Source organism: Flavobacterium bizetiae, from assembly GCF_902804475.1.
Taxonomy (GTDB): Bacteria; Bacteroidota; Bacteroidia; order Flavobacteriales; family Flavobacteriaceae; genus Flavobacterium; species Flavobacterium bizetiae.
Genome location: NZ_CADCSU010000105.1, coordinates 1 through 52,889 on the forward strand (window position 1 = coordinate 1; position 52,889 = coordinate 52,889).

Consider the following 52,889-nt stretch of genomic DNA (forward strand, 5'->3'; position numbering starts at 1 on the left):
AGGGAACTTATTACTGCAATAATGATAGTCTTCGCAGGCGGAGATCCTTCAAAAGTATTTAAAACATAAAGTGGCCGGAATTTCTTCCGACCACTCTTATCTTATGGGAGCTTTTTTATTTATAAGTTTTCAGTCGCAGTTTTCAGTCACAGTCTCAGTCTCAGTTTTCAGTCTCAGATTGAACTAAATAGCAAACCCGACAGATTTTAAAAATCTGTCGGGTTTATTTTTTGGTTTCAATTAAGCTTCAGTCTTCGGTACAACACTGTCTACTGTGACTGAGACTGTAAACTGAATACTATTTGTTCATGTTTTCCATTTCGAAAAGGAAAGTATCTAAATCTACTTTTTTGTCTACTAAAGACAATGCTTTTCTAACGATGTAATTTACGTTTCCTGGTGTAAATCCCAGAGCTAATCCCATACGGCCTAACATCACTTCTTGTTGATCTCCTAAATGGTGATCTACGTGAACCATTCTGGCTAAATCATACAAACGTTCTAAACGTTGTGTATATAAGTAAGGTGGGTTTATTGGGTGTTTCCACGGATCTTTAAGGATTTCGTTGTATTCTTCTTCTGAAATTTGTAATGTTGAAGCTATTTTATCTAAAAACGTTTGTTCTTCTTCATTAATTTTTCCGTCAGCAAAAGCTACACGAACAATTGCAGAGAAATGGCCTCTGTTTCTTTCTTTGAATTCGTTATCAAATAATTCTGAAAATGGCATAATTTGTTGATTTTTATAAAGCAAAGATAAATTTTATTTTAAATTATTAATTTTAATTTTCTCATAAATTTTAACTTATCAATATTCATTGAATTAATCTTTGGCCTCATTAAATCTTCAAAATAAATCGTAAGTTTACAACCCCTAAACATTTAATAGTATTACCCGTATGTCAGAATTTTGGATTTATTTTCAAATAGGATTAAAGCACGTTTTAGATATTCACGCTTATGATCACGTTCTTTTTTTAATCGCATTAACAACCCCTTATTTGTTCAAAGACTGGAAACGCATTTTGCTTCTCGTTTCTGTATTTACAATTGGCCATACATTGGCTTTATTGCTTTCAGTTTACGGAATCATTGCTATAAAAGTTAATACAGTCGAGTTTTTAATTCCGATCACTATTTTGATAACGGCGGTTTTTAATCTTTTTACAGCAGGTAAAACATCTAAGAATGACGGACTGAATTTAGTGTTTTTTGTAACCCTGTTTTTTGGGATAATTCACGGACTTGGATTCTCTAATTATTTCAAGACAATTTTAGGTGGCTCACCTAGTTCAAAATTACTACCTTTAGGCGAGTTTGCGTTAGGAATCGAAGCAGCTCAGTTAGTTGTGGTTTTTGTAGTTCTGATTATATCATATATTGTACAAACCGTATTTCGCTTTTCAAAGCGCGATTGGGCGCTTGTAATGTCGGCTTTTATTATTGGAGTTGTAGTTCCGATGATTATCGAAAGCCCAATTTGGAACAGATAAAGTAAATGGAAGAAAAAAAGTTAAATAAATACGATAAGGCTTATTTAAGAATTGCGACAGAATGGGGAGCACTTTCCTATTGCATGCGAAAAAAAGTAGGCGCCATTATCGTAAAAGACCGAATGATTATTTCTGATGGATACAATGGTACGCCATCCGGATTTGAAAATTGCTGCGAAGACGAAGACGGATTAACCCGCTGGGATGTTCTTCATGCCGAGGCAAATGCAATACTTAAAGTAGCCAGGTCAACACAATCGTGCGAAGGAGCTACTTTATATATTACGCTTTCACCTTGCAAAGAATGCAGCAAATTGATACATCAGTCAGGAATAAAAAGAGTGGTATATCATAACGGATATCGTGATGATTCCGGAATTCAGTTTTTAATAAAAGCAGGTGTCGAAGTCGAACATATTCCTGTTTTAGAAGAATAATGAAATTTAACTCAAAATATTTGCCAATTATTATAGGAGCGACCTTTGCTCTTGGTATTGTCAGCGGAAGCCTTATGAATGCTCCCGTTGATGATCAGCTTTTGGCTAAAAATTATTCGAAAACCAAGCTGAACAAACTCATTGATTTTATCAATAACGAATATGTTGATAGCATCAATACCGATTCTATTGTAAACCTTACCGTAGATAATATTCTCTCAAAATTAGATCCACATTCTGTTTACATTCCGCCAACAGAACAGGCTGAAGTGGCAGAAAGTATGAAAGGTGATTTCGTGGGAATCGGAATTAACTTTTATATGTATAAAGATTCTGTTGCGATTATAAAACCAATCGAAAACGGACCTTCGGCGAAAGCCGGAATAAAATCTGGTGATAGAATTTTATTTGCAGGAAAAACGAAATTATACGGCAGAAGATTACCGTCTGATAGTTTATTTTCGAAATTAAAAGGAATAAAAGGTTCTGAAATTGAATTGACGGTTTTTAGAAAATCAGAACAAAAGAAATTAAAGTTTAAAGTAAAAAGAGATATTATCCCTATAAAAAGTGTGGATGCTTCTTTATTGCTCGATAATAAAACAGGTTATATCAAGATCAACCGTTTTGCAGAAACTACTTTTAATGAATTTAAAACAGGTTTAACGCGACTAAAACAAAACGGAATTGAATCTCTTATCATCGATCTTCGCGATAATGGCGGAGGTTATATGGAAGAAGCCATTGCAATTGCCGATGAGTTTTTGAAAGACAAACAGCTGATTGTTTTTACCAAAAATAAAAACGGAACAACCGAAAAAACTTTTGCGACAAAAGCAGGAAGTTTTGAAACCGGAAAAGTCTATGTTTTGATTAATGAAAATAGTGCTTCAGCGAGCGAAATTTTAGCAGGAGCTATTCAGGATAGCGACCGCGGAACTATTGTAGGTCGCCGTTCTTTTGGTAAAGGTTTGGTGCAACGCGAAATGGATTTCAATGACGGATCTGCTGTGCGATTAACCGTAGCGAGATATTATACCCCAACCGGAAGATCGATTCAGAAACCTTATAAAAAAGGAAACGAAGAGTATTTTAAAGAATCAGAATCGCGTGTAAAATCAGGCGAACTTTATGCAAAAGACAGTATAAAAGTAGCCGATTCATTAAAATTTAAAACTCCAAAAGGTAAAATCGTTTATGGCGGTGGCGGAATTGTTCCGGACGTTTTTGTGCCAATAGAAGCAGAACACGGAAACGAGAATGTGGCTTATTTAATGCAGACCGGAATTGTGGGACATTTTGTTTTTGAGGAATTAGATAAAAACCGCGATGCTTTTGCGGGACTTCATTTTAATGAGTTTTTGGCTAAGATGAAAAGCTCTGATGCTTATTTTAAAAAGTTCAGAAACTATATTTTAATGACAGGACTTGAGTTAAAATTAGACAAAACCAAAGCATTGGTAAACCGTTATATTACTGCAGAATTTGCCCGTCAGCTTTATGGCGAATTGTATTATTATGATGTTATCCTAAAAGATGATGCTATGATAAAAGCAGTTTTGAATCCGAAAAAGTAATCCTTAATTCTTGTATCAGATGAAAATAGAAACTATTGTAAATGCTGAAATCGAACTTTTAACGGCAATAAAAAATGCTGATGTTGCAGCGTTGGATAAAATGCTGCACGATGATTTGCTTTTTAATTTGCCGGACGGACAAACCATCACAAAAGAATTTGATTTAGAATCGTATCGTTTAGGAAAAATGAAAATCGAAACCTTAGAAGCTTCTGATCAAATCATTAATATAATAGAAGATACAGCAGTAGTGAGTGTGATTATCTTATTAAAAGGAGTTTATGATAATAATCCTATCGCTAATTTGTTTCGTTATATAAGAGTGTGGAGGCAATTCGGCGAAAGCCTAAAAGTTATTGCCGGAAGTTGTACACAAATGGTATAAATTTTGAAAGTAAAAATATAAATCTAACATAACCGGTTCCTGATAATTATTGGAATTACGGTTAAATTATAAAATATGAAAAATCTAAAAAGAGTAAGTTTCTTATTGTTGTTAATGACTTTTGTAATTTCTTGTGCTTGTATGAAAGATAAAAATACGATTTCAGGAAAAGTGATTTCTATCGAAAATGGAAAAGACGGTTATACGGCCAAAATCAACACCGATAAAAATGAGGTTTATTTTGCTACAATCAGCATTGTAAATCTTGGTGGACCTGAGAATTTCAAAAGATTTAAAGAAGGCGATGAGGTATCTCTAAAAGGAGAAATCTGGAAAGCAGATACTGAGAAACATATCACGGTAAAAGAAATTGTTTCTGTGAAATAAAGGGTTAAACCGTGTAAGTTGTTCATTTAATACTATGCGTGAAGCAATAACTATTAAAAGAAAATAAAACTTAAGTAAAAAAAGAAACCATATAAGTTATATAAGTTGATAATATGCGCAATGCATTAAATGAACTTATATAACTTATATGGTTTAATAATTTTATAGGTAAACTTTATCGAATACTATCGTGCGAGTGAGTTTGTATGCCGTTATTCCATAAAGTAAGAATATCTGTTGCAACGGCAGCGCCACTTCCGGCAGCAATTGCCAATTGGCTTCTCCAGCCTGCTAAAGTTCCAATAACATAAATGCCGTCGGCTACTTTATGATCGTCGTTTTTAAGCTGAATACGTTGTTTCTCCGGTAATGCTTTTTTGTGGGGTTCTACATATTGTGTCAAGCCCTCGATGTCAAAAGTATTCGCAGAACCAATACCAACAACAATATTTTTTGTTTGATAAGAATTTTTGTTTGTAGTAACCGTAAATTCAGGGTAAGAGCCTTCGACTTTTATTACTTTTTCATTAAATATTTGGTCAATTTGCGGATAACTTTCACCTAAAAATTGTGAACTTTCATCTAGCAATTGAGAACCTAATTTTCCTGAAGGAACGCCATAAGCATTATAGAAAACGGCTTCTTGTAAAGCAGAGTTTTTCTGATGCATAAAAATCCCGATTTTTTTGTCGATGACAAAAGTTTTTTTCTTAGCTGAACCCAAAACAAGTGCACAAGAAACTCCTGAAGCACCTCCGCCAATAATTAAAACGTCGAACATATTAACGACCGTTTGTTTTTTCTTCGATTCTTTTAGAAATTCTAAAGATTAAAAGAATCAAAACGGCACAAAATGAAGCTGCGATTCCAATAAAAGCAACTACACTGTCTCCCTGAAAAGGATTTTTGAAGTCTAGCAACGTAATATTAAAAACAATTAAAGCTAATGCTAAAAGCACTAAGATTGAAGTAAAAATTTTCATAATGGTTGTTGTTTGCCTAAAATAATAAAGTAAAACTCTTTGACTTAAAAAATGTCTTAAAGTTGTATTTTAGAAATTTTATGGGGTAAATTTATAAAAATAAATGTTAGACAAACAAACCTTTAACATTAGCAGCAAATAATTTAACAGCAATTGCTAAAAGTATCACTCCAAATGTCTTGCGAACCACGCCAAGTCCGTTTTCTCCTAATAAATTTTCGATTTTTTTAGAAGATTTTAAAACGATATAAACCAGTATAATATTTAATACAATAGCGATAATAATATTAATGGTGTGAAATTGAGATCGTAGCGATAATAAAGTCGTCATAGTTCCTGCTCCGGCAATTAACGGAAACGCTAACGGAACGATAGAAGCTGAGCCCGGTTCTTCGTCACGATAAATCCTGATTCCCAAAATCATTTCTAAAGCCAGAAAGAATAATACAAACGAACCCGCAACGGCAAACGAATGCACGTCGATGCCTATAAGACTTAAAAAACCTTCTCCAACAAAAAGAAATACAATCATAATAAGGCCTGCTACAATCGAAGCCTTCTCAGATTCGATATGGCCCACTTTAGATCTTAAATTTACAATGATCGGAATTGAGCCTACAATATCAATTACCGCAAAAAGTACCATCCCAACAGTAATTATTTCTTTAAAGTCGATTTCTAGCATATCACTTTGATTTTAAGGATTTAAAATTTTTTGCAAAGGTAGATAATAAAGGTAGGTGTTTTTTTGATACGATGTATTTTTGTTATAAAAACATGGTTTAATGGTTAAAAAAGTGATATTTGTAACAAATAATGGTTTAGTCACAAAGATTCTCAAAGATTTACGCAAAGTTCACAAAGGATAAAATGTTGTAAAGTTTTGCAAATCTTTGGGTAAATCCCTGCTTGCTTTGCGGTTAATATTTTAAAGTGTTTATCTGCTTTCTTTGACTATCTTTGCACTTTATAAATTTCAGTACTTTATTATCATGTTTCAATTAGGAAAAACCATTATTTCAGAAGATATTCTTGAAAAAGAATTTGTGTGCAACTTGTCAGCTTGTAAAGGAGCTTGCTGTGTTGACGGAGATGCCGGTGCGCCATTAAACGAAGCTGAGACTAAAATCCTGGAAGAAATTTATCCTAAAGTAAAACCCTTTTTACGTAAAGAAGGAATTGCTGCAATCGAAGCGCAAGGAACCTGGGTAAAAGGGACAGATGGTGATCTTGAAACACCATTAATCGATGAAAAAGATTGTGCGTATGTTATTTTTGATGGCAAAACTGCACTTTGCGGAATCGAGCAGGCTTATAATCAGGGAATCATAGATTGGAAAAAACCGGTTTCTTGTCATTTATACCCAATTCGCGTAAAAGACTTTACAGAGTTTGCTGCAGTTAATTATGATAAATGGGATATTTGCGATGATGCCTGTTCTTTAGGTAAAGAATTGGAAGTTCCGGTTTATAAATTCGTAAAAGAAGCGTTGATCCGCCGTTTTGGTCGGGATTGGTATTTAGAGCTTGAAAAAGTAGCCGAAGAACTTAAAAAATCTTAAAAATTCCGGCGCCTTAGTTACTGCTTTTAGAGGATATATTTTAACTCAAAAAATAAAGTTTTAACTCAAAAAAAAACTTTTAAAAACAATTGAAAATTTCTTGCTTTTTATTGTAAAAAGTCTATATTTTACGGGCTTCAAGGTCGTTTATTCGTTTTTAAACCATTCATTTACAATAAATTAATTATTGTCTGAAAAATATCGCATTTTTCGACCGTTGTTAAAAACTACGTCGAATTGTGAATAAGTTTGGCTTTCATTTTTAGCGATAATTGACAATCTTTGTAGTCTATTGAATTAGTAAAAATTCAGTACAAAAATTAAATAAAAATTACCATGTCACAAGTCGAGCCAATATTACAAGAAAATAAAAATCGTTTCGTTATTTTTCCTATCAAACATCACGATATTTGGGAATGGTATAAAAAAATGGAGGCTAGTTTCTGGACTGCCGAAGAAATTGACTTGCACCAGGATTTGACAGATTGGAACAATAAACTTAGTGACGACGAAAGATATTTCATTAAACATATATTAGCATTCTTTGCAGCTTCTGACGGAATTGTAAATGAAAACCTTGCTGAAAACTTTGTAAACGAAGTTCAATATGCTGAGGCGAAGTTTTTCTATGGTTTCCAGATCATGATGGAAAACATTCACAGCGAAACTTACTCTTTATTAATTGACACTTACGTGAAAGATGAAGCAGAGAAAGCAGAATTGTTTAATGCATTAGAAGTTTTTCCTGCAATTAAGAAAAAAGCAGACTGGGCTTTAAAGTGGATCGAATCTGATTCGTTTGCTGAAAGACTAATTGCTTTTGCTGCCGTTGAAGGGATTTTCTTTTCAGGTGCCTTCTGTTCTATTTATTGGTTAAAAAAACGTGGTTTAATGCCAGGTTTAACTTTTTCTAACGAGTTGATTTCCCGTGACGAAGGTGTACACTGTGACTTTGCAGTGCACTTACACAATCATCACCTGATTAATAAAGTACCAAAAGACAGAATTAAAGAAATCATCGTTGATGCCTTAGATATCGAAAGAGAATTTGTTACAGAATCTTTGCCGGTAAGTTTAATTGGTATGAATGCTGCTTTAATGACGCAATACTTAGAATTTGTTGCGGATAGATTATTAGTAGAATTAGGTTGCGAACGTGTATATGGATCAGCGAATCCGTTTGACTTCATGGACATGATTTCTCTTCAGGGAAAAACTAATTTCTTTGAAAAACGTGTTGCAGAGTATCAAAAATCTGGTGTGATGAACACAGACAGCGATGCTCAGAAAATTTCATTTGATGCAGATTTTTAGACAACAAGAATAATTTTAGCGTTACCTCGAAACGTTAGAAAGAATAAAATTTTATAACAGAACATTTTTCGGTTGAATCTCTTTCCCAAATCGCAGATTCAATAACAATTTTTAATGCCTTTTCGGTCTATTTTGTAGGCTGGAACAGATAACTATTGAGAATCCTGCAATTCTCAAAAAATAATTATAAAACACGCAATGTTTAAGTACTGGAAATCGTTATTCCAGTGTCTTTCATTTTTTCAATAACTAAAATAGTAAGCTTATGTATGTAGTAAAAAGAGATGGCCACAGAGAGCCCGTAATGTTTGATAAGATTACAGAAAGAATCAAAAAATTGTGTTACGGTTTAAATGAACTTGTAGATCCTGTTAAGGTAGCCATGCGTGTTATCGAAGGATTGTATGATGGGGTTTCAACTTCTGAACTAGATAATCTTGCGGCAGAAACGGCGGCTTCTATGACAATTGCGCATCCAGATTATGCACAATTAGCAGCGCGTGTGGCAATTTCAAACCTACATTCAAATACTAAAAAGTCGTTCTCAGAAACGATGAAAGATATGTATCATTACGTAAATCCAAGAAACGGGCAAGAAGCTCCGTTACTTTCGGATGAAGTATTCAAAGTAATTCAGGAAAATTCAGAATTCTTAGATTCGCATATCATTTATACAAGAGATTTCAATTACGATTACTTTGGTTTCAAAACCTTAGAGCGTTCGTATTTGTTGAAAATAAACGGTAAAATCGTCGAAAGACCACAACATATGTTGATGCGTGTTTCGGTTGGTATTCACCTTGACGATTTAAAATCAGTAATCGAAACTTACGATTTAATGTCTAAAAAGTTCTTTACGCATGCAACACCAACGTTGTTTAATGCAGGAACTCCAAAACCACAAATGTCTTCTTGTTTCCTTTTGGCAATGCAGGACGATAGTATCGATGGTATTTACGACACTTTAAAACAAACGGCTAAAATCTCGCAATCTGCGGGAGGAATTGGTCTTTCTATTCATAACGTTCGTGCGACAGGATCTTATATTCGTGGTACAAACGGAACTTCAAACGGAATCGTACCAATGTTGAGAGTGTTCAACGATACGGCTCGTTACGTAGATCAGGGTGGTGGAAAACGTAAAGGTAGTTTTGCGATTTACATCGAAACATGGCATGCTGATATCTTCGAATTTTTGGATTTAAAGAAAAATACAGGAAAAGAAGAAATGCGTGCAAGAGATTTATTCTTCGCCATGTGGACATCTGATTTATTCATGAAACGTGTTCAGGAAGATGCATCATGGACTTTAATGTGCCCGAACGAATGCCCGGGATTATACGATGTTTACGGAGAAGAATTCGAAACAATGTACCTTGATTATGAATTTAGAGGAAAAGGTAGAAAAACCATTCGTGCACGTGAATTATGGGAGAAAATCCTTGAATCACAAATCGAAACAGGAACGCCTTATATGTTGTACAAAGATGCAGCAAACCGTAAATCGAATCACAAGAACTTAGGAACAATTCGTTCATCAAACTTGTGTACAGAGATTATGGAATTTACTTCTAAAGATGAAATCGCGGTTTGTAACCTGGCTTCTATCTCATTGCCAATGTTCATTGAGAACGGTAAATTCGATCACGAAGCACTTTACAATGTTACAAAACGTGTAACTCGTAACCTGAACAAAGTAATCGACAGAAACTACTACCCAGTAAAAGAAGCTGAAAATTCTAACTTACGCCACCGTCCGGTTGGTTTAGGAGTACAAGGATTAGCAGATGCTTTTATCATGTTGCGTATGCCGTTTACAAGCGATGAAGCAAAAGCATTAAACCAGGAAATTTTCGAAACATTATACTTCGCAGCCGTAACCGCTTCTATGGAAATGGCAAAAGAAGAAGGACCATATTCTACATTCGCTGGATCTCCAATGTCACAAGGAGAATTCCAATACAATATGTGGGGAATGAAAGATGAAGAATTATCAGGCCGTTGGGACTGGGCTTCATTAAGAAAAGAAGTAATGGAGCATGGAGTTCGTAACTCATTATTAGTGGCGCCAATGCCAACCGCTTCGACTTCTCAAATCCTTGGAAACAACGAAGCTTTCGAACCATATACATCAAACATTTACACACGTCGTGTATTGTCTGGAGAATTCATCGTAGTAAACAAACACTTACTTCACGATTTAGTAGACAGAGGTTTGTGGAACGAAACTTTGAAACAAGAAATCATGCGTCATAACGGATCAGTTCAAAATATTGATGTGATTCCGCAAGACCTTAAAGAACTATACAAAACAGTTTGGGAAATGTCGATGAAAGACATTATCGATATGTCACGTCAAAGAGGTTATTTTATTGACCAGTCGCAATCATTAAACTTGTTCATGCAAGATGCAAACTATTCTAAACTTACGTCAATGCACTTCTATGCTTGGCAATCAGGTTTAAAAACAGGAATGTATTACCTAAGAACAAAATCTGCGGTTGATGCTATCAAATTTACCCTAAACAACGATAAAAAAGAAGAAGATGCACCGGTAACTTTAGTTCCGGAAACAGAAGCAATCAGCGTTGAGGATTACAAAGCAATGCTTTTAAAAGCACAAGCAGCAGAGCCTGATGATTGTGAAATGTGTGGGTCTTAATGATTTTAGAGTTTAGATCTAAGATTTTAGATTTTTAGAATATTTATAAAAAGCAGTTATTGTAATGATAGCTGCTTTTTTTATGAAAAGCATTTATTTTGTAGCTTTTTACTTATATTTGTTATTTTGAAGAACTTTTTTTTGAAATAAAAAGTTTCACTTAAGAACAACTTTTATATATTTGTAAATGAATGATAATTCAAAGTTCCGGTCTGTTTTTTTCTTTAAAGATTATTTTAAAAAGTTTTTTGATAAGCAAGAAGAAAAAGTTAAAGCAAAAATAATCTGGACAATAAAAATAATGGAATACGCTGAAAAAATTCCATCAACGTATTTAAAGCATATTGAAAATACCGATGGACTTTTTGAAATTAGAATTCAGCTTGGAAGTAATATATTTAGAGTTTTTTGTTTTTTTGATGAAGGAAAATTAGTTGTTTTGGCTAATGGATTTCAGAAGAAAACTCAGAAAACGCCAAAGAAAGAAATTAAAAAGGCTTTGAAAATTAAAAAGGAATATGAAAACGAAAAATAAAAACTTAGTTAGTCTAGACGATTTTGTAGAAGAAAATTACGGGAAAATTGGTACTCTAAAACGTGATGAATTTGAAGCTGGGTATGAAAATTTTAAAATTGGAGTCTTACTTCAAGAGGCTAGACTTCAAAAAGGAATGACTCAAGAAGAACTTGCAGTAAAAGCGGGTACAACAAAATCATACATTTCTAAGATCGAGAATAATGTAAAAGAAGTTAAATTTTCGACACTTCAAAAAATTGTAGAGCTTGGTCTGGGAGGGCATCTAGAACTATCCATTAAATTATAATTTAAAAATAAATGGATTTATTAGAAAGAATATCCCATAATAAAAAAGAGTTGTATAATCTTGCTTTAGAATATTTTCGTAATATAAATCCAGAACAATATGAATATATTCAATTCGATAAGATTGTTTCAAAGTCTATTGCTGTTCTAATAGATCACGATTTTATTCCAACTCCCTGTATTGAGATCAAATTGAATGTTCTTCAAAATCAAAAAGAAGTTGTAGACTATTTTTTATACATCAACGCAGAAAGGGAATTTATTGATGAACTTCTTGTTATGTATTAATTCCGTCCGTTTCGTATTAATACAAATAGAACAATATCCCCAAAAATTCCCCGTTCTAATTATTACCAAAGATTTTAAAACTTAGTCCCTTAGTAACTAAGAAACTCAGAACCTTCTCTTTAAACCTTTAAGAGAAAGTAAAGTCTTATTGTAATAATTTCTGAATTATGAAAAAAAGCAATCTTTGGTCCTTACGATTGGGTTTTTCCGGAAAAGAATCCGATGCAATAGAAAAATTAGGATTAGAAAAATTTCTAAAACATTCCTATGATTCAAAATTCGACACAGAACTCCCCACTTTTTTAAATGACGATCCCAAAACATTAATCGAACTCAAAGAGCTGCGAGAAGCGATAAAAACTGCCGATTCAGAAGCTAAAAAGAAAATCCTCAAGCAGGAAATCTATTCATCCGTAGAATTAAAAAAATGGTGGATTGGCAAAATGCGAAACGACGAATTCCCGTTACGCGAAAATATGGTTTGTTTCTGGCACAATCATTTCGTTTCTACAACTCAAAAAGTAAAAGTCAATTACTGGATTTATCAGCACAATATGATTTTGCGCGAAAATGCATTTGGGAATTTCAAAAAACTAACCAAAGAAATCGTAAAGTCGAATGCAATGGTCAAATATCTGGACAATGTCGATAACAAAAAAGGAAAGTACAACGAGAACCTAAGTCGGGAATTACTCGAATTATTCACAATCGGGATTGGAAATTATTCTGAAAATGATATCAAAGAAGGCGCAAGAGCTCTGGCTGGATTAAATTACGGAGATGACGGCGCAATGTATAGAAGCCTGGCGCAGGATAATACCAATAAAACGTATTTCGGGAAAACCGGAAACTGGAATTCAGATGATCTCGTTGATATCATTTTTGAGCAAAAAAATATTCCGTATCTCATTACCAGAAAAATTCTAAAATGGTTTATTTATGATAATCCGTCAGAAGAATTAGTGACCTATTACGGCGATTATTTCAGAAAAGTAAAGTTCGAAATACAACCTTTGCTAACCAAAATCTTTACCGAAGAATATAAAAAAGAAACTTCAGGAACGAAGATCAAAGATCCGCTGGTTTATATTTTACAGCTTTTGGATGAATTGCATATCGACGATCTTGACGATGGTATGATTCTCTATTTCCTGAAACAACAAGGAATGGATTTGTACAATCAGGTCAATGTAAAAGGTTGGGATGGCGGAAATTCCTGGCTGACTTCACAAATTTATTTACAACGCAACAACACTTCAGATTTGCTTTGCAGCGGAAGAAGTATTACCAGAAAAGTATTGAATACAATGACTTCGGATACTGAAAAGCCAAAAACAGAAGTAGAGAAAATTGATATTAAAATTGACTTTGATCCTAACGGAAATAATAAAACCATCATCACCGAATTATCAAACAGATTATTATTTAAAGTAAATGATTCGATGCAAAAAGATATGGAGAATTTACTAAAGTATGATTTCGACCCAAAAGAAGCTCACGCCAATTTTGCCGTAATACGACTTTTTGATTATATCACGAAACTACCAGAATATCAATTAATCTAGAAAGCTACAGCTATGAACAGAAGGAATTTTCTAACGCTTACAGGAACTTTTACTGGCGGAATGCTCGTGCTTCCTGATTTTTTACATGCTTTTGGTTCGCAAAATAATTTAGTAATCGGCGAGCAATGTATTGTATTTGTACAATTGAATGGCGGAAATGATGGTTTGAATACTTTTATTCCGTACGATAATCCGTTGTATTATGATCTTCGAACTAAAATTGCCTTGAATAAAGATTTGGTTATCAGTAAAAATAAAGGAATGGCTTTTCATCCTTCGTTAAAAGATTTTGCTCAAATGCAGCAAAACGGAGATTTAACTGTAATTCAGAATGTGGGATATCCGGAGCCTATTCGGTCGCATTTTCGCAGTCAGGAAATCTGGCAAACCGCAACAGATTCTAATAAATACATCAACGAAGGCTGGTTAGGACGTTATCTCGATTTGCAATGCAACGGACATCAGGCAACGGCAGGAATCAATCTCGATTCGATTGATAATCTCGCATTAAAAGGATTGGAGCCTAATTCGATCACGGTAAAAGATCCAAATAGATTTAAAGTAAAATCAGATAAAGAAGAAAATGTAACCTTATCTGATAATCCGCAATTAGATTTTGTTCGAAAAATTGCCAATTCCGTTACCGAAGGATCAGATGAAATTCAGAAAGCCCTGTCCAAATCAAAATCAGAAATCACTTATCCTAAAACCGACTTATCAAAAAATCTGGAATGGATTGGCCGATTGATCAAAGGGAATCTGAATTCGAAAGTATATTATACGTCACTTGGCGGATTTGATACACATGACAATCAACTCGCCATTCACGAGAAAAAATTAGCCGACTTAAATGATGCTTTGTACAGTTTTTATCAGGATTTAAAACAAGCCCAATTACTTCAAAATGTTACAATCGTAGTTTTTTCAGAGTTTGGCCGACGAGTAAAAGACAACGGAAACGGAACAGATCACGGAACTGCCGCGCCAATGTTTATAATAGGGGGAAATAACAAAGGAACTATTTTAGGCCACAATCCCGATTTAGCGAACCTGGATAACGGTGATTTAAAATACGAAACCGATTTTAGAAGTGTCTATGCCTCTTTATTAAAAGAAAAAATGAATTTCGATTATTCTAAAATTGGGATTAAAAATCAGCCGGTTTCTGGGTTGTTTGGATGATCGCAATCTTTGTCATTTCGACTGAAAGGAGAAATCGCACTAGAAATTCCACACAGAATATCGTCAAACTTTGTCGATTTACGAGTGTGATTTCTCCTTTCAGTCGAAATGACAAAAACACTGAGTAGTCTGTGTAATCTGAATTAAATAATCACAAAGATTTGAGCTAATTCGTGAATTCGTGGCGAAAAAAAACTTAGTCCCTTAGCATCTCAGAACCTCAGAACCTTCAAAAGCCCATTGTAAATATCTCATTTTAAACCAATATTTTTATATTATCATACAAAACCTGCTAAATTTGTTAAGAAATCCTTTTTTGTTTCATAAAATGCAATATTTTTTTTGGTGCACTGAAATTAATTTATACATTCGCAGAGAATTTATTGAAAAACACAAACAAAATGTCTAATAACCGTTTTTATTTTAGCAACTCTTTTTATTTCTTCTTTAGTAGAAGTGAGGATTGTGCTATGGTTATTTGAGAAAATTTAAAAGACAAATAAAACTAATATACAATCCTGATGAAAATCAGGATTTTTTTTTGAATATATGACAACTAAAATTGCGATACAAGGTATAAAAGGTTCTTTTCATCATCAGGTTGTGAAAGAGTATTTCTCTGAAAATGTGGAAATTGATGAATGTTTGTCGTTTGAAGAATTGATTGACAGCCTGCTTTCAGGAAAAACAGACCAGGCAGTTATGGCAATTGAAAATTCGATTGCAGGGCCAATTATTCCGAATTATGCATTGATTGACAAGAATAATTTACACATAATTGGAGAGCATTATTTGAATATTAGTCAAAATTTAATGACACTGAAAGGTCAGAAAATCGAAGATATAAAAGAAGTTCATTCACATCCAATGGCAATTTTACAATGCATGGATTTCTTAAAACAATATCCGAACATTAAGTTGGTCGAAGATAAAGATACCGCTGAAACAGCAAGAAGAATTCAGGAAAAACAACTAACCGGAATCGCTGCAATTGCAAGTAAAACGGCTTCGGAAATGTATGATCTTGATATTATCGCACCGGAAATTCAAACGATCAAAAACAATATGACTCGTTTTGTGATTATCAAAAAGCAAAATTCATTTTTGCCGGAAAACGAAATCAACAGAGCGTCAATCAAATTTGAACTGGATCATAAAAGAGGAAGCTTAGCAGCAGTTTTAAATGTAATGAGCGATTGCAAACTGAATTTGACAAAAATTCAATCGCTGCCAAAAATTGAAACACCTTGGAAATATTCGTTTTTCGTAGACGTAACATTCGAGAAATACGAAGATTTTGCAAAAGCCAAATCGTTATTAAACATAATGGCAGAATATTTTAAAATATTAGGAGAATATAAAAATACGAAACCATAAAGAGGAAATTTCAATTTTTTAAAATTCCAAATTCCAATTGTCAGGCTGATCGATCCCGAAGCTTCGGGAGAAGCCCGAAAAGTTAGAAAGTTAAAATGAGCATAAAGCTTACGGCCTATAGCCTAAAGCAAAATATAAATAAAAATCATGATTACAACAGCAAAAAGATTAGATACAGTTGAAGAGTACTACTTCTCCTCAAAATTGAGAGAAGTGCGTCAACTACAATCTGAAGGAAAGTCTATCATCAATATGGGAATTGGAAGCCCTGATTTGAGTCCGTCGAAAGCAGTAATTGAAGCGGTTGCCGCAGCAATTCAAGATGAGAATGGGCATGGTTATCAGAGCTATCAGGGATTACCGGAATTGAGAAAAGGGATGGCAGATTTTTATCAGAATCAGTTTGGTGTTGAATTAAATCCAAATAACGAGATTTTGCCTTTGATGGGTTCGAAAGAAGGAATCATGCACATTTCGTTAGCTTTCCTGAATGAAGGAGATCACGTTTTGATTCCGAATCCGGGTTATCCAACATATACGTCGGTAACGAATTTGGTAGGAGCAGTTCCAGTTTATTATGATCTAAAAGAAGAAAATGCCTGGGAACCGGATTTCGAAGCGTTGGAAAAATTGGATCTTTCGAAAGTAAAAATTATGTGGCTGGGATATCCTCACATGCCAACAGGAGCGAGAGGAAGTTTAGCGTTATTTGAAAAATTGGTTGCTTTTGCTAAAAAACACAACATATTATTGATCAACGACAATCCGTATAGTTTTGTTTTGAATGATAACCCGATGAGTTTATTGCAGGTTGAAGGTGCGAAAGATGTGGCTTTAGAATTGAATTCACTTAGTAAAACGTTCAACATGGCAGGCTGGAGAGTCGGAATGGTTTTAGGGAATCCTGAAATTATTGATGCAGTTCTAAAAGTAAAAAGCAACATGGACAGCGGAATGTTCTACGGAATTCAGAAAGGTGCAGTTGCAGCGTTGAATTGTGATAAATTCTGGTTCGAAGATCAAAATAAAATTTACAGACGTCGTAGAGAATTGACAGAAAAACTAGCAGAAAAATTAGGCTGTAAAGTTTATAAAGAAGGAGTTGGACTTTTTGTTTGGGCAAAATTGCCGGAAGGAATAGCATCAGCAGAAAAGTTCATTGACGAGATATTATATGAGAAACATATTTTCATTACACCAGGAACAATCTTCGGAAGTAATGGTGAAGGTTATATTAGATTCTCATTGTGTGTAAAAGAGGAAAAAGTACAAGAAGCGATTGATCGATTTTAGAAGCAAGAGCAAAGAGTAAATAATCAAGATTTTAGATTTTTTGGCATAGTTTGTCAGGCTGAGCGAAGTCGAAGCCCACGTTCTAGTTGGAGCGCCCTTCGACTTCGCTCAGGGTGACAAAAAAAATAAAAGGTCTTGAAAAAACAAGAAGCCCTAGCCCTGATAGAAGCGGCATCCTTTTATGGTGGGGTTCACCATAAAAGATACAGCGGATAGCAGGAAATAGCTTCTAATAAAAAGAAATATGAAAGTATACGTAATAGGAATAGGGTTAATAGGCGGCTCGATGGTGCTGGACATCAAAGACCAACATCGTGATGCAACTATTTTTGGGATTGATAGTAACGAAAAACATTTGCAGGAAGCAATTGATTTGGGTGTTATCGATCAGGCAGGAAGCTTTGAAGAATTGGCTGATGCTGATTTTGTAATTGTTTCGGTTCCGGTGGATGTAGCGCTGATAGTTTTGCCAAAAGTGCTGGATTTAGTTGGAGACAAAACGATTGTTTTTGAAGTAGGTTCGACTAAAAAACCAATTTGTGATGCTGTTGCCAGTCACCCAAAAAGAAGAAATTTTATCGCAACGCATCCCATAGCAGGAACGGAGTTCTCAGGACCTTCGGCGGCGATAAGAGGTTTGTTTAAAGGAAAGACAAACATAATTTGTGAGGTGGAAAAAACCACTTTTAAATTGCAGGAAAAGGCGTTAAAGCTTTTTAGCGAAATCGGAATGAGGATTCGATATATGGATCCGACTTCGCACGATAAACACATCGCTTACGTTTCGCATTTGTCACATATTAGTTCGTTTATGCTGGGTAAAACGGTAATGAACAAAGAAAAAGACGAACAGGATATTTTTGACATGGCGGGAAGTGGATTTGAAAGTACGGTACGTTTAGCAAAAAGTTCGCCAGCAATGTGGACACCGATTTTTAAGCAAAATAAGGAACACGTTATCGAAACATTAGAAGAATATATCTCAAATCTCAGTCGGTTTAGGGATTTGTTGAAAGACGAAAATTACAATGCCATTTTTGAAGAAATGGAAAGCACGAATAAAATCAAAGAAATATTAAACGGATTAACAACAACTAAGAAGTAAATTAAAATTAAGATGGAAAATAAGAAAGAAATGAGAAAGTGGTTAGAAGATTTCAATTTAAATCACCCACTTGTGATAGCAGGACCATGTAGTGCAGAAACAGAAGATCAAGTATTGAAAATTGCTCATGAATTGAAAGATTCAAAAGTTAGTGTATTCAGAGCAGGAATCTGGAAACCAAGAACACGTCCGGGAGGATTTGAAGGTGTTGGAGAAATTGGTTTAAAATGGTTACAAAAAGCAAAAGCTGAAACTGGTTTATTAATGGGTACTGAAGTTGCAACTGCGGCGCACTGTAAACTAGCTTTAGAACACGATATCGACGTTTTATGGGTTGGCGCTCGTACAACTGCAAACCCTTTCGCAGTTCAGGAAATTGCTGATACATTGAAAGGAACTGATAAAATCGTTTTGGTTAAAAACCCTGTAAACCCTGATTTAGCTTTATGGTTAGGTGGTGTCGAGCGTTTACACATGGCTGGAATCGAAAAATTAGGAGTTATCCACAGAGGTTTCTCTACTTACGAAAAAACAAAATACAGAAACATTCCAGAATGGCAAATTGCTATCGAATTGCAAAATAAATTCCCTGATTTACCATTAATCATCGATCCATCTCACATTACTGGAGATCGTAAAATGATTTTTGAAGTAACACAAGAAGCTTTAGATTTGAATTACGATGGTATGATTATCGAAACGCACTACGATCCGGACAACGCTTGGTCTGATGCTGCTCAACAAGTTACTCCAGACGCTTTGAAACAAATCATTAAAGATTTGACTATCAGAAAAACAGATGATACTACAGATGAGTACAGCCAAAAAATGACTAAACTAAGAGCGAACATCGATGTACTTGATGCTAACTTATTAGAATTGTTAGGAAAACGTATGAAAGTGGCTGACGAAATTGGACAAGTGAAAAAAGATGCAAACGTTGCAATTCTTCAAAACAACCGTTGGAATGAAATCTTAGGGAAAATGATTCTTGAAGGAGAGAAAAAAGGTCTTACTGAAGAGTTTGTTTTAAGAATGTTCAAAGCAATTCACCAGGAAAGTATTGGTCACCAGGAGAAAATTTTCAACGCATAATTTTCTAAACCATATAAGTGATATAAGTTAATTTAAATTATAGTAAAACTATTTTAAAATTTTCTTATAACATTATTTAAAAATAGATTGTTTTTTTTAAGAATCTCCGGCACTTTGTAAAGAAGTGTTGGAGATTTTTTTTTGGGTTATAAACCATAATATGGTTAATAGAATTTGTATATAAACGTAGCCCACGGTTTCGACCGTGGGGACAAAGATTTGCGATTTCAAAAGATTGCGAACATTAATTGAGTCCCACGGTTAAAACCGTGGGCTATATTTTACAAGGTTTTTAATATCAATCTTAAGCTAATATTTTCTTATATAACTTATATGGTTTAAAATTTTTTTATAACCCATTCCAACCTTTTTAGATTTTATATGCTCTATAGTTATATACAAACTTAACTCTCGTGTTATGAAATCAAAAAGACGTTTATCTAAGCCAGAATTTTTTCAAGTAAATTGGAAAGTATTGTTTTATTTCTTGTTGTTTTTAGGAACAAAATCTTTAGCGCAAAGTCCCGAACTAACGGTGAAAGGTGATGAAGCTGAAAAAGTGAGAATGAATAAATTAATTGTGAATGTAAAAGTGGTGGGTAATATTGCTTATACTACTGCCGAAATGCATTTCTTTAATTCAGGAACCCGCCAGATGGAAGCGGAACTTATTTTTCCGTTGCCGGAAAATGTTTCGGTTTCAAGATATGCCATAGATATTAATGGTAAAATGCGTGAAGCCGTTCCGGTAAATAAAAATAAAGGAAAACAGGTTTTTGAGGCTATCGAACATCGTCGTGTTGACCCGGGATTGTTAGAAAAAGTAGATGGGAATAATTTTAGAACCCGAATTTATCCGTTGATGCCAAACGGAGAACGAACTGTTATTATAGGTTATGAAGAAGAACTTTCGGCATTCGATAAAAATAATTTGGTGTACCAATTAGTAAGTCGTTATCCTAAAAAACTAGATCAGTTCGAGATGAATGTTTCGGTTTTAGGAACTGAAGCTGCTCCAATTGTGGCAGAAAATTCAGGTAATGAAATTGCTTTTTCAAAATGGAATCAATCTTTTCAGACTTCCATTAAAAAAGAAAATTATCAGCCTACGGAGAAATTAGTTTTTAAAATTCCTATTCAGCAAAACATTCCAAGTGTATTGATGCAGGATGTTAGCGGTCAGCATTATTTTTACGGAAATACTTTTGTAGAAGGGAATAAAATAGCAAAGAAAAATCCAGTTTCGATTGGTTTAATTTGGGATAATTCATTGAGTTGTAAAACGAGAGATTTAAAAAAGGAATTGGCTTTGCTTGAGGCTTATTTTCAGAAAATAAAAAATACAAAAGTAACTTTATACTTTTTGAATTATACTTTCGAAAAACAAAAAGACTATACCATTACGAACGGAAATTGGACTGAATTAAAAACCGTATTAGAAAATGCCAAATACGATGGTGGAACAAGATTTTCTAAAATAAATCTGTTACCTCACGATGAGTTTTTGCTTTTTTCAGATGGATTATCTTCTTTGAGCGATAATGCTTTGCCAAAAACTAAAAAGCCAATTTATACGATTACATCTTCTGTTTCTGCTGATTTTTCTTTTCTGAATTATTCGGCGATGGAAACAGGTGGTAGTTTTATCAATTTAAATCAGGTGAATCAGGAAAATGCTTTGGATAAATTGGTGAATACAAATTTGAAATTTTTAGGAATAAAAGAGAATTATACCGTGACTGATTTGTTTCCGATGCCGGGAACTTCGGCTTCTGGAAGTTTTAGTTTTTCAGGGATTTCCTTAAAACCCAAAAATGAAATTACGTTGTTATTTGGTTATAATAATGAAGCGGTTTTAGAAAGAAAAATAACTTTGGATGCCAGTATTCAAAACACAAAAGAAGTAAATATCGAAAAACTTTGGGCACAGAAAAAAATAGCCAATCTTGATTTTCAATACGGTAAAAATGCAGATGAAATCGAGCTTTTAGGCAAGAAATACGGAATTATAACAAAGAATACTTCGTTGATTGTTCTGGAAGATATTCGTGATTATATTTCTTATGATATTATTCCGCCAGCAGAATTACGTGCCGAATTTGACCGAATTAAAAAACAGGAAAATGCTAATGCTTTGGCGCAGCAAAAAAATAATTGGGAAAGTATAGAAAGTTATTTTGAAGGTTTAAATAATTGGTGGAAAAAAGATGTGAAATATTCTGTTCCAAAACCGTTACCGAAGCCGAAAGTTAAAAAACCTCGCCGATCAGAAAATAATGCAGTAAGCGCAAGTTCTGGCAGAAGTGCAAGTGTAGTTTCAAACAGAAGCACAAATGTTGCGGCAGGTAAAGTTGAAGGGACTGTTTTAGATGAGCAGGGAACGCCTTTACCAGGTGTGACTGTAACAATAAGAGGAGAAAGAGAAGGAGTTGCTACTGATTTTGATGGTAAATTTGTAATTAGAGCAGCCGAGAATAGCACTCTTAATTTTAGTTTTATTGGCTTTGAACCCTATCAATTAAATGTGGGGAGAAATAATCAAATTAGAGTTCAATTAAAAGAATCTTCACAGTCATTAGCAGAAGTAGTCGTTACTGGATATGCAACAACACAAAAAAGATCTGTTTCTTATTCTTCACAATCAGTGGCAGCTGAAACTATTTCTAAAAATGCTGATATATCACAAGCACTAGAGAGTAAGGTGGCCGGAGTTCAGATCTCGCCATCAATAAGCAGTGATAAAGTTAGTAGCGAAAGTGAAGTTAATTTCGATTCTAAAAAAGATTCAGATGGCGAAGACGACGATGAAGAATCAACTGAGATTGAAAATGAACCTAAAACCTGGAATCCGGATCGTTTGTATTTAAAAGCTTTGGCATCGGCACCAAAAGAAAAACAATACGAATTATATTTTGAACTTAGAAACGGGCAGGAGAGAAATCCTAGTTTCTATTTTGATGTAGCGCATTTTTTCTACAATCAGGGCGATGTTAAAAAAGCATTACAAATCATCAGTACTATTGCCGATTTAGGTTTAGAAAATCATCAGCTTTATAAAACGCTTACTTATACTTTGCGCCAATGGCAGGATTATGATGATGCATTATTTACTGCGAGACAAATTGCAAAGTGGAGATCGCACGAACCACAAAGTTTAAGAGATTATGCTTTGGCTCTTGAAGATGCAGGAAAGTATCAGGAAGCTTTTGATCAATTGATTAAAGCATTGGAAGTAAATTATTACGGAGAAATGAGCGGACAATATGAAGGGGTAGAAGATATTATTTTAATGGATATTAACCGTTTGACTATTGAACACAAAGGTTTGAAAACGGGTAAACTCGATAAAAAGTATTTGGCTAAAATGCCGGTTGATATCAGAATAATTATGAATTGGAACCAAATGGATGTTGATCTTGATTTGCATATTATTGAGCCAAATGGGGAAGAATGCTATTATGCCCATAAAGAAACACAAGCCGGGGCAAGATTCTCAAAAGATTTTACAGAAGGTTACGGACCTGAACAATATTTAATTCGAAATGCCCTTAAAGGAAAATATCAAATTAAAACCAATTATTTTGGTGAAAGAGAATTGACCGAAAGTGGTCCGGCAACTGTTATGGTAGAAATATATACAACAAGAGCAGGGAAAACTACAAAAACTTTAAAAACGATTCAGTTAGGAAAAATCAAAGAAAATGAAATTTTAGCCGAAATTGTTTGGTAAATGAGTCAATTTTAGCGTCTGTTTTTTAATTTTAAAAGGCGAAGTTGCGTTGTTCAATTCTAAAAACGTAATTTTGCCTTTTAATATATTTTAGTTTTTCAGAATAATCTAAAATCTAAAATAAGCAATCTAAAATTTGAATGACAGGACTCGTATATAAATCTACAGGAAGTTGGTATACTGTAAAATCAGAAACAGGCGATTTTATAGAATGCCGTATGAAAGGGAAGTTTAGGATGAAAGGTATTAAAAGTACCAATCCTATTGCTGTAGGCGATATTGTCGATTATGAACTCGAAGAAACTTCAGATGCTTTAACCGGAACGATTTTTAATATTCACGAAAGAAAGAATTACATCGTTCGTAAATCGGTTAATTTATCGCATCAAATGCATATTATTGCGTCGAATATTGATCGTGTATTTTTATTGATTACAATTAATAATCCACCAACAACCTTCAACTTTATTGACCGTTTTCTGGTAACTGCCGAAGCCTATAATATTGAAACAATCTTGGTTTTTAATAAAATAGATACTTTTGATGAGCCAACGCTCGAAGACCAATTATACATGCAATATGTATATCAGCAAATTGGCTATAAATGTCTTCGCGTTTCGTCTACAGAAATGAAAGGTGTTGAGGAATTAAAAGAAATGATGATTGGCAAAGTAAGTATGTTCTCAGGACATTCAGGAGTTGGAAAATCGACTTTGGTAAATGCAATGGAACCGTCTTTACATCTTAAAACCAAAACCATTTCTGAAGCCAGTAAACAAGGTCAGCATACCACTACTTTTGCTGAAATGTATGATTTGTCTTTTAATGCAAAAATCATAGATACACCTGGAATCAAAGGTTTCGGAATCGTTGATATGGAAAAAGAAGAAATCAGCGGTTATTTTCCTGAGTTTTTCAAATTAAAAGATCAGTGTAAGTTTAACAATTGTCTACATAAAGAAGAACCACATTGCGCTATTAAAGCCGCTTTAGAAAGAGATGAGATCGCCTGGTCACGTTATAATAGTTACTTAAAAATCTTAGAAGGCGACGACGAAAACTATCGTACAGATTCTTATGATGAAGATCGAAAAGCTAGTGACGAATTGAGGAAATAAAATAAATTCCAATTTCTTAAAATTCCAAATTCCAAATCAAAAATTATTGACAGAGTTTGATAGTAGAGATACACTGCAGTGCATCTAGCGTTAGAGTTTAAAATCTATTTAATTCGTATAATCTGTGGCAAAACCAAAATATCTTCTATTATAATGAAAATAGTAATTCAAAGAGTTTCAGAAGCATCAGTTACAGTTGATGAAAAAAAAGTAGCTGATATTCAGAAAGGTTTATTGGTTTTAGTTGGGATTGAAGAAGCAGACACTCAGGATGATATTGATTGGTTAGTGGGTAAAATCGTTAAAATGAGAATTTTTGGCGACGAGAATGACGTCATGAATTGTTCTGTTCAGGATATCGACGGAGATATTATTGTAGTAAGTCAATTTACACTTCATGCTTCTACAAAAAAAGGAAACCGCCCATCTTACGTAAAAGCAGCAAAACCTGACTTTGCAATTCCAATGTATGAGAATTTTGTTCAGTCCTTAGAAAAAGAATTCAATAAGAAAGTACAAACCGGAATTTTTGGTGCAGATATGAAAGTTAGTCTCCTGAATGACGGGCCTGTAACGATTTTAATTGACAGCAAAAACAAAGATTAAAAAATCATTAGACGAGTGTTAAAAATTTCTAAAAATAATATATATTTGACGAAATTACTTACTAATGAAATCTACTTTTTTCGGGTTATTTTTTTTCTTATTTATCAATATTTCTTCTGCTCAAAAAGTCGAATATACTTTCGCCTCTATTTCAGATAGCCTTAAAGAGAATGCCAGTGCCGTTGTTCGTTTAGATCAAATGGATATTACAATTCTTTCGCAAAGAAGTATGAATATCAAAACGCAACGAGTAGTAACCGTTTTAAATGAAAATGGTCTTAGCGATATTGGCGCTTATCAACACTATGATAAATCAGGCGGAGTAAAAAATATCGAAGCAATTATATATGATATTTCAGGTAAGGAAATCAAAAAGATAAAACGAAAAGATTTTAAAGATCAAAGTGCAGTAAGCGGTAGTACTCTTTTCTCTGATAACCGTATACTTTATTTAGATTACACCCCAATTTCATATCCTTTTACGGTTGTGTACACCAGCGAAAGTGAGACTTCAAACACAGCTTTCATACCAAGATGGTATTTTTTAAGCGATTATAATCTGAGTGTAGAGAAATGCGTCTTAAATGTTTCTTTTCCAAATGATCTTGGTTTCAAAAAGAAGGAGTTTGCTTTTTCAGGTTTTAATATAAAGAAAACTATCGATACCGATACAAAACTAAGTTATGTTGCCCTAAACATTTTAGCCAGAAAAGTAGAAGATTATAGTCCGTCTACCGATGATTTATTTCCGAAAGTAATGATGGGATTAGAGAAATTTCATTTAGAAGGCGTGGATGGTAATGCTACAACATGGGAAGCATTTGGCAAATGGTATGGAGAAAAAATTTTAACGGGAACTACCACATTGCCGGAAGAAACTAAGGCAAAAATAAAGGCATTAGTTGGTGATGAAAAAGATCCTATAAAAAAAGCAAAAATCATTTACGATTACGTGCAAAAGAAATCCAGATATGTAAATATTGCTGTAGGTATTGGTGGTTGGAAACCAATGCTTGCGAGTGATGTAGATCGTTTAGGTTATGGAGATTGTAAGGCATTGTCTAATTATACAAGAGCGCTTTTAGAAGTTGTAGATGTTCCGTCTTACAATACTATTTTATATGGAAATCGTTATAAATCAGATATTCAATCTGATTTTGTTTCGATGCAGGGAAATCATATGATTTTGGCAATTCCGCACGGAAATCATTACACCTGGTTAGAATGTACAAGCCAGGACGATCCTTTTGGATATCAGGGAACTTTTACAGATGATCGTGATGTTTTGATTATTAAACCTGAAGGTGGTGAAATAGTGAGAACCAAAATATATGAAGATGTTGGAAATACTCAAAAAGACAAAGGAAGTTATACTATAGATGAAAATGGTCATTTTTCAGGTTCAGTTATCATTACTTCAGAAGGTTCGCAGTATAGTTCTAAAACCAGAATAGAAACGATGCAGCCAACTGAAAAGGAATCTCATTATAAAGACTATTGGAGTAATATCAATAACTTGAAATTAGGTAAAATAACTTTCACAAATAATAAAGAAAACATTCAATTTACTGAAGATGTACAAATAAGCGCCATAAACTATGCGGCGATTTCGGGTAATAAAATGATTTTTACGGTAGATGCTTTCAATCAAAGTTCCGGGAATGTCAAAAGAATCCGAAATAGAAAAAATCCATTTGAAATTCAGCGAGGTTATTTAGATTCAGATGAAATCGAAATTAATTTACCAACAGGTTTTACGATAGAATTTTTGCCTTCAAATTTCGATTTAAAAGGAAAGTTTGGAGAATATAAAACTGAAATCATCAAAAAAGAAAATAATAAACTGATTTATAAGCGCACTATGTTTTTAAATAAAGGCAAATATTCTAACAAAGAATATGATGAATACCGCCTTTTTATGGAGCAAGTGTCAAAGAATGATAATGCCAAAATTATATTAACCAAGAACTAACCAAGAAACAACCAAAAATGAAAACTATCAAACTTTTTAGTCTGTCGATTCTTTTGTTATTTATATCAAAAGTAACAGGGCAGGAATTTAAATTAGGAAAAGTATCCATCGCAGAATTACAACAAAAAGTACATCCCAAAGATTCATCGGCAGCCGCTGCAATTTTGTATAAAAAGGGAAAAACCAGACTGGAATATGATGTAAATAATGGTTTTTTAACTGTTACAGAAGTAGAAACCAGAATTAAGATTTATAAAAAGGAAGGCTATGACTGGGCAAATCAGAATGTTTTGTATTATAATGAGTCTGATTTTAAAGAAAAAGTAAGTTTTTCTGATGCGGTGACTTATAATTTAGTAGATGGTAAAATAGAAAAAACAAAGTTAAAAAGTGACGGGGTTTTTGATGAGGTGGTAAATAAATATAGAGCACGAAAAAAAATAACAATGCCTAATATCAAGGAAGGTTCTGTTATTGAGTTTAGTTATATTATTAGAACGCCTAGTGATAGAGTGATTAGAGAGTGGGATTTCCAGACCAGTATTCCTGTAAATTATTCTGAATTCAAGACTTATATTCCGGAGTATTATGTTTTTAATTCCAGACAAAAAGGATATGTTTTCCCTAAAATTATTACCGCAAAAGAATCAAAAACTATTGTGTTTCAAAATAAAGAACGAACTGGAGGCGGAGGATTTTCAGCTGTTAAAACAGATTATTCCGTACAAAATGTAAACTATACAGAAACGCAAACCACTTACGTTGCTGTAGATTTTCCGGCAATGAAAGACGAAGCGTTTGTTAATAATATTGATAATTATACGTCGAGTATTCAGCATGAATTATCGATGACAAAATTTCCACAGGCAGAGACAAAATTATATTCTGTTGATTGGGATGCAGTTGTTAAAACAATTTATAAATACGATGATTTTGGTTCTGAATTAAATAAAACAGGGTATTTTGAAGAAGATTTAAAAAAGAAATTAGAAGGAAAAAATACTAGTGAAGAAAAAATATTGGTCGTTTTCAATCATGTAAAAGAGAACGTAAAATGGAATGACTATTTTGGTTATAACTGTGATAGTGGTGTTAAAAAAGCATACAAAGAAAAGACCGGAAATATCGCTGACATTAATTTAATGCTAACCGCTATGTTGCGTTATGCTGGTTTAACCGCAAATCCGGTTTTAGTAAGTACACGTTCTAACGGGATTTCAATTTTCCCTAACAGAACAGCTTTTAATTATGTTATTGCTGCGGTTGAAACTCCAAACGGAAATGTTTTATTAGATGCGTCTGATAAATTTTCAACGCCTAATGTTTTGCCATTTAGAGCCTTAAACTGGTACGGTAGACTAATTAGAAAAGATGGAAGTTCTGAAGAAGTAGATTTAATGCCTAAAAAATCATCAAATGATGTTGTTTTTATGAATTATAGTATTGATGCCGAAGGGAAGATAACAGGAAAAACCAGAAGACAATGCACAGATTATAACGCAATGATCACAAGAGATAATGTTAGCGGACTTAAAGAAGATGAGTATTTAGAAAAATTGGAAAATAAAAATAACAAAATTGAAATCAGCGATTATTCGAGAACAAACGAAAAAGATTTGTTATTGCCTATTATAGAAAGTTATTCTTTTACCGGAAATAATTTATGCGAAGTAATAGGTGGTAAAATATATATAAGTCCGATGTTGTTTTTTACCAACGAAAAAAATCCTTTCAAACAGGATGTAAGAGAATATCCGGTTGATTTTGGATTTCCTTTTACAGACAAATACAATATAACACTTCAAATTCCTGAAGGTTTTACTGCTGAGGTTTTGCCTGAACCAGTGGTTATGAATATGGAGGACAACTTAGGAAGTTTTAAATTTAACATCGCTCCAGCGGGCAATGGATTACAAATTAATATTCAGCATCAGATTAACGAGGCAATTGTATCTACTGAAAAGTATGAAATGTTAAAAGAATATTATAAAAACATGATTGCAAAACAAACAGAAAAAATTGTTTTAAAAAGAATCTAATATGAAGTTTCAAAGCTTAGTAATAGTTACTTTTTTGTTTTTTGGATTATCTAAAATAAAAGCTCAGACTTATGAATTAGGGAAAGTAACTATTGCAGAGCTCGAAGAAAAAATACATCCAAAAGATTCAGCCGCGGTAGCCTCTGTTTTATTTAGCAAAGGAGTCGTTTCAATAGGAGATCACGGCAATCAGGAAAATATTGTCAAAAAGAGAATCAAAATTTATAAAAAAGAAGGTTATAATTGGGCTACAATTCAGGTTGGTGTTCCGGCAGGAAAAGCAAATCAAATAAGTATAACTGATGTATATACCTATAATTTAATAGACGGAAAAATTGTAAAATCTAAATTAAAGCCGGAAGGAGAATTTCTGGATAAGATAAATAGCAATTATTGGATTAAAAAAATCACATTTCCAGATGTAAAAGAAGGATCGGTGATAGAATATCAGATTAAAAACTACGCAGGATCATTGTATATTCAGGATTGGAACTTTCAGGAAGATATTCCGGTTAATTATACTGAGTTTAAAACGACAATTCCAAATTCATTTCAATTTAAGAGAATGATAAAAGGTCTTTTTACTCCAAAAGTAACTACTGATATTGCTAAAACCTATGGTTATCCAGCAACGGAAACGACTTATATTCTTAAAGATTTGCCGGCGTTAAAAGAAGAGGTTTTTGTAAACAATGTAAACAATTATCGTTCAGGTATTTTGCATGAGTTAGAAACTATAAGCATACCAGGGCAACTCTATAAAACGATTTCTTCTAATTGGGAAGCTGTTGCCAAAACAATTTATGAGTTTGAAAATTTTGGACCCGAATTAAGAAAAGAAAGTTATTTTGAAGACGATTTGAAATTGATATTAAAAGATAAAGTAAATCCGGATGATAAAATAAAAGTGATTCTGGATTACGTAAAATCAAAGATAAAATGGAATAATACTTATGGATACGGATGCGAAAAAGGCGTTCGAAAAGCCTATAAAGAAAAAAGTGGTAATTGTGCAGATGTCAACTTTATTCTGACTGCCATGTTGCGCGCTGCAGGTCTGGAAGCTAATCCTGTTTTAATAAGTACACGATCTAACGGAATTGCTTTTTTCCCGAATACTAATGCTTTCAACTATGTAATTACAGGTGTAGAAACATCAAGCGGAAGAGTTCTGCTCGATGCAACAGATCCTTTTTCTACAGTAAACATTTTACCCTTGAGGGATTTAAATTGGATTGGACGCTTAATTCGCAAGAACGGAACTTCAGAAGAAATTGATTTAATGCCGCAAAAAATATCAGATCATATTGTTTCAATGAGTTATGAAATTATTGAAAAGGGCGAAATTAAAGGAAAAGTAAGAAGACAATATTCAAATTATAATGCTTTCAATTTTAGAAACACCTTTTTGAACGAAACGGAAGAAGCCTATTTAGATAAATTTGAAAATGAGAATAACAAGATCGAATTAAGCGAATATAAAAGAACCAATCAAAATGAACTTTTATTACCTATTTCAGAAACATTTTCATTTACAGGTTCGAATTTTTCAGAAATTATCGGAGGACAAATATATCTCAGTCCGATGTTGTTTTTCTTAAATGAAAAAAATCCATTCAAGCAGGAGAAAAGGGAATATCCGGTAGATTTTGGATTTCCATTTCTGGAAAAATACACCATAAGCATAAAAATTCCTGATAATTATACAGTCGAAAATTTGCCTCAATCTGCTGTTGTAAGTACAGAAGATGGTTCAGGAACATTTAGATTTAGTACCGCTTTCAGTGAAAATCAAATACAAATGACAATTGTTCATCAAATGAATGAAGTTATAATTCCAATAGAAAAATACGAAGGGCTAAAGGAATTTTACAAAATAATACTTGCGAAACAATCTGAAAAAATAGTTTTAAAGCGGATTTAATTTTTTTCACTAAAGGAAACAAAATTCAAATAAGTAGTTTAAAAGAAATTAACAATAGTATTTTTGCAGCTGATCACTCAATGGATTAAAAGATTTTTCCGAAAGATGATTGTCAGTAAAACGAAAAATTATTCTTAAAAAAATATAACTATGGACTTGAAAAATGCACAACTTGATGTCGATACCTGGATAAAAGAACACGGTGTTCGTTATTTTAATGAACTTACGAATATGGCACAACTTACAGAAGAAGTAGGTGAAGTTGCCAGAATTATTGCTCGTAGATATGGTGAACAATCAGAGAAAGAAAGTGATAAAAACAAAGATCTGGGAGAGGAATTGGCCGATGTTGTTTTTGTAGTTTTATGTCTGGCCAATCAAACCGGAATAGATTTGCAAGCTGCTTTCGATAAAAAAATGGACTTAAAATCGGTTAGGGATAAAGATCGTCACAAAAACAACGATAAATTGAAATAATTGTGAAATATCACTCATAAGTTTTGAATTATGAGTTTTGAATTTTGAATTATGAGTGGGGAGTGGTAAATTGCGTGGCGAATTACGTTTCTAACCATTCATAATTCATAATTTCAATTTACCATTAAAAAAATGAATTTACTACTCCAGACAACTCAACATAATTTACAAGGACAAATTGCAGTAACAGGATCAAAAAGCGAAACCAATCGTTTATTGTTGTTAAAAGCATTATTTCCAAATATTACATTGGCCAACACTTCAAATTCTGATGATAGTGAGGTAATGCAAAAAGCCTTGATTGGCAATGACGAAATTGTAGATATTCACCATGCAGGAACTGCAATGCGTTTTTTAACCGCATATTTTGCTGTAAACGAAGGTCGCGAAGTTGTAATGACAGGTTCAAGCAGAATGCAGGAACGTCCAATAAAAATTTTAGTTGAAGCTTTAGGACAATTGGGAGTTGAGATTTCTTATGAAAAAGAAGAAGGTTATCCGCCCATTAGAATTAAAGGAAAAAAAGTAACCGCTTCAAAAGTTACTTTGGCAGCAAATGTAAGCAGCCAGTATATTTCGGCACTTTTATTAGTCGCTTCAAAATTAGAAAATGGTTTAGAACTGACTTTAGAAGGAGAAATTACTTCAATTCCGTACATCAAAATGACTTTGGCTTTGCTTAATGATTTAGATATTCAAACCAGTTTTGAAGGAAACGTGATTAAAGTTTATCCAAAAGCTGAGGTTGCAACCAAAGAAATGGTAGTAGAATCAGATTGGAGTTCAGCATCTTACTTTTTTAGTTTAGTGGCTTTGGCCGACACAGCTTCAATCACTTTAAGCAGTTACAAAGAAAATAGTTTGCAAGGAGATTCTGAATTGGTTTCACTTTATGAGAAATTGGGAGTACAGACTACGTTTCAGGAAAATAAAATGACTTTGGTAAAACAAGAGAATTTTAAATACGAAACGGTAAATTTTGAATTAAATAATACACCAGATATTGCGCAAACAATTGTAGTAACGTGTTTAGGTTTAGGAATTGGTTGCCATTTAACAGGTCTTCATACTTTAAAAATTAAAGAAACGGATAGACTTGAGGCGCTTAGAATTGAGTTGACAAAATTAGGAGCAAACATTTCGGTTACTAATGATAGTCTGACTTTAGTAGCTTCAGAAAACATCAATCATAATGTGAAAATCGGAACTTATAACGATCACCGTATGGCAATGGCATTTGCGCCTTTGGCTTTAAAAGTCCCTATCATTATCGAAGATGCTGAAGTAGTTTCGAAATCATATCCTGATTTCTGGAATGATCTAAAAGCTTTAAACTTCCAAATTTCAGAATTGTAGATTTTAAATCATATAAGTGATATAGGTTTATTTAAACAAACATAATTTGAATAGCCTCCAGTTTTAACTGGAGGTTTTTTTATGCGCAAACTGTTCGGCTTTAGCCAAATAAAAACACCAGCAATTTTTAAAGATTCCTAATTTAAATGAACTTATATCACTTATATGGTGAAATCCCATTTTTTTATGTCACTAAAACACCACTAAATCAGCGACTTTTGAAAATAAACATCAAAACACTTGACAACGCCTATCTCACAGTCGTATATTTGCACACGATTAAAAATCAGGTCTTCAAATAATCCTGATCGAAAATCTATAACTCATAACTTTCTCAAATGAAATTATCACATTTTCAATTTAATTTACCGAAAGAACTTTTAGCAGAATTCCCGGCAGAAAACAGAGACGAATCTCGTTTAATGGTAATCGATCGTCAAAAACAAACTATAGAGCACAAAATGTTTAAAGATGTTATCAATTATTTTGATGATGGAGACGTTTTGATTCTTAACAATACTAAAGTTTTCCCTGCACGTTTGTACGGAAACAAAGAAAAAACAGGAGCAAGAATTGAAGTTTTCTTATTAAGAGAATTAAATTCTGAGCAACGTCTTTGGGACGTTTTAGTTGATCCGGCTAGAAAAATCCGTATTGGTAACAAACTTTATTTTGGTGATGACGATTCGTTAGTTGCTGAGGTAATCGACAATACAACTTCTCGTGGTAGAACTTTACGTTTCTTATACGATGGATCTTATGAAGAATTCAGAAACAAATTGACAGAACTTGGAGAAACTCCAATTCCTAAATATATCAGTAGAGAAGTAACAGCTGAAGATGCTGAAAGATACCAAACTATTTATGCAAAAGAAGAAGGAGCTGTAGCTGCGCCAACTGCAGGATTACACTTCTCAAAACACCTTTTGAAAAAATTAGAAATTAAAGGAATCAATTTTGCTGAAGTTACACTTCACGTTGGTTTAGGAACTTTTAACCCGGTTGAGGTTGAAGATTTATCTAAGCACAAAATGGATTCTGAAGAATTGATCATCAAACAAGAAGCTTGTGATATTGTAAACGAAGCAAAAGCAAAGAAAAAACGTATTTGTGCTGTTGGAACAACTTCTATGCGTGCGATTGAAAGTTCAGTTTCATCACAAAATACTTTGAATCCTTACGAAGGATGGACAAATAAATTTATTTTCCCTCCTCACGATTTTAGTATTGCAAACTGTATGATTACAAATTTCCACACACCAAAATCAACATTATTAATGATGATTTCTGCTTTCTGTGGACATGATTTAATGAAAAGAGCATACGAAGAAGCTATCAAAGAAGAATATAAATTCTATTCTTACGGAGATGCAATGTTAATTATCTAATTAGATATTTAAAATAAATATAAAACCTGTCAGCAATGGCGGGTTTTTTTATGTTTAAAAAGTTTCAGGTTTCAAGTTTGGTATTAGTTGTGAAATTTAAACGCAAAGTTCCCTAAAGTTTTTTACGCAGTTTATGTTTTTCAAATGAAAAAGCACGCAAAGCTTTGCGAACTTAGCGTTTGTAAACCTTAACCTGCATACGAATCGTTGCGAATTTTGAGGTTAAATCTCCAAAGCATATCAACGCAAAACTTAAAACATGAAACAAAACAAACAAAATTTGTTATTTTAGCAGACAAAACAAAAACACAATGACTTTTCAAAATACACGCGAATTCGCACGAGAGCTTGATTCGCAAGACACATTAAATCATTATCAAGATCAGTTTCTTTTTCCTAAAGTAAATGACAAACGCGTAATCTATTTTACAGGGAATTCTTTAGGATTGCAGCCAAAACGTACCAAAGCGTATATCGACGAAGTAATGAACGATTGGGCAGATCTTGCTGTAGAAGGTCATTTTTATGCCGAAAAACCTTGGTGGGATTATCAGGAAAGATTTGCAGAACCATTAAGTAAAATTGTGGGCGCTTTGCCATCAGAAGTTACGGTAATGAATACCCTGACGGTAAATCTTCATTTATTGATGGTTTCTTTTTATCAGCCAAAAGGCAAGCGTTATAAAATTATCTGCGAAGAAAAAGCATTTCCATCAGATCAATATATGTTTCAGAGTCAGGTACATTTTCATGGATATAAAACAGAAGATGCCATAGTTGAAATCAAACGTCGTGAAGGCGAACACAATATTCGTCTTGAAGATGTTTTGGCAAAAATTGAAGAAGTTGGTGATGAACTGGCTTTAGTTTTAATTGGTGGAGTAAATTATTATACCGGACAAGTTTTTGATATTAAAACCATCACCGAAGCCGGACAAAAAGCCGGAGCAAAAGTAGGTTGGGATTTAGCACACGCTGCAGGAAACATCAAGCTGGAACTTCATGACTGGAACGTAGATTTCGCTGCATGGTGCAGTTATAAATACATGAATTCAGGACCGGGAAATGCTTCTGGTTGTTTTGTACACGAAAAACATCACAATAACCCGGATCTGCCCCGTTTTGCAGGTTGGTGGGGACATAATAAAGAACGCCGTTTTAAAATGGAACCTAATTTCGATCCGGTTCACGGAGCCGATGGCTGGCAAATTAGTAATTTACCGGTACTTTCTTTAGCCCCTTATTTAGCTTCGGTAGAAATGTTTGCTGAGGTTGGAATGGATGCTTTAATAAAAAAGAGAGACCACATCACCTCATACTTAGAATTTATCTTGCATGAAATAGACAAAGAAGTAAAAGGTAATTTCGAAATTATTACACCTTCAAATCCTATAGAAAGAGCCTCTCAATTATCGGTTTTTTTGCACGGAGAAGGAAGAAGTTTATTCGATTATTTAATGAAAAACGGTGTTATTACAGATTGGCGTGAACCTAATGTTATTCGCTTGGCACCAGTTCCGTTATACTGTTCGTATGAAGATATGTACGACTTTGGACAAATTCTGAAAAAAGGAATTTTAGAGAAGTAAAAGTATAGTAATCTTGTAAATTAGAAAAGTTTTTTAATTAAAGTCAATCTCTACGCGCTGTTTGTCATTTCGACGAAAGGAGAAATCTTCGTAAGTAACTCTGCAAAGAAAGTCAAATCTTTGTCGAGCTTCTCGCGAAGATTTCTCCTTTCGTCGAAATGACATAAAATGAGAAAAACTTTGCGTCTCTGCTCCCGATAGCTATCGGGATTGCGAGATTATTTTTAGGCATCGACTTAAAAATAATCCGCTTTAAATCCGCGTTTTGCTTTAGCAATCCGTTTCATCCGTGTCTAAATTTTAAGCGTAATCTTTAAATTCTGTAACCATTAGTCTAAATCATGTAACTTCAGCAAAACGAATATGCTTTAATTTGTAGTGTAATAATTTAAAAACACTACAATCATGAAAGCCTTATATATTTTATTCGCCGCTTTATCAATCGTTTCTTGTCAAAATCAAGGAAAAGAAGATATTAATAAAGCCAAACAAGCTAGCATTGATTCGATGAAAGTTGAAATTAATAAACAAAGAGTTATTGATTCAATGAAGACAGAAATGGCCAACCTGAAAGAACAACAAAAAGTAGAGCAACAAAAAGTAGAATCTCAAAAAGTTGTGGTAGTACACCAACAACAAGCTGACGGAACTGCAACTACAACGACTACAAAAAAGAAAAAAGGATGGAGTGCTACTGCTAAAGGTGCTGTAATTGGTGCTGGAGTAGGTGCTGCAACCGGAGCTATTGTAAGTAAGAAAAAAGGCGAAGGTGCCATTATTGGTGGTTTAGCCGGTGCTGCTTTAGGAACCGGAACAGGTGCTGTTATCGACAGTAAAAAGAAAAAAGAATAAACCAATTTCTATATAAGTAAAAACCCCGATTTAAAATTTAAATCGGGGTTTTTGAGTTTAAGCTAATTCTAAGGTTGGTATTGTTATTTTAGCTAATTCTGATTTATAAAAATCGAAATCATTTTTAATTTTATTTAAATCCTGCTTAAAGTACAAAGAGGTCGAAAGTAGATTTTGATAATATTCAATTCCTTCAACGATATTGGCTTTAAAAGTATTCCATTTTTTAACCTGAGCATTTGTAATTCCTCCTGAAATGTTTTCAATCTCATTCCTGAAATAATCTACATACATTTTCAATTCCTTTACAAATAAATTTGGCCTGTTATCGGTTCTTAAAATCGATTTATTTCCATAAATGTGACCCAACATATCAGCCAACGAAACTTCTTGGTCAAAATAAGCCATATTTGGCCCAGGACAGATCACAACTCCTTGCGCCTGACCTTTTATTTTAATATCATTCTCTAAGTACGAAGCATTGGCTAAACCAACACACAGACAAGATTTCTCTGTGATTGCAAATTTTGCCTTTTCGAAAGCTTGAGTCGACATTGTTTCTTTTATATTTTCTAATTCTTCCAGCTTATGATCCTGAAATTTTTTCGAAGCAGTACAAATTCCGTGTGGATCGTATTCTTTGCTTAAAGCAAGGAATTTCTTTGGGCAAGAACTTCCGGCCTTATTTTGGTCAATTCTTTTTTGTTTTAAAATCTCATTTGTAGTACCCCTTAAAGTATTAAACGGAACTCCTAACGGCGAAATATGACTTAAGTATAAATCTTCTTCTTTTGCTTCTATCAATAATTCGCGAGTTGCTTTATCCACAGAAGTCGCTTCCGGAACCAGTAAAAAAGGAGATCCCCAGCCAACAGAATCTACTTTGTATTTGTCTAATAAAAATTCATGTTCTTCAGCAGTTCCTACGCCACCCTGAACCGTAATTTTTAGCGGTAAAGGATTTTCTGGAGCGTAAATTTGTTTTTGCTGTAATACTTTTGTCATCAACTCATGTGCAGATTGAACAAGTTGATCTTTTTTCTCTTTAAATTCTTCTAAAATTGGTCCTAACAAAAGACCATCAGTAGCAAACGCATGTCCGCCACAATTCAATCCGGATTCGATTCTGTACTCAGAAACCCATAATCCTTTTTTGGCTAAGAAATTCCCCTGAATCATTGCTGACCTAAAGTCACTTACTTTTAAAATGATTTTCTTCTTAAGTTCATTATTAAGATTGGGAAAAAAATCCGGGAAATTTTCAAAATAACTAAACAATCTCGGATTCATTCCTGCAGAAAGTACAACCGATGATTCAAGATTACTATTGGCAAACCCTCTTAAAGCAGCATGAGCATCATTAAATTCAATAGGAAGTTGTTCGTTTTTTTCGAAATTATCTTTGTCCAGTTTGGTCATGATGTTTACATCGATTAAACCTGGAGAAAGATGAGATTCGATGTAATTTTGAATGTTTTCTTTAAAAGAAATTCCATCATTCAATAAATTCTGAAATCCTTTTTTAATATCTGATGTGTTGGGTAACATCGCAATATAATTTTCTACAGCTGTTTTGCTTTCGATAAGTTCAGTTTTAAAATTGTCAAATTTTTCTTTTACAATTTTGTCCACTAAATTAAGGTATGAAGTAATTCTTTCGGCTCTGTAGTCGTGAAACTTTTGAGTTATTTCCTCATAAGGAAAATTGAATTTGGTGCTATAAAAATTACGCATCTTTTCAATTAAATCATCATCAGCTATCGAGACTACAGATGAAATTCCATATTGTGCCACTCGAATTGGGCTATCGATTGTATAGGCAAGCCCCATTACAGGAATATGAAAAGTGTGTAAAGGTGGTTTTGTCATTTGTTTTTAAATTAAAAATAAAAGCAAATGTTGGAAAATTTATGCTCAAAAAACCTGATAATTATCAGGTTTAAATTTTCTTATTTCATAAAACTGATCATTTTTTAATCTCTATAATAATAACTTTTTTTAGGAGCTAATCCCGCTATTCGTTCCAATCTTTTGTGGCGAACACCGCCACAAAAGGATTTCCTCTTCTATCGGGGCTAGGGCAATCATTTTCATAATAAGATTTTCGTATTAGTTTGTCATTTCGATTCAAAATGAGACCCAAGCGATAGCGAATAGACGAAGTAAATCACATTCGCAATTCGACAAAAATTCATACGAATTTCAGCAAATTATTAATTCGTGCTAATTCGTGAAATTCGTGGCAAAAAAAACAATTCGTGGCAAAAAACGATTCGTGACGAAAACACACTAAATCAAAATTTTCTTGAAAGACTGTGCAATGCTTCTCCATAAAAAATTATAAAATGACTTTTCCTGAATTCGATCGAGTTCGACATCTGCCTTTTTGCTTTCGTCGCCTGAGTCATTCTTAAGCAATAAGTTAGCGACAGCCGTTTTAAGTTTGGCTTCTTTTTCGCGATCTTTTTTCTTAAATAATTTTACTTTTAAATCTTCATAATCAAGCGTTGCATTTCCCTTTGCAGTATTATCATTTCCGTAAAAATTAAAATGATATTTATTAAATTTTCCTGTAAATGTGGTATTGATATAAGGTTTTGTAAATCGCTCCATCGCCACGACATTAAAATTCGCGATCGTTCCCTGAATATGAAAACTGTCTTTGAGATCCAGAACATTAAAACTCCAATTGACATTAAGCGGAGATGCTTTCATGAAAACACAATTGACTTTGATTTTTACATCGGCCATTTTTTTGTGACCAAAACCACTTTTTAAGTTCGTGACCTGCATATTAAAACGATCGAAATTTAAAATTCCGGGACCTTTAGAGAAATCTATTTCTTCTTCATAAACCAGTTTCGATTTTAAAATTTGTATCGTATCTATTTCAAGCGGAAACTTAATTTTTCGCAATAAATGATTGTACAGATATTTTTTACTCAAATCATCTTTTGGCATTTTATTACGGTAAATATTGGCGTCAACATGATTGGCGATAAGAGAATTTGCTTTAAAGAAAAAACGATCGTCTTTAAAACCCCAATCCATTTTTTCGATGTGTGCCGAATCTAATTTGATAGTATAGATGTCTTTTTCTTTGTCTAATTTACTCACAAATACTTTTCGGCTAAATTCAGGTAAATACGTAAAGTTTTTAATTTTTAAGAAACTTCTTTCCGTACTTATTTGGCCAATATTCATGGCATAAAAAGCACTTGGTTTATAATATAAACTATCACAGACCAACACATATTTTTTAAAATGCATCGGAATTTTTTCTTTAAGCGTAGCATCAGTCAGTAAAATACCTTCAAGTTTTAAGATGATTTTTTTAACGCTCAAAATAGGTTTGTCGGTATCTAATGAAACCACATCTACCGTTCCGTCATTTAAATAAATATTCGAAACTGCCACAATTTTTCTAAAAGGTTCGATGATTTCATTCTTTATACTTTTGCTGTTATTCAGAAGTTTTTCTCCTTTTTTGTATAAAATCACGCGGGGTTTATTGATGATGATGCTTTCGGCCTGAATGATATCATTAAAAGCCAAATCCCAAATATTAAAATGTTTAATCGTGATCGATTCAATCTTAGAAAATAGTCCGTTTTTACTATCTTTTGGTTGATTTTTAGGACTTACCAATAATGTTGTCGCATTGATATTTCTCGAAATAAGCGAAACTTCGATTTTTTCGTAGTGAATGTTGTATGCCGTTTTATTTTTCTCGTTTACAATTTTGGGTAATTGTTTTTTTATCCAATAATTGAGACCAATATTGACTAAAATCACAAAAAGAAACAAAGAAATTACACCGATCGCTATTTTTTTATAGATTGACATTTATGGTATTGATTTTAAATACATAAATTTAGAGTTTTAAAAGCGATGTTTTTTACAGGATTCTATCTTAAAGTTACATCATTACCAAATCATTTTATCCTTATACTGTCTTGAATATGAGAAAAATTAAAAAAATTCTGCTGGTTTTATTCGTATTGATTGTTGTTCTTGGAATAGGTTTGTGTGCCTATATTTTTCATCTGAAACCCAAATATGAAGGTGAAGTTCAGCTGAAAAACCTTGACAAAGAAACCACGGTTTATTTTGATGATTTTGGAGTGCCTCATATTTATGCCAATTCTGAAAAAGATGCCATGACGGCTTTAGGCTATGTTCATGCGCAGGAACGTTTATGGCAAATGGAATTGCTTCGTCGTATTGCACCGGGAAGATTATCAGAAATCTTTGGATCTCTCGCGCTCAAAAATGATAAATTTTTCTCCGGAATAGGTATCGAAGAAGCTTCGGCGAAAGCCATTGCCAAATTAGATAAAAACAGTCAGAGTTATAAAATGACGTTGGCGTATTTAGATGGAATCAATCAGTATTTAGAAGAAGGAACAACGCCAATTGAGTTTACTTTGGTAGGCGTTAAAAAAGAAAAATTTACTATAAAAGACGTTTATAATATTTTTGGTTATATGTCTTTTAGTTTTGCGATGGCTCAAAAAACAGATCCTTTGCTAACCGATATTCGCAATAGATATGGTGCTGAATATTTGAAAGATTTAGGAATTGAAGGAGAATTTAATACGACTCAAATTAAAAGTTCTAAAGAGAATATCGAAGAATATACTACAATTGCAAAATCAGTAGCGGCTTTGTTGGATAATTCGCCAATTCCGCCTTTTGTGGGAAGTAATAGTTGGGTTGCAGGACCAAATAAAACGAAAAACGGAAAAGTAATTTTTGCTAATGATCCGCATATTGGATTTTCGCAACCGGCAACCTGGTACGAGGCGCATTTAATTACACCGGAATTTGAATTGTATGGCTGTTATCTGGCCGGAACTCCATATCCTTTATTGGCGCACAATCGTGATTATGCGTACGGATTAACGATGTTCGAAAATGATGATATCGATTTTTATCAGGAAAAGAATAAAGTTGGAGATTCGAATCTATATCAAACTCCAACGGGTTTTGCAGCTTACGAAACCAGAAAGAAAACGATAAAAGTAAAAGATACTTCGGATGTAGTATTGACAATTAAATCAAGCCGACACGGACCAATCATGAATGATTTATTAGATCGTCTGGATAGAAAAAATCCTATTGCAATGTCGTGGATTTATACCCAACAACCTATACAAATTTTAGATGCCGTTTACGGACTATCACATGCTAAAAGTAAAGACGATTTCAGGAAAGCAGTTCAGTTAGTTGCTGCGCCGGGATTGAATGTAATGTATGGCGATGCAAAAGGAAATGTAGCCTGGTGGGCAACGGGAACGCTTTACAAACATGACAAAGGAGTGAATTCATTTTTTATTTTGGACGGAGCCAGTGGTAAAGATGATATCAAAGAATATCTTGATTTTTCGAAAAATCCTTCCGCCGAAAATCCAAAATGGGGTTATGTATATTCCGCCAATAATCAGCCGGAAGCGATTGATGGATATTTGTATCCGGGATATTATTTACCGGAAGATCGCGCCAAAAGAATTTCAGCTTTAATGGATGCAAAGTCTGATTGGGACAAAGAAGCCATCAGTAAAATGATTTTTGATAATACTTCGCCAGTTTCGCCGGGAGTTGTTCAGCGTTTAATTTCGAATGTAAATACGGCTTCGCTTTCAGCAAAAGAAAAAGAAGTAATTGCAGCTTTGAAATCATGGAAAGGCACAAATAATCTTGAGGATGTTGCTCCAACGATTTACAACAAATGGATTTATTTATATCTTAAAAATACTTTTGAAGATGAAATGGGAGAGGATAATTTTAATTTATTCCTTGGATTATCTTTAGGAAAACAAGTTATAGCCAGACAAATTGAAAATGAAAATTCGGTTTGGTGGGATAATATCAAAACTAAAAATGTAAAAGAAACCAGAAAAGATATTGTTTCAAAATCATTTCAAGAATCTGTAAAAGCACTTCAGGAACAATTGGGCGATCAGGTTGCCGATTGGACTTGGGGGAAAGTTCATACCGTAGAACACGAGCATCCGTTAGGGAAAATTGCTGCTTTGCGAAAACTTTTTAATGTGGGACCTTTTGCCGCTCCGGGATCGAACGAGGTAATAAACAATCAATTCTTCGGACTTACGAATGAAGGGAAGTATTACACAAAAGGCGGTCCATCAACCCGAAGAGTAGTTGATTTTTCAGATATTGAAAATAGCTGGAGTATTTTGCCAACCGGACAATCCGGAAATCCTTTTAGTAAACATTACGACGATCAGGCAGAAATGTACAATGCAGGCGAATTCAGAAAAATGAAATTGAATAAAGACGAGATTATAAAAACGTCGACTAAACTGGTTTTTAAGCCGGTGAAGAAGTAATTTTTTGTTTCAGTTTGTGTTTTTTTACCGCAAAGGGCGCGAAGTTTTTTCGCAAAGATTCGCAAAGGTTTTTAGCCTTGTGATGGCTTTGCCATTAAGAACGCAAAGCTTTGTGTAAATCTGTGACTGTTCAGATCTTTGTCAAAGTTTTAAACTTTGACAAAGATTTCGTAAGCAAGAAAATTTTAAAAAACCTTAGAGCCTTAGCAACTTAGAACCTCAGAGCCTAAAAGAAACCTTTGTTCCTTTGAACCTAAAAAGCCTCAGAACCTCTACTTATATTTTCCCCTAACAATATCATTTGCAAAAATCTCCAGATTATAGCCCAGAGCATCATTGGTAATCATAACATTTGAGCTTTGGTAAGCGGTATCTTGTTTGTAGGTTTTTAGCAATGTTTCTAATTCTATTTCGTTATAAAACGCGAACATATTATAAACAGCATCCCTGAAGTTTTTATAATTGATTGTTTGGCTGATTTCGACAGTTTTCTGATCGTTCCATTTTTCTTTAAGGGCAGCTTCGTTTATGGTTTCTAAGCAAAAATCAATAACATAGTTTTTGTAATGTGCAGCTTCTACAATCTTATCAATTATAATTTTGTTTTGCTGAGTGGGCATTGGAACTGTTTTGGCAGCTGTTTGAGAATTACCAATGATTGGAATAAACAGGCATAGTAATGATACTAAAAGTTGCGTCTTTAATTTTTTCATAGGTTAAATAAATAATGGTTACAGCTTGTAAAAGCTGTAAATCAGGTTGATTTGGGTTTTTGAAATTGTTTTTTCGGGCAGCGCTAAAATAGTTTTTTTATGCTAAATATGGAATCGGAAATACACTTTTAAAATAAAAAAACTCTAATAATTTTGGCTTAAAACCAGAATTATTAGAGTTGGTAAGAGAAAGATTACCGCTATTGAGCGTTCGTCTTTTTTGAGTATTATTTTTTCAAAAGTCCTTCTAATGCTTTTTTGCCATCTTCATTTTTTGGATCAAGTTCTATAGATTTTTGATAGTTTGCAATGGCTAGTTTTTTGTTTCCGTCTTTTAAATAAGCTTCGCCCAAACTATCATAGGCATTGCCTGATTTTGGATATGTTTCGGCATTTATTCTGAAAACTTCTATAGCCTCTTTTGTTTTTCCGTTTTGAAGTAATTCATATCCAACCCGATTCATTTCTCCTTCAGCAATAGCATAAACAGGATCGTTCTTAAGTTTGTTATATGTATTTAAACCGCTCGTAACTCCTTGATCTGAGAATGCATCCAGTAATTCAAATGCTAGCGACATTTTAGGCGCTTTAAAAGACTGATTGTATAATATTGCACGAATAGACTGGCTGATTTCATTTAGTACCGTTCCGCCCGTATTATTGAGCAAAACGATGAGATTTTTATCTCCCGGAATTCGGTAAATTATAGTATTAAAACCATTTATTCCGCCTCCGTGTTCTATTACTTTTACTTTGCCTGTTGCTCCGTCAGCTTCTTCAATAAACCACCCGTAACCATAAGATCCTTTTCCGGCTTTGATATATGGAGTAAATAAAGATTCCATAGATTTCGACGAAAGCAATTTATTCGTATAAAGTGCCTGATCCCATAAATATAAATCTTCTACAGTTGAATATAAAGAACCCGCAGCATACGGAATACTCATATCGAGATAAGGAGCATTTCTGATTTTTTTACCTCTTTTTTCGTAACCTGCTGCTCTGTTTTTTAAAATCACTTCGCCATGGTCGTAACCTGAGTTCACCATCTTTAGCGGATCAAGAATAGTTTCCTGTAAATATTGCTCATATGATTTTCCAGAAACTTTTTCGATAATATACCCTAGTAAAAAATATCCTGAATTACTGTAATTGAATTTCTCGCCAGGCGTAAATTCAAGAGGTAAATTCGAGAATGTTTTTACGAATTCTTCAGGAGTATAAGGATTTCTGCTTTGGTCTTTAAAGAAATTAGGAAGCGAAGTATAATTTGGAATACCCGAAGTATGTGTAAGCAAATGATGTATGGTTATTTTATCGCCTGTTGCCTTTGGGTAATCGGGCAAATAAGTGGTAATAGGAACATCTAATTTTATTTTGCCTTCTTCGGCTAATTTTACAATCAGGAAAGCCGTAAATTGTTTGCTAATAGATCCTAATCTAAATTTAGTGTCCGTCTGATTCGGAATATTCCATTCCATATTGGCAGAACCAAAACCTTTTTTTAGAATTACTTTTCCGTTTTCAGCTACAAGAGCAGCGCCGTTAAATTGACCGTATTGATTGTACTTGCCAATGAGTTCTTCAATTTGTTTTGCTTTGTCTTGCGCAAAAGAAACATTGAAGACGAAAAACAGAAGCAACACGCTAAAAACAATTAGTTTGATTGATTTTTTCATAATGATGGATGAGTTAATTATGGTTAATGATCGATTTTGATTGATGATTGAAACTTTAATAATCACAGAGGATTACGATGACGTCTTTTGGTTAGACGACTGTTTTTGTATTAGGTTTCAGTATAAATCAAAATTTTTCATTTTTTCCAGAATTATGAAAATTAGAGCACAGACCAAAAATTACTTTTTGATAGGTCTATGCTCATAACTAACAATTCTTTTTAATTTCCAATCCTTGTCTTTTCGTTCCCAGATATGAATAAATTTTCCGGTTCCTTCAGGTTTTCCATCCACATAAAAAGTATGATCGCCTATTTGTACAGCACCAAAATCACCTAATTTGTCAATGATACAAGAATTTAATTTTCGGGTTAGTTTTTCAGGTCGGCTGCATTTTGAATCTAGTGATTTTATTTCATTTTCTTTTGAAACATTCAAACCAAAACGGTCGTCATAAAACTCGACATCATCGGCTATTATTTTTTTAAACTGTGAGGCATCACATTGGTTAAAAGCAACATCAAAAAGTAAACTATCCATTTTAAGAATTTCATTTCTGAGAACATCAGTCTTTAAAACTTCGCTATTAGTCTGGGCTACGGCTTGTTTGCTTAGAAAAAGAATAAAAAGCATTATTACATTTACCATGGGATTGATCGTTGTGTCTTTATTAGTTGCCATTTTACTTCGTTTCAATTTCAATTATTTTCTTTCCGTTCTCTCCCAAATAATGGTTTACTATCTTTTCGTAGATTTTGTAACCATCGTCAACATTAGTAAAAATAATCAGCCCTTGTTTTGTTTTTGGTAATAGTAAAACAATGGTTTGAACGCCTTGATCTGCTCCGCCATGTGATAGCGCATAATTGTCGTTTCCTAAATCGTATATTTCGAAACCAAGTCCAAAATATTTATTTTTCTTCGTCTCGACCTGATGCGAAATCATATCATCAAATACTTTTTTACTTAAGCCATCGCTATTCATTACGCTGCATAAAAATGTTCCGTAATCTTGCACTGTTGTTAATAAATCATCGGCAGCATTTGCGGTTTTATTTTTAGTAGGTTCGTAAGCATTTCCTTTATTGTCATATCCAATTGCTAATCTTGAAACATCGGTAATATCATTCCAGACAAATTTCGTATCCGTCATTTTTAGCGGTTTAAAAATCAATTCATCGGCTAATTGTGGTAATGTTTTGTTGAATTTCTTTTCCAGCGCTTTTCTCAAATATTCAAGTCCTTCTCCTGAATATTGATATTTTGTTCCGGGTTTAAATTTAAAATCAAGTTTACCGGATTCGTTCATAAATCTCCAGTTTGGGAAACCGGTTTGATGACTTAAAATAATTCTTGCCGTTAAAAGTTTAGTATTAGCATCTTTTGCAATATCCGGATCTGTCCAGTATTTATATAAAGGTTCGTCTAAATTCAGTTTTCCTGCACTTGCGAGTTTCAAAGCTACCATTGCCGTTACAGGTTTGGTTAACGAAGCAACATTCCAAATGGTGTTGTAAGGTGCTGTAACTCCTTTTTTAAGTTCGCCAAATACTTTTATTTGCTGCAATTTTCCGTTATTGATAATGCCAAGTCCAAGAGCTGGAACGTTATTTTGCTGTAACCATTTTTCAATTTCAGAATCATTATCAAAAATACTTGATTTCGTTCCTGCGGTATTGGTCTCCTGATGATCGTAACTAAAGGATCGTCTTAGTTTCCAGATTCCGTTTTCTAAAATCCAGACATGAGTAAATCTTGCCGTGCTGCCAAATTTGTCTTTTCCTTCCGGCGTAGATTCAAAAAACTGATGAATTCCAATTTGCAACGCGCCATATAAAACGCCATTTTTAGACAACGGATAAATTTCGGTGCTGCCTGGTACCAAATCTCTTCGCGCTTGATAGGTTTTGGTTGAACTGCATAAACCTTTTCTAATGTTTTTTAGAAATAAAGTTCTGTCTTGAATACTGTCTTTGTCATGATAGAATTCGAAATTGTTGCTTAGTAAATTTTCGAATTGTGATACATCGCAGGTATTAAACCCGATGTTAAACAAAAGACTGTCTTTTGACATAATGGCTTTGTACAGTTTAGAGTTTTTTTCTTCCTGAGAAAATCCAATATGGAATTGGAGCAGCAGTATTCCAACTAAAATTACTTTTAACTGGAAAAATGATTTGTTGATTTTCATTTTTGATTAATTTGATTGATTGATGATTTTGCAATAGTACAGCAAATAGTAACGACAAAATTGTACAAATGCGAATATTATCTTTTTTTAGAAAGAAAATAAGAATCAGAATTGAACATTTTTGGAGTGGTCTTCGTCACATCTTTAAACTTTTTTATAAAATGCGACTGGTCAAAATATTTATTATAAAGCGCAACATCCGTCAGTTTTAATTTTTCTAAATCAGAATGTACCATTTGGTCTACAGATTTTCTGAATTTTAAAATCTGAATATAATTTTTGATCGTAAGTCCGGTTGCAATTTTGAATTTAATTTGAAGCGATCTTTGCGAAGAATTTAATGTTTTTCCAATTTCCGAAACCGTGATTTCTTCATGGTGAAGTTTAATGAGTTCGCAGATTTTTTCAACTATGGTTTTAGTAGTATTTAAAACATTTAAATCTTCAAAATAAGAATTAATGGTGTTTAATAATGGCGAAATATCACTGTTTAAACCAACTTCGATTTTGTTTTGAAAAGGCAATTCGGCATCATCAATTTTGATAATGGCATCTGAAAAATTATTCAAATCATATTTTGGAAAAAACGAAAGTGTCCAGCTATGCAATTGAATAATGGTAACTTTAGTTTTAGGCTGAATATTAACCAAAACTTTATTAGTCATTTGCGAACAAAAGTAAAAACCTTCATTCATTGTGTATTTATTTTTGCTTGTATGAACTTCTATGGCATTTCCACTAACAATTGCCAGATTAAAACAACCATTGGGTAAAACAAGTTTATTCTCGATCAGGCTTTCGCCGATGCTGTTATCGAGACACCAAATTTTATTGACGAACCTTTCAGTTTTCGGACTTACGTAATGTTCGGAGTAGAGGTTCATTTTGAGTATAGTGTTTGCTTATTAAGCTTTTATTGTAGTTAAAATAATTTTGCTTCTCGGGTTAATTTCGTTTTGTCTAAATCAAATTGATTACTAAACCAATCAATTAATACATTTTCTATTTCGTTTTTATTAAAGGTGTTTTGGTTTCTTCTTGATTCGAGGTAATTCTTTCTGGTCATTTTTTTAACTATTTCTCTGATAGTTTTTAGACTTAACTCGGTTCCATTCTCGTGTGAGATTTTAAATCCGGTTATAGAAATCAAGATACCTAACAATCCGATTGGCAAAATAAAAAAAAGAGCAACAAAAGATATGGTGAATAAAGCAGAAAAGATTATAGATAACCAATGGTGAGGGCGTAAAATATTTAGTTTAAAACCCAAATAAGTTTCTAGTTTTTTAATATCTGTAATTCTTGTTTTGCGTGGGAAAAGATCAGTAAGTGGCTGATTTAAGGTTATGGTTCTTTTTTCAATATTTAAAATAATTGCAATTGCTTCACGAAGTTTATAAAAGGCTTGTTGATTAGTGCAATTACTGCAATTTTCAAGTTCTATTTTATTTGTAATATAATCGCAAAGTTGGCCAAATTTTGTAATATGAATTAATTCATTATTCAAAAAGTGAACCTTAAAGGACTTCTCAATTTCTTCAAGAAAACATTCGATTTCTTCTATGTCAATATTTGATAATTCACAATCTTTCATAAGATTAACGGTTTTCTTTTATCCAACGAAAATACAAATTAAAAACTTTGCAACTGTGCGTTTCTTTAGATTATATATTCTAGTGAAAATTGACTTTTCGATATTTCTAATAAATCATTAAAAACCAGAATTTGTTATGAAAACGAGACTTGCATGAGGGATTACTTCACATTATTTTATTGTCAGCGGAGTTCAGTGAATTGCATTTGAGGCGGTATCTCCCGATTTAGAAAAACAAGGCTTTTTAGCCGTAGTTTTTGTTAATTGGGAATAAAGCCGAAAGCCCGACCCGCTTTTTTCGGCGGGTCATGCCCAAATAATTATCACGAATTAGTCTAAATATTTGTTTTATTTTAAAGCTGTTGTGTATTTATTACTTATTTTTACGATCTTATATTTAGATTTTTCTTGATGCAAACTCCACTAAAAATTGCTGTTGTAGGTTCTGGATTGGTAGGATCACTATTGGCAATTTATCTCAAAAAAGCAGGTCACACCGTTCATGTTTATGATCGTAGTCCTGATATTCGCAAAATTAATTTTTCGGGTCGTTCTATCAATTTGGCCATGTCTAATCGTGGATGGAAAGCGCTTGATGGCGTTGGCGTTGGCGATTCGGTTCGTGAAATCGCGATTCCGATGGACAAACGCGCCATTCATTTGGTCGATAAACTCAATTTTCAGAACTACGGGCAGGAAGGCGAATCGATTTATTCGATTTCGCGCGGAACGCTGAACAGGAAAATGATCGACCTCGCGGAACAAGCTGGTGCCGAATTTTATTTTGACCAAAAAATCTGGGATGTTACGCTAAGTGATGCGACTTTGCATATTGGCGAAACCGAAAGAGGCGAGTGGGAGGAGATAAAATATGATATGGTTTTTGGTGCCGATGGTGCTTTTTCGAGAATTCGTCATAGAATGCAACGCCAGAGTATGTTTAATTATTCGCAGGAATTTTTGAACATGGGATATAAGGAATTGAATATTCCAGCAAATGCTGATGCGACTCATAAACTGGATAAGAATTCTTTTCATATCTGGCCTCGTGGAGAATATATGCTAATTGCGCTTCCTAATCTTGATGGAAGTTTTACGTGTACTTTATTTATGCCTTTCGAGGGTGAAAATTCGTTTGCAAGTCTTACTGATCGTAAAATGGTTGAGGATTTTTTTGAGAAAAACTTCCCGGATTCGATTGAAGTGATTCCGAAATTGGCTGAAGATTTCTTTAAAAATCCAACGAGTACTTTGGTAACCATGAAATGTTTCCCCTGGACTTATGAAGATAAAATTGCTTTAATTGGTGATGCTTGTCATGCCATTGTTCCGTTTTACGGACAAGGTATGAATGCGGGATTTGAAGATATCACGGTTTTATATGAAATGATTGAGCAATATGGTGATAACTGGAAGAAGATTTTCTCTGAGTATCAAATTTCCCGTAAGCCAAATGCTGATGCGATTGCGGAACTTTCGTATAGAAATTTCATGGAAATGAGTACAAAAACGGCTGATGAAAAATTCTTGCTGCAAAAGAAAATAGAAAAAGCATTCTCTGATAAACATCCTGACAAATGGATTCCGCTTTATAGTCGTGTTACCTTTAGTGATCGCCCGTATGCCGAGGCTTTGGCTATTGGTGATTTCCAGAACGGAATTATGGAAGAGGTTTTAAGAACAGAGAATATCGAAAATATCTGGAACACGCCCGAAATCGAAAATAAGATTTTGGAGTTGTTAGAAAATTCATAGTTTTTTGAACCATATAAGTTTTATAAGTTCATTTAATTTATAAATAGTAAACCCGACAGATTTTTGAAATGTGTCGGATTTTATTTGTTTGACAATAAGACGTTTAAACGAAAATAGCGATATAAGTTTGTTTAATTTATGCGCAAAACATTATATTGACTTAAATAACTTATATGGTTTAAATTTTATTTAGATCATTTCTTAAAAATTTTGGATAAAACGCCAAAAACACCACGAATAAAAGTAGCACTTGTGACTACTTTCAAAACTGATTTTGTAACAACTTCTGTAGTGCTTGGTTCAGCTTTTGATGATTTGGTTGGTGTTTGTTGTTCTTGTTGCGCGCTTGCTTGCTGAGCATCGGCAATTTTTTTGTTTAGAATTTCGTAGGCACTTTCGCTGTCAATTTCTTCGGCATATTTTTTAACCAGTTTCGATTTGCTATTGATGGTATTAATTTCGTCAGAAGTTAAAACATCCATTCGGCTCATTGGGGCACGCATCATTGTGGCAACAAGTGGCGTTGGAATCCCTTTTTCGTTTAAGGCTGTAACCAAAGCTTCACCAATTCCCAGACTTGTTAATAATTCATCTGTTTTGTAATATTGAGAAGTAGGATAATTATCGGCTGTTTTCTTGATCGCCTGACGGTCATTTGCTGTAAAAGCTCTTAAAGCATGCTGAATTTTTAATCCTAATTGCGCCAAAACGCCACTTGGGACATCCATAGGATTTTGGGTTACAAAATAGATGCCAACACCTTTCGAACGAATCAGTTTTATAATGGTTTCAATTTGTTCTAGCAAAACTTTGCTGGCTTCATTAAAAATTAAATGCGCTTCATCTATAAAAATAACTAATTCAGGTTGAGATACATCTCCTTTTTCAGGCATTTTTTGATAAATTTCGGCCAATAAACTCAACATAAATGTCGAGAATAATTTTGGTTTATCCTGAATATCAGTTAAGCGAATGATATTTACATATCCTTTTCCGTTTTCATCAATTCGCATCAAATCTTCAATGTCAAAAGACAATTCACCAAAGAATATATCACCGCCTTGTTGTTCTAATTCTATTATTTTTCTCAGAATAGTTCCCGTAGTAGCGGTCGAAATTTTGCCATAATTGGCAGAGATTTCTTCTTTTCCTTCTTCAGTAATATAATTAATAACCTTTTTGATGTCTTTTAAATCAAGTAAAGGCATGTTGTTGTCGTTGCAATATTTAAAAATAACAGCAACAACGCCAGCCTGAGTATCGTTTAAATCTAAAATTCGCGAAAACAAAACAGGACCAAATTCAGATACGGTAGCTCTTAAACGAACTCCGTTTTGTTTGGATAAAGACATTAGTTCTACCGGAAATGAAGCAACGTTATATGGGATGTTTATTTTGGCATGTCTTTCAGTAATAAAACCCTCTTCTTTACCTTCTTCTGCAATTCCGCTAAAATCCCCTTTTATATCCATCATTAAAACAGGAATTCCGGCATTTGACAATTGTTCAGAAAAAACCTGGATCGTTTTTGTTTTACCGGTTCCGGTAGCGCCGGCTATTAATCCGTGGCGGTTTAAGGTTTTTAAAGGAATTTTGACATGAGCTTCGGCAAGCGGTTCTCCGTCAAGAATGGCTCCGCCTAAAGTTATACTGTCGCCTTTAGAGGAATAACCATTGTTTATTTCCTGAATGAAATTGTCCTTTTTATTCATGTTTTTATTGTAATTTAGATGATTATAAGAGTATTGCTTGGTTTTTTAACATTTTGCGTTCGTTTTTTTTAGTAAGAAAAAGCTTTTATGGGCTGAAAATTATATAAAAAATAATTTCGCAACTTTTTAAGAAGATATCAAAAGAATGTTTGAATATTTACTAAAACGTTGTAATTTTCCCATTAATAGCCCTTTTTTTTGTTTTATCTAAAAAATGACGCCGGCAATTTAATGAGATATTTTTTAAATTGACGTTAAATTTGCTTCAATTAAATTAAAAAAAGTTTTTTTATTTAAACTAAACGTATAAATT

At 33.6% G+C, this 52,889-nt stretch carries 43 protein-coding genes; 30 read left to right on the plus strand and 13 right to left on the minus strand.

Going from position 1 to position 52,889, the window contains the following annotated elements; translation table 11 throughout:
* Positions 1-298: 298 nt before the first annotated feature.
* The gene (locus FLACOL7796_RS14140) at positions 299-730 is read right to left on the minus strand and encodes a tellurite resistance TerB family protein (protein WP_173971414.1); all 432 of its coding nucleotides are present in this window, start codon (positions 728-730) and stop codon (positions 299-301) included.
* A gap of 169 nt (positions 731-899) precedes the next feature.
* Between FLACOL7796_RS14140 and FLACOL7796_RS14145 the strand changes: the two genes are divergently transcribed.
* From FLACOL7796_RS14145 to FLACOL7796_RS14165, 5 genes are all read left to right on the plus strand, one after another.
* Complete coding sequence (locus tag FLACOL7796_RS14145; protein WP_173971415.1) at positions 900-1,493, plus strand: HupE/UreJ family protein; 594 nt, start codon at positions 900-902, stop codon at positions 1,491-1,493.
* A 5-nt stretch (positions 1,494-1,498) separates the two neighbouring features.
* Entirely contained in the window at positions 1,499-1,930 is a 432-nt protein-coding gene (locus FLACOL7796_RS14150) for a deoxycytidylate deaminase (protein WP_173971416.1), read from the plus strand.
* Entirely contained in the window at positions 1,930-3,507 is a 1,578-nt protein-coding gene (locus tag FLACOL7796_RS14155) for a S41 family peptidase (protein ID WP_173971417.1), read from the plus strand. The genes FLACOL7796_RS14150 and FLACOL7796_RS14155 overlap by 1 nt, the downstream gene beginning before the upstream one ends.
* 19 nt (positions 3,508-3,526) lie before the next feature.
* The gene (locus FLACOL7796_RS14160; RefSeq protein WP_173971418.1) at positions 3,527-3,892 is read left to right on the plus strand and encodes a nuclear transport factor 2 family protein; all 366 of its coding nucleotides are present in this window, start codon (positions 3,527-3,529) and stop codon (positions 3,890-3,892) included.
* A gap of 75 nt (positions 3,893-3,967) precedes the next feature.
* Entirely contained in the window at positions 3,968-4,279 is a 312-nt protein-coding gene (locus FLACOL7796_RS14165) for a hypothetical protein (RefSeq protein WP_173971419.1), read from the plus strand.
* Positions 4,280-4,454: 175 nt separating this feature from the next.
* Here the strand turns inward: FLACOL7796_RS14165 and FLACOL7796_RS14170 are convergent, their stop codons facing one another.
* The 3 genes from FLACOL7796_RS14170 to FLACOL7796_RS14180 all read right to left on the minus strand — a co-directional run bounded on the left by FLACOL7796_RS14170 (position 4,455) and on the right by FLACOL7796_RS14180 (position 5,947).
* Positions 4,455-5,060 carry an FAD-dependent oxidoreductase gene (locus FLACOL7796_RS14170; RefSeq protein WP_173971420.1) on the minus strand — a complete coding sequence of 202 codons (606 nt, stop codon included), beginning with the start codon at positions 5,058-5,060 and terminating at the stop codon, positions 4,455-4,457.
* A gap of 1 nt (position 5,061) precedes the next feature.
* Positions 5,062-5,262: a hypothetical protein gene (locus tag FLACOL7796_RS14175; RefSeq protein ID WP_017496183.1), complete on the minus strand. Its 201-nt coding sequence runs from the start codon at positions 5,260-5,262 to the stop codon at positions 5,062-5,064.
* A 106-nt stretch (positions 5,263-5,368) separates the two neighbouring features.
* The gene (locus tag FLACOL7796_RS14180; protein ID WP_173971421.1) at positions 5,369-5,947 is read right to left on the minus strand and encodes a MarC family protein; all 579 of its coding nucleotides are present in this window, start codon (positions 5,945-5,947) and stop codon (positions 5,369-5,371) included.
* Between the two features lie 307 nt (positions 5,948-6,254).
* Between FLACOL7796_RS14180 and FLACOL7796_RS14185 the strand changes: the two genes are divergently transcribed.
* From FLACOL7796_RS14185 to FLACOL7796_RS14295, 23 genes are all read left to right on the plus strand, one after another.
* Positions 6,255-6,824, plus strand: coding sequence for a DUF3109 family protein (locus FLACOL7796_RS14185; RefSeq protein WP_173971422.1), 570 nt, complete (start codon positions 6,255-6,257; stop codon positions 6,822-6,824).
* 336 nt (positions 6,825-7,160) lie between these two features.
* Positions 7,161-8,138 (plus strand): ribonucleotide-diphosphate reductase subunit beta, encoded by a 978-nt coding sequence (locus FLACOL7796_RS14190; RefSeq protein WP_029270611.1) that lies wholly within the window; start codon positions 7,161-7,163, stop codon positions 8,136-8,138.
* Between the two features lie 265 nt (positions 8,139-8,403).
* Positions 8,404-10,800: a ribonucleoside-diphosphate reductase subunit alpha gene (locus tag FLACOL7796_RS14195; protein WP_173971423.1), complete on the plus strand. Its 2,397-nt coding sequence runs from the start codon at positions 8,404-8,406 to the stop codon at positions 10,798-10,800.
* 187 nt (positions 10,801-10,987) lie between these two features.
* Entirely contained in the window at positions 10,988-11,335 is a 348-nt protein-coding gene (locus FLACOL7796_RS14200; protein WP_173971424.1) for a type II toxin-antitoxin system RelE/ParE family toxin, read from the plus strand.
* Positions 11,319-11,624: a helix-turn-helix domain-containing protein gene (locus tag FLACOL7796_RS14205; protein ID WP_173971425.1), complete on the plus strand. Its 306-nt coding sequence runs from the start codon at positions 11,319-11,321 to the stop codon at positions 11,622-11,624. Before FLACOL7796_RS14200 ends, FLACOL7796_RS14205 begins: the two co-directional genes overlap by 17 nt.
* An 11-nt stretch (positions 11,625-11,635) precedes the next feature.
* Positions 11,636-11,911, plus strand: coding sequence for a hypothetical protein (locus FLACOL7796_RS14210; protein WP_173971426.1), 276 nt, complete (start codon positions 11,636-11,638; stop codon positions 11,909-11,911).
* A gap of 167 nt (positions 11,912-12,078) precedes the next feature.
* Positions 12,079-13,476 (plus strand): DUF1800 domain-containing protein, encoded by a 1,398-nt coding sequence (locus tag FLACOL7796_RS14215; RefSeq protein ID WP_173971427.1) that lies wholly within the window; start codon positions 12,079-12,081, stop codon positions 13,474-13,476.
* A gap of 12 nt (positions 13,477-13,488) precedes the next feature.
* On the plus strand, positions 13,489-14,658 hold the full coding sequence (locus FLACOL7796_RS14220) for a DUF1501 domain-containing protein (RefSeq protein ID WP_173971428.1): 1,170 nt from the start codon (positions 13,489-13,491) through the stop codon (positions 14,656-14,658).
* 549 nt (positions 14,659-15,207) lie between these two features.
* Entirely contained in the window at positions 15,208-16,035 is an 828-nt protein-coding gene (locus tag FLACOL7796_RS14225; protein WP_173971429.1) for a prephenate dehydratase, read from the plus strand.
* Between the two features lie 147 nt (positions 16,036-16,182).
* On the plus strand, positions 16,183-17,328 hold the full coding sequence (locus FLACOL7796_RS14230; protein ID WP_173971430.1) for a pyridoxal phosphate-dependent aminotransferase: 1,146 nt from the start codon (positions 16,183-16,185) through the stop codon (positions 17,326-17,328).
* A 244-nt stretch (positions 17,329-17,572) separates the two neighbouring features.
* Positions 17,573-18,433 (plus strand): prephenate dehydrogenase, encoded by an 861-nt coding sequence (locus tag FLACOL7796_RS14235; RefSeq protein WP_173971431.1) that lies wholly within the window; start codon positions 17,573-17,575, stop codon positions 18,431-18,433.
* 12 nt (positions 18,434-18,445) lie between these two features.
* Entirely contained in the window at positions 18,446-19,528 is a 1,083-nt protein-coding gene (locus FLACOL7796_RS14240; RefSeq protein WP_068842266.1) for a bifunctional 3-deoxy-7-phosphoheptulonate synthase/chorismate mutase type II, read from the plus strand.
* 418 nt (positions 19,529-19,946) lie between these two features.
* Positions 19,947-23,258 carry a VIT domain-containing protein gene (locus FLACOL7796_RS14245; protein ID WP_173971432.1) on the plus strand — a complete coding sequence of 1,104 codons (3,312 nt, stop codon included), beginning with the start codon at positions 19,947-19,949 and terminating at the stop codon, positions 23,256-23,258.
* A 140-nt stretch (positions 23,259-23,398) separates the two neighbouring features.
* Positions 23,399-24,376 (plus strand): ribosome small subunit-dependent GTPase A, encoded by a 978-nt coding sequence (gene rsgA, locus FLACOL7796_RS14250; RefSeq protein WP_173971433.1) that lies wholly within the window; start codon positions 23,399-23,401, stop codon positions 24,374-24,376.
* A 153-nt stretch (positions 24,377-24,529) separates the two neighbouring features.
* A complete protein-coding gene (gene dtd, locus FLACOL7796_RS14255; RefSeq protein WP_173971434.1) occupies positions 24,530-24,982 on the plus strand; it encodes a D-aminoacyl-tRNA deacylase in 453 nt (150 codons plus the stop codon).
* 64 nt (positions 24,983-25,046) lie between these two features.
* On the plus strand, positions 25,047-26,954 hold the full coding sequence (locus FLACOL7796_RS14260; RefSeq protein ID WP_173971435.1) for a DUF3857 domain-containing protein: 1,908 nt from the start codon (positions 25,047-25,049) through the stop codon (positions 26,952-26,954).
* 17 nt (positions 26,955-26,971) lie between these two features.
* Entirely contained in the window at positions 26,972-28,993 is a 2,022-nt protein-coding gene (locus FLACOL7796_RS14265; RefSeq protein ID WP_173971436.1) for a transglutaminase domain-containing protein, read from the plus strand.
* A 1-nt stretch (position 28,994) separates the two neighbouring features.
* Positions 28,995-30,917 (plus strand): DUF3857 domain-containing protein, encoded by a 1,923-nt coding sequence (locus FLACOL7796_RS14270; protein WP_173971437.1) that lies wholly within the window; start codon positions 28,995-28,997, stop codon positions 30,915-30,917.
* A gap of 150 nt (positions 30,918-31,067) precedes the next feature.
* Positions 31,068-31,394, plus strand: a complete 327-nt coding sequence (locus FLACOL7796_RS14275; RefSeq protein ID WP_012022600.1) for a nucleotide pyrophosphohydrolase — start codon at positions 31,068-31,070, stop codon at positions 31,392-31,394.
* A gap of 132 nt (positions 31,395-31,526) precedes the next feature.
* The gene (aroA, locus tag FLACOL7796_RS14280) at positions 31,527-32,750 is read left to right on the plus strand and encodes a 3-phosphoshikimate 1-carboxyvinyltransferase (RefSeq protein ID WP_173971438.1); all 1,224 of its coding nucleotides are present in this window, start codon (positions 31,527-31,529) and stop codon (positions 32,748-32,750) included.
* A gap of 338 nt (positions 32,751-33,088) precedes the next feature.
* On the plus strand, positions 33,089-34,138 hold the full coding sequence (gene queA, locus FLACOL7796_RS14285; RefSeq protein ID WP_173971439.1) for a tRNA preQ1(34) S-adenosylmethionine ribosyltransferase-isomerase QueA: 1,050 nt from the start codon (positions 33,089-33,091) through the stop codon (positions 34,136-34,138).
* A 311-nt stretch (positions 34,139-34,449) separates the two neighbouring features.
* A complete protein-coding gene (gene kynU, locus FLACOL7796_RS14290; RefSeq protein ID WP_173971440.1) occupies positions 34,450-35,727 on the plus strand; it encodes a kynureninase in 1,278 nt (425 codons plus the stop codon).
* Positions 35,728-36,132: 405 nt separating this feature from the next.
* Positions 36,133-36,579 carry a YMGG-like glycine zipper-containing protein gene (locus FLACOL7796_RS14295; protein ID WP_173971441.1) on the plus strand — a complete coding sequence of 149 codons (447 nt, stop codon included), beginning with the start codon at positions 36,133-36,135 and terminating at the stop codon, positions 36,577-36,579.
* Positions 36,580-36,636: 57 nt separating this feature from the next.
* Here FLACOL7796_RS14295 and FLACOL7796_RS14300 read toward each other — a convergent pair whose 3' ends face one another.
* Positions 36,637-38,448 (minus strand): hypothetical protein, encoded by a 1,812-nt coding sequence (locus tag FLACOL7796_RS14300; RefSeq protein ID WP_173971442.1) that lies wholly within the window; start codon positions 38,446-38,448, stop codon positions 36,637-36,639.
* A gap of 420 nt (positions 38,449-38,868) precedes the next feature.
* Positions 38,869-40,425, minus strand: coding sequence for a hypothetical protein (locus FLACOL7796_RS14305; RefSeq protein WP_173971443.1), 1,557 nt, complete (start codon positions 40,423-40,425; stop codon positions 38,869-38,871).
* Between the two features lie 116 nt (positions 40,426-40,541).
* Here FLACOL7796_RS14305 and FLACOL7796_RS14310 point away from each other — a divergent pair, with 116 nt between their 5' ends.
* Positions 40,542-42,932, plus strand: a complete 2,391-nt coding sequence (locus FLACOL7796_RS14310) for a penicillin acylase family protein (RefSeq protein WP_173971444.1) — start codon at positions 40,542-40,544, stop codon at positions 42,930-42,932.
* A 272-nt stretch (positions 42,933-43,204) separates the two neighbouring features.
* On the opposite strand, the gene FLACOL7796_RS14315 is transcribed toward FLACOL7796_RS14310, so the two are convergent.
* The 6 genes from FLACOL7796_RS14315 to FLACOL7796_RS14340 all read right to left on the minus strand — a co-directional run bounded on the left by FLACOL7796_RS14315 (position 43,205) and on the right by FLACOL7796_RS14340 (position 49,109).
* A complete protein-coding gene (locus FLACOL7796_RS14315) occupies positions 43,205-43,645 on the minus strand; it encodes a hypothetical protein (protein WP_173971445.1) in 441 nt (146 codons plus the stop codon).
* 227 nt (positions 43,646-43,872) lie between these two features.
* A complete protein-coding gene (locus FLACOL7796_RS14320) occupies positions 43,873-45,324 on the minus strand; it encodes a serine hydrolase (RefSeq protein WP_173971446.1) in 1,452 nt (483 codons plus the stop codon).
* Positions 45,325-45,504: 180 nt separating this feature from the next.
* A complete protein-coding gene (locus tag FLACOL7796_RS14325; RefSeq protein WP_173971447.1) occupies positions 45,505-46,005 on the minus strand; it encodes a nuclear transport factor 2 family protein in 501 nt (166 codons plus the stop codon).
* A 1-nt stretch (position 46,006) separates the two neighbouring features.
* A complete protein-coding gene (locus FLACOL7796_RS14330; RefSeq protein WP_173971448.1) occupies positions 46,007-47,515 on the minus strand; it encodes a serine hydrolase in 1,509 nt (502 codons plus the stop codon).
* Positions 47,516-47,592: 77 nt separating this feature from the next.
* On the minus strand, positions 47,593-48,399 hold the full coding sequence (locus FLACOL7796_RS14335) for a helix-turn-helix domain-containing protein (RefSeq protein WP_173971449.1): 807 nt from the start codon (positions 48,397-48,399) through the stop codon (positions 47,593-47,595).
* Positions 48,400-48,437: 38 nt separating this feature from the next.
* On the minus strand, positions 48,438-49,109 hold the full coding sequence (locus tag FLACOL7796_RS14340) for a hypothetical protein (protein WP_173971450.1): 672 nt from the start codon (positions 49,107-49,109) through the stop codon (positions 48,438-48,440).
* 411 nt (positions 49,110-49,520) lie between these two features.
* On the opposite strand from FLACOL7796_RS14340, the gene FLACOL7796_RS14345 reads away from it, so the two are divergent.
* Positions 49,521-50,864, plus strand: a complete 1,344-nt coding sequence (locus FLACOL7796_RS14345) for an FAD-dependent oxidoreductase (protein ID WP_173971451.1) — start codon at positions 49,521-49,523, stop codon at positions 50,862-50,864.
* 194 nt (positions 50,865-51,058) lie between these two features.
* On the opposite strand, the gene FLACOL7796_RS14350 is transcribed toward FLACOL7796_RS14345, so the two are convergent.
* A complete protein-coding gene (locus FLACOL7796_RS14350) occupies positions 51,059-52,576 on the minus strand; it encodes a helicase HerA-like domain-containing protein (protein ID WP_173971452.1) in 1,518 nt (505 codons plus the stop codon).
* Positions 52,577-52,889 lie beyond the last annotated feature (313 nt).

Excerpts from the sequence above, each read along its gene's own strand:
- FLACOL7796_RS14140 (WP_173971414.1), bottom strand. The coding sequence starts at position 730 with ATGCCATTTTCAGAATTATTTGATAACGAATTCAAAGAAAGAAACAGA.
- FLACOL7796_RS14145 (WP_173971415.1), top strand. The coding sequence starts at position 900 with ATGTCAGAATTTTGGATTTATTTTCAAATAGGATTAAAGCACGTTTTA.
- FLACOL7796_RS14150 (WP_173971416.1), top strand. The coding sequence starts at position 1,499 with ATGGAAGAAAAAAAGTTAAATAAATACGATAAGGCTTATTTAAGAATT.
- FLACOL7796_RS14155 (WP_173971417.1), top strand. The coding sequence starts at position 1,930 with ATGAAATTTAACTCAAAATATTTGCCAATTATTATAGGAGCGACCTTT.
- FLACOL7796_RS14160 (WP_173971418.1), top strand. The coding sequence starts at position 3,527 with ATGAAAATAGAAACTATTGTAAATGCTGAAATCGAACTTTTAACGGCA.
- FLACOL7796_RS14165 (WP_173971419.1), top strand. The coding sequence starts at position 3,968 with ATGAAAAATCTAAAAAGAGTAAGTTTCTTATTGTTGTTAATGACTTTT.
- FLACOL7796_RS14170 (WP_173971420.1), bottom strand. The coding sequence starts at position 5,060 with ATGTTCGACGTTTTAATTATTGGCGGAGGTGCTTCAGGAGTTTCTTGT.
- FLACOL7796_RS14175 (WP_017496183.1), bottom strand. The coding sequence starts at position 5,262 with ATGAAAATTTTTACTTCAATCTTAGTGCTTTTAGCATTAGCTTTAATT.
- FLACOL7796_RS14180 (WP_173971421.1), bottom strand. The coding sequence starts at position 5,947 with ATGCTAGAAATCGACTTTAAAGAAATAATTACTGTTGGGATGGTACTT.
- FLACOL7796_RS14185 (WP_173971422.1), top strand. The coding sequence starts at position 6,255 with ATGTTTCAATTAGGAAAAACCATTATTTCAGAAGATATTCTTGAAAAA.
- FLACOL7796_RS14190 (WP_029270611.1), top strand. The coding sequence starts at position 7,161 with ATGTCACAAGTCGAGCCAATATTACAAGAAAATAAAAATCGTTTCGTT.
- FLACOL7796_RS14195 (WP_173971423.1), top strand. The coding sequence starts at position 8,404 with ATGTATGTAGTAAAAAGAGATGGCCACAGAGAGCCCGTAATGTTTGAT.
- FLACOL7796_RS14200 (WP_173971424.1), top strand. The coding sequence starts at position 10,988 with ATGAATGATAATTCAAAGTTCCGGTCTGTTTTTTTCTTTAAAGATTAT.
- FLACOL7796_RS14205 (WP_173971425.1), top strand. The coding sequence starts at position 11,319 with ATGAAAACGAAAAATAAAAACTTAGTTAGTCTAGACGATTTTGTAGAA.
- FLACOL7796_RS14210 (WP_173971426.1), top strand. The coding sequence starts at position 11,636 with ATGGATTTATTAGAAAGAATATCCCATAATAAAAAAGAGTTGTATAAT.
- FLACOL7796_RS14215 (WP_173971427.1), top strand. The coding sequence starts at position 12,079 with ATGAAAAAAAGCAATCTTTGGTCCTTACGATTGGGTTTTTCCGGAAAA.
- FLACOL7796_RS14220 (WP_173971428.1), top strand. The coding sequence starts at position 13,489 with ATGAACAGAAGGAATTTTCTAACGCTTACAGGAACTTTTACTGGCGGA.
- FLACOL7796_RS14225 (WP_173971429.1), top strand. The coding sequence starts at position 15,208 with ATGACAACTAAAATTGCGATACAAGGTATAAAAGGTTCTTTTCATCAT.
- FLACOL7796_RS14230 (WP_173971430.1), top strand. The coding sequence starts at position 16,183 with ATGATTACAACAGCAAAAAGATTAGATACAGTTGAAGAGTACTACTTC.
- FLACOL7796_RS14235 (WP_173971431.1), top strand. The coding sequence starts at position 17,573 with ATGAAAGTATACGTAATAGGAATAGGGTTAATAGGCGGCTCGATGGTG.
- FLACOL7796_RS14240 (WP_068842266.1), top strand. The coding sequence starts at position 18,446 with ATGGAAAATAAGAAAGAAATGAGAAAGTGGTTAGAAGATTTCAATTTA.
- FLACOL7796_RS14245 (WP_173971432.1), top strand. The coding sequence starts at position 19,947 with ATGAAATCAAAAAGACGTTTATCTAAGCCAGAATTTTTTCAAGTAAAT.
- rsgA (WP_173971433.1), top strand. The coding sequence starts at position 23,399 with ATGACAGGACTCGTATATAAATCTACAGGAAGTTGGTATACTGTAAAA.
- dtd (WP_173971434.1), top strand. The coding sequence starts at position 24,530 with ATGAAAATAGTAATTCAAAGAGTTTCAGAAGCATCAGTTACAGTTGAT.
- FLACOL7796_RS14260 (WP_173971435.1), top strand. The coding sequence starts at position 25,047 with ATGAAATCTACTTTTTTCGGGTTATTTTTTTTCTTATTTATCAATATT.
- FLACOL7796_RS14265 (WP_173971436.1), top strand. The coding sequence starts at position 26,972 with ATGAAAACTATCAAACTTTTTAGTCTGTCGATTCTTTTGTTATTTATA.
- FLACOL7796_RS14270 (WP_173971437.1), top strand. The coding sequence starts at position 28,995 with ATGAAGTTTCAAAGCTTAGTAATAGTTACTTTTTTGTTTTTTGGATTA.
- FLACOL7796_RS14275 (WP_012022600.1), top strand. The coding sequence starts at position 31,068 with ATGGACTTGAAAAATGCACAACTTGATGTCGATACCTGGATAAAAGAA.
- aroA (WP_173971438.1), top strand. The coding sequence starts at position 31,527 with ATGAATTTACTACTCCAGACAACTCAACATAATTTACAAGGACAAATT.
- queA (WP_173971439.1), top strand. The coding sequence starts at position 33,089 with ATGAAATTATCACATTTTCAATTTAATTTACCGAAAGAACTTTTAGCA.
- kynU (WP_173971440.1), top strand. The coding sequence starts at position 34,450 with ATGACTTTTCAAAATACACGCGAATTCGCACGAGAGCTTGATTCGCAA.
- FLACOL7796_RS14295 (WP_173971441.1), top strand. The coding sequence starts at position 36,133 with ATGAAAGCCTTATATATTTTATTCGCCGCTTTATCAATCGTTTCTTGT.
- FLACOL7796_RS14300 (WP_173971442.1), bottom strand. The coding sequence starts at position 38,448 with ATGACAAAACCACCTTTACACACTTTTCATATTCCTGTAATGGGGCTT.
- FLACOL7796_RS14305 (WP_173971443.1), bottom strand. The coding sequence starts at position 40,425 with ATGTCAATCTATAAAAAAATAGCGATCGGTGTAATTTCTTTGTTTCTT.
- FLACOL7796_RS14310 (WP_173971444.1), top strand. The coding sequence starts at position 40,542 with ATGAGAAAAATTAAAAAAATTCTGCTGGTTTTATTCGTATTGATTGTT.
- FLACOL7796_RS14315 (WP_173971445.1), bottom strand. The coding sequence starts at position 43,645 with ATGAAAAAATTAAAGACGCAACTTTTAGTATCATTACTATGCCTGTTT.
- FLACOL7796_RS14320 (WP_173971446.1), bottom strand. The coding sequence starts at position 45,324 with ATGAAAAAATCAATCAAACTAATTGTTTTTAGCGTGTTGCTTCTGTTT.
- FLACOL7796_RS14325 (WP_173971447.1), bottom strand. The coding sequence starts at position 46,005 with ATGGCAACTAATAAAGACACAACGATCAATCCCATGGTAAATGTAATA.
- FLACOL7796_RS14330 (WP_173971448.1), bottom strand. The coding sequence starts at position 47,515 with ATGAAAATCAACAAATCATTTTTCCAGTTAAAAGTAATTTTAGTTGGA.
- FLACOL7796_RS14335 (WP_173971449.1), bottom strand. The coding sequence starts at position 48,399 with ATGAACCTCTACTCCGAACATTACGTAAGTCCGAAAACTGAAAGGTTC.
- FLACOL7796_RS14340 (WP_173971450.1), bottom strand. The coding sequence starts at position 49,109 with ATGAAAGATTGTGAATTATCAAATATTGACATAGAAGAAATCGAATGT.
- FLACOL7796_RS14345 (WP_173971451.1), top strand. The coding sequence starts at position 49,521 with ATGCAAACTCCACTAAAAATTGCTGTTGTAGGTTCTGGATTGGTAGGA.
- FLACOL7796_RS14350 (WP_173971452.1), bottom strand. The coding sequence starts at position 52,576 with ATGAATAAAAAGGACAATTTCATTCAGGAAATAAACAATGGTTATTCC.